At 47.0% G+C, this 57,671-nt stretch carries 49 protein-coding genes and 1 pseudogene (1 of these 50 running past the window's edge); 35 read left to right on the forward strand and 15 right to left on the reverse strand.

The window, feature by feature from the left end; genetic code table 11:
• Positions 1–283 carry the beginning of an AraC family transcriptional regulator gene (locus tag DFP97_RS14315; protein WP_114380858.1) on the reverse strand. It extends 530 nt beyond the left edge of the window, so the window shows 283 of its 813 coding nt (coding positions 1–283); its start codon is at positions 281–283; its stop codon lies beyond the left edge, outside the window.
• Positions 284–542: 259 nt separating this feature from the next.
• Here DFP97_RS14315 and DFP97_RS14320 point away from each other — a divergent pair.
• Positions 543–725 (forward strand): annotated as a pseudogene (locus DFP97_RS14320) (IS3-like element ISEnfa5 family transposase); the annotation flags it as partial.
• Between the two features lie 178 nt (positions 726–903).
• Here the strand turns inward: DFP97_RS14320 and DFP97_RS14325 are convergent.
• On the reverse strand, positions 904–1,821 hold the full coding sequence (locus DFP97_RS14325) for an SDR family oxidoreductase (RefSeq protein WP_114380860.1): 918 nt from the start codon (positions 1,819–1,821) through the stop codon (positions 904–906).
• A 138-nt stretch (positions 1,822–1,959) separates the two neighbouring features.
• On the opposite strand from DFP97_RS14325, the gene DFP97_RS14330 reads away from it, so the two are divergent.
• From DFP97_RS14330 to DFP97_RS14340, 3 genes are all read left to right on the forward strand, one after another.
• Positions 1,960–2,307 carry a winged helix-turn-helix transcriptional regulator gene (locus tag DFP97_RS14330; protein WP_281270971.1) on the forward strand — a complete coding sequence of 116 codons (348 nt, stop codon included), beginning with the start codon at positions 1,960–1,962 and terminating at the stop codon, positions 2,305–2,307.
• Between the two features lie 687 nt (positions 2,308–2,994).
• Positions 2,995–4,176: a transglutaminase domain-containing protein gene (locus tag DFP97_RS14335; RefSeq protein WP_114380861.1), complete on the forward strand. Its 1,182-nt coding sequence runs from the start codon at positions 2,995–2,997 to the stop codon at positions 4,174–4,176.
• 126 nt (positions 4,177–4,302) lie between these two features.
• Complete coding sequence (locus DFP97_RS14340; RefSeq protein ID WP_114380863.1) at positions 4,303–5,457, forward strand: glycoside hydrolase family 88 protein; 1,155 nt, start codon at positions 4,303–4,305, stop codon at positions 5,455–5,457.
• A 79-nt stretch (positions 5,458–5,536) separates the two neighbouring features.
• Here the strand turns inward: DFP97_RS14340 and DFP97_RS14345 are convergent, their stop codons facing one another.
• The gene (locus DFP97_RS14345) at positions 5,537–7,330 is read right to left on the reverse strand and encodes a cache domain-containing sensor histidine kinase (RefSeq protein ID WP_114380865.1); all 1,794 of its coding nucleotides are present in this window, start codon (positions 7,328–7,330) and stop codon (positions 5,537–5,539) included.
• Between the two features lie 6 nt (positions 7,331–7,336).
• Positions 7,337–8,059: a response regulator transcription factor gene (locus tag DFP97_RS14350; protein WP_114380866.1), complete on the reverse strand. Its 723-nt coding sequence runs from the start codon at positions 8,057–8,059 to the stop codon at positions 7,337–7,339.
• A 261-nt stretch (positions 8,060–8,320) separates the two neighbouring features.
• Here DFP97_RS14350 and DFP97_RS14355 point away from each other — a divergent pair, with 261 nt between their 5' ends.
• The 8 genes from DFP97_RS14355 (at position 8,321) to DFP97_RS14390 (ending at position 15,966) form a co-directional block, all read left to right on the forward strand.
• Positions 8,321–9,133, forward strand: coding sequence for a sugar phosphate isomerase/epimerase family protein (locus DFP97_RS14355; protein WP_114380868.1), 813 nt, complete (start codon positions 8,321–8,323; stop codon positions 9,131–9,133).
• A 47-nt stretch (positions 9,134–9,180) separates the two neighbouring features.
• Positions 9,181–10,143: a 2-hydroxyacid dehydrogenase gene (locus DFP97_RS14360; RefSeq protein ID WP_114380870.1), complete on the forward strand. Its 963-nt coding sequence runs from the start codon at positions 9,181–9,183 to the stop codon at positions 10,141–10,143.
• A 22-nt stretch (positions 10,144–10,165) separates the two neighbouring features.
• Positions 10,166–11,530 carry an ABC transporter substrate-binding protein gene (locus DFP97_RS14365; protein WP_181873528.1) on the forward strand — a complete coding sequence of 455 codons (1,365 nt, stop codon included), beginning with the start codon at positions 10,166–10,168 and terminating at the stop codon, positions 11,528–11,530.
• A 25-nt stretch (positions 11,531–11,555) separates the two neighbouring features.
• The gene (locus DFP97_RS14370; protein WP_114380873.1) at positions 11,556–12,467 is read left to right on the forward strand and encodes a carbohydrate ABC transporter permease; all 912 of its coding nucleotides are present in this window, start codon (positions 11,556–11,558) and stop codon (positions 12,465–12,467) included.
• On the forward strand, positions 12,467–13,300 hold the full coding sequence (locus DFP97_RS14375) for a carbohydrate ABC transporter permease (RefSeq protein ID WP_114380875.1): 834 nt from the start codon (positions 12,467–12,469) through the stop codon (positions 13,298–13,300). Before DFP97_RS14370 ends, DFP97_RS14375 begins: the two co-directional genes overlap by 1 nt.
• Before the next feature lie 26 nt (positions 13,301–13,326).
• Positions 13,327–14,097 (forward strand): sugar phosphate isomerase/epimerase family protein, encoded by a 771-nt coding sequence (locus DFP97_RS14380; RefSeq protein WP_114380877.1) that lies wholly within the window; start codon positions 13,327–13,329, stop codon positions 14,095–14,097.
• Positions 14,098–14,116: 19 nt separating this feature from the next.
• Complete coding sequence (locus tag DFP97_RS14385) at positions 14,117–15,058, forward strand: sugar phosphate isomerase/epimerase family protein (protein WP_220271162.1); 942 nt, start codon at positions 14,117–14,119, stop codon at positions 15,056–15,058.
• Positions 15,059–15,192: 134 nt separating this feature from the next.
• Complete coding sequence (locus DFP97_RS14390; protein WP_114380878.1) at positions 15,193–15,966, forward strand: Cof-type HAD-IIB family hydrolase; 774 nt, start codon at positions 15,193–15,195, stop codon at positions 15,964–15,966.
• Between the two features lie 556 nt (positions 15,967–16,522).
• Here the strand turns inward: DFP97_RS14390 and DFP97_RS14395 are convergent.
• On the reverse strand, positions 16,523–17,677 hold the full coding sequence (locus DFP97_RS14395) for a conserved virulence factor C family protein (protein WP_114380880.1): 1,155 nt from the start codon (positions 17,675–17,677) through the stop codon (positions 16,523–16,525).
• A 230-nt stretch (positions 17,678–17,907) separates the two neighbouring features.
• Between DFP97_RS14395 and DFP97_RS14400 the strand changes: the two genes are divergently transcribed.
• From DFP97_RS14400 to DFP97_RS14435, 8 genes are all read left to right on the forward strand, one after another.
• A complete protein-coding gene (locus tag DFP97_RS14400) occupies positions 17,908–18,909 on the forward strand; it encodes an MBL fold metallo-hydrolase (protein ID WP_114380881.1) in 1,002 nt (333 codons plus the stop codon).
• A 129-nt stretch (positions 18,910–19,038) separates the two neighbouring features.
• The gene (locus DFP97_RS14405) at positions 19,039–20,106 is read left to right on the forward strand and encodes a Gfo/Idh/MocA family protein (protein ID WP_114380883.1); all 1,068 of its coding nucleotides are present in this window, start codon (positions 19,039–19,041) and stop codon (positions 20,104–20,106) included.
• Between the two features lie 237 nt (positions 20,107–20,343).
• Positions 20,344–21,963 (forward strand): ABC-F family ATP-binding cassette domain-containing protein, encoded by a 1,620-nt coding sequence (locus DFP97_RS14410; RefSeq protein ID WP_114380885.1) that lies wholly within the window; start codon positions 20,344–20,346, stop codon positions 21,961–21,963.
• Between the two features lie 211 nt (positions 21,964–22,174).
• A complete protein-coding gene (locus tag DFP97_RS14415; protein WP_114380886.1) occupies positions 22,175–23,179 on the forward strand; it encodes a LacI family DNA-binding transcriptional regulator in 1,005 nt (334 codons plus the stop codon).
• Positions 23,180–23,473: 294 nt separating this feature from the next.
• Entirely contained in the window at positions 23,474–24,808 is a 1,335-nt protein-coding gene (locus tag DFP97_RS14420; RefSeq protein WP_245976261.1) for an ABC transporter substrate-binding protein, read from the forward strand.
• Positions 24,809–24,892: 84 nt separating this feature from the next.
• A complete protein-coding gene (locus DFP97_RS14425) occupies positions 24,893–25,975 on the forward strand; it encodes a carbohydrate ABC transporter permease (protein ID WP_114380890.1) in 1,083 nt (360 codons plus the stop codon).
• Complete coding sequence (locus tag DFP97_RS14430; protein WP_114380892.1) at positions 25,976–27,067, forward strand: carbohydrate ABC transporter permease; 1,092 nt, start codon at positions 25,976–25,978, stop codon at positions 27,065–27,067.
• Between the two features lie 203 nt (positions 27,068–27,270).
• Complete coding sequence (locus tag DFP97_RS14435; RefSeq protein ID WP_114380894.1) at positions 27,271–28,926, forward strand: glycoside hydrolase family 13 protein; 1,656 nt, start codon at positions 27,271–27,273, stop codon at positions 28,924–28,926.
• A 129-nt stretch (positions 28,927–29,055) separates the two neighbouring features.
• On the opposite strand, the gene DFP97_RS14440 is transcribed toward DFP97_RS14435, so the two are convergent.
• The 3 genes from DFP97_RS14440 to DFP97_RS14450 are packed head-to-tail and all read right to left on the reverse strand — an operon-like array spanning position 29,056 to position 31,994.
• Complete coding sequence (locus DFP97_RS14440) at positions 29,056–29,883, reverse strand: ABC transporter ATP-binding protein (protein ID WP_114380896.1); 828 nt, start codon at positions 29,881–29,883, stop codon at positions 29,056–29,058.
• 55 nt (positions 29,884–29,938) lie between these two features.
• Entirely contained in the window at positions 29,939–30,985 is a 1,047-nt protein-coding gene (locus DFP97_RS14445) for a FecCD family ABC transporter permease (RefSeq protein ID WP_114380898.1), read from the reverse strand.
• A 1-nt stretch (position 30,986) separates the two neighbouring features.
• Positions 30,987–31,994 carry a FecCD family ABC transporter permease gene (locus tag DFP97_RS14450; RefSeq protein ID WP_114380899.1) on the reverse strand — a complete coding sequence of 336 codons (1,008 nt, stop codon included), beginning with the start codon at positions 31,992–31,994 and terminating at the stop codon, positions 30,987–30,989.
• Between the two features lie 182 nt (positions 31,995–32,176).
• Here DFP97_RS14450 and DFP97_RS14455 point away from each other — a divergent pair, with 182 nt between their 5' ends.
• The 3 genes from DFP97_RS14455 to DFP97_RS14465 all read left to right on the forward strand — a co-directional run bounded on the left by DFP97_RS14455 (position 32,177) and on the right by DFP97_RS14465 (position 34,908).
• Positions 32,177–33,175 carry an ABC transporter substrate-binding protein gene (locus tag DFP97_RS14455; RefSeq protein WP_114380900.1) on the forward strand — a complete coding sequence of 333 codons (999 nt, stop codon included), beginning with the start codon at positions 32,177–32,179 and terminating at the stop codon, positions 33,173–33,175.
• A 202-nt stretch (positions 33,176–33,377) separates the two neighbouring features.
• Complete coding sequence (locus DFP97_RS14460) at positions 33,378–33,704, forward strand: L-rhamnose mutarotase (RefSeq protein ID WP_114380901.1); 327 nt, start codon at positions 33,378–33,380, stop codon at positions 33,702–33,704.
• 304 nt (positions 33,705–34,008) lie between these two features.
• Positions 34,009–34,908 carry a cation diffusion facilitator family transporter gene (locus DFP97_RS14465; RefSeq protein WP_114381014.1) on the forward strand — a complete coding sequence of 300 codons (900 nt, stop codon included), beginning with the start codon at positions 34,009–34,011 and terminating at the stop codon, positions 34,906–34,908.
• Between the two features lie 62 nt (positions 34,909–34,970).
• Here DFP97_RS14465 and DFP97_RS14470 read toward each other — a convergent pair whose 3' ends face one another.
• The 4 genes from DFP97_RS14470 to DFP97_RS14485 form a co-directional block, all read right to left on the reverse strand.
• The gene (locus DFP97_RS14470) at positions 34,971–35,591 is read right to left on the reverse strand and encodes a YqaA family protein (RefSeq protein ID WP_114380902.1); all 621 of its coding nucleotides are present in this window, start codon (positions 35,589–35,591) and stop codon (positions 34,971–34,973) included.
• 504 nt (positions 35,592–36,095) lie between these two features.
• On the reverse strand, positions 36,096–36,761 hold the full coding sequence (locus DFP97_RS14475) for a PDDEXK family nuclease (protein ID WP_114380903.1): 666 nt from the start codon (positions 36,759–36,761) through the stop codon (positions 36,096–36,098).
• Between the two features lie 509 nt (positions 36,762–37,270).
• Positions 37,271–38,686 carry an NAD-dependent malic enzyme gene (locus tag DFP97_RS14480; RefSeq protein ID WP_114380904.1) on the reverse strand — a complete coding sequence of 472 codons (1,416 nt, stop codon included), beginning with the start codon at positions 38,684–38,686 and terminating at the stop codon, positions 37,271–37,273.
• 83 nt (positions 38,687–38,769) lie between these two features.
• Positions 38,770–39,885 carry an MGDG synthase family glycosyltransferase gene (locus DFP97_RS14485; protein ID WP_114380905.1) on the reverse strand — a complete coding sequence of 372 codons (1,116 nt, stop codon included), beginning with the start codon at positions 39,883–39,885 and terminating at the stop codon, positions 38,770–38,772.
• 203 nt (positions 39,886–40,088) lie between these two features.
• On the opposite strand from DFP97_RS14485, the gene kapB reads away from it, so the two are divergent.
• A complete protein-coding gene (kapB, locus tag DFP97_RS14490; RefSeq protein ID WP_114380906.1) occupies positions 40,089–40,484 on the forward strand; it encodes a kinase-associated lipoprotein KapB in 396 nt (131 codons plus the stop codon).
• 7 nt (positions 40,485–40,491) lie between these two features.
• Here the strand turns inward: kapB and DFP97_RS14495 are convergent, their stop codons facing one another.
• On the reverse strand, positions 40,492–41,835 hold the full coding sequence (locus tag DFP97_RS14495; protein ID WP_181873529.1) for an SGNH/GDSL hydrolase family protein: 1,344 nt from the start codon (positions 41,833–41,835) through the stop codon (positions 40,492–40,494).
• A gap of 354 nt (positions 41,836–42,189) precedes the next feature.
• Here DFP97_RS14495 and gltB point away from each other — a divergent pair, with 354 nt between their 5' ends.
• From gltB to DFP97_RS14530, 7 genes are all read left to right on the forward strand, one after another.
• Positions 42,190–46,794: a glutamate synthase large subunit gene (gene gltB, locus DFP97_RS14500; protein ID WP_114380908.1), complete on the forward strand. Its 4,605-nt coding sequence runs from the start codon at positions 42,190–42,192 to the stop codon at positions 46,792–46,794.
• 500 nt (positions 46,795–47,294) lie between these two features.
• A complete protein-coding gene (locus DFP97_RS14505; protein WP_114380909.1) occupies positions 47,295–47,735 on the forward strand; it encodes a PilZ domain-containing protein in 441 nt (146 codons plus the stop codon).
• Positions 47,736–47,781: 46 nt separating this feature from the next.
• Positions 47,782–49,164: a sugar phosphate nucleotidyltransferase gene (locus tag DFP97_RS14510; protein WP_114380910.1), complete on the forward strand. Its 1,383-nt coding sequence runs from the start codon at positions 47,782–47,784 to the stop codon at positions 49,162–49,164.
• Between the two features lie 11 nt (positions 49,165–49,175).
• Positions 49,176–49,670, forward strand: a complete 495-nt coding sequence (locus tag DFP97_RS14515) for a S24/S26 family peptidase (protein WP_114380911.1) — start codon at positions 49,176–49,178, stop codon at positions 49,668–49,670.
• A 117-nt stretch (positions 49,671–49,787) separates the two neighbouring features.
• Positions 49,788–50,087 carry a hypothetical protein gene (locus DFP97_RS14520; RefSeq protein WP_114380912.1) on the forward strand — a complete coding sequence of 100 codons (300 nt, stop codon included), beginning with the start codon at positions 49,788–49,790 and terminating at the stop codon, positions 50,085–50,087.
• 137 nt (positions 50,088–50,224) lie between these two features.
• A complete protein-coding gene (locus DFP97_RS14525) occupies positions 50,225–51,145 on the forward strand; it encodes an ABC transporter ATP-binding protein (RefSeq protein WP_114380913.1) in 921 nt (306 codons plus the stop codon).
• The gene (locus DFP97_RS14530; protein ID WP_114380914.1) at positions 51,138–51,932 is read left to right on the forward strand and encodes an ABC transporter permease; all 795 of its coding nucleotides are present in this window, start codon (positions 51,138–51,140) and stop codon (positions 51,930–51,932) included. Before DFP97_RS14525 ends, DFP97_RS14530 begins: the two co-directional genes overlap by 8 nt.
• 81 nt (positions 51,933–52,013) lie before the next feature.
• Here the strand turns inward: DFP97_RS14530 and DFP97_RS14535 are convergent, their stop codons facing one another.
• Positions 52,014–52,466 (reverse strand): bactofilin family protein, encoded by a 453-nt coding sequence (locus tag DFP97_RS14535; protein WP_114380915.1) that lies wholly within the window; start codon positions 52,464–52,466, stop codon positions 52,014–52,016.
• A 5-nt stretch (positions 52,467–52,471) separates the two neighbouring features.
• Positions 52,472–53,485 (reverse strand): M23 family metallopeptidase, encoded by a 1,014-nt coding sequence (locus DFP97_RS14540; protein ID WP_114380916.1) that lies wholly within the window; start codon positions 53,483–53,485, stop codon positions 52,472–52,474.
• Positions 53,486–53,671: 186 nt separating this feature from the next.
• On the opposite strand from DFP97_RS14540, the gene rfbC reads away from it, so the two are divergent.
• The 4 genes from rfbC (at position 53,672) to cls (ending at position 57,671) form a co-directional block, all read left to right on the forward strand.
• Entirely contained in the window at positions 53,672–54,229 is a 558-nt protein-coding gene (gene rfbC / locus DFP97_RS14545; RefSeq protein WP_114380917.1) for a dTDP-4-dehydrorhamnose 3,5-epimerase, read from the forward strand.
• Between the two features lie 9 nt (positions 54,230–54,238).
• The gene (rfbB, locus tag DFP97_RS14550; RefSeq protein ID WP_114380918.1) at positions 54,239–55,261 is read left to right on the forward strand and encodes a dTDP-glucose 4,6-dehydratase; all 1,023 of its coding nucleotides are present in this window, start codon (positions 54,239–54,241) and stop codon (positions 55,259–55,261) included.
• A gap of 10 nt (positions 55,262–55,271) precedes the next feature.
• Positions 55,272–56,111 (forward strand): dTDP-4-dehydrorhamnose reductase, encoded by an 840-nt coding sequence (gene rfbD / locus DFP97_RS14555; protein WP_114381015.1) that lies wholly within the window; start codon positions 55,272–55,274, stop codon positions 56,109–56,111.
• 129 nt (positions 56,112–56,240) lie between these two features.
• Positions 56,241–57,671, forward strand: coding sequence for a cardiolipin synthase (cls, locus tag DFP97_RS14560; RefSeq protein ID WP_114380919.1), 1,431 nt, complete (start codon positions 56,241–56,243; stop codon positions 57,669–57,671).

Here is a 57,671-nt window from a genome sequence, read left to right on the forward strand (position 1 = left end):
AGCTCGTGGCCAACACTTCAAAGCATATGCAGTATTCTGCCATAGGGCCGGGGAGATCCGTAATTTGCTCGTGCACAATATCTGGACCGGTCATGTAAAGCGTGCCGGGAAGAATTGGATATTTAAGGCCGTTTGCTACCAGGATTCCCTGGCCGCTAGGAATATAATGCAGTTCGTAGCTTTTCATGCTGTGGCTGTGTTCGACAAAGGATTGATAGAAGTACCCGAATCGGACATACAGAACGTTTAATAATAAACCGCCTAACGAAAGCTTGACGTTCACATCATCGACAGGCTTGTCTCCGACTGCGCATCGATTGGCCCATCATCCGAGTACCCGCTATATCACCGTTAAAAAATCACCGTTAAAGTTCGTGATGGATTCCGGATCGCCCCAGCAAGCGCAGGTATAGCTGAGGGCAATTTCTCCTTTTATTCTATCCATTCTTCGATTTAATCAGGTTTCAATTTTGTTCGATTGAGGGTGGATTTTGTCGTCAAATTCATGACAAGAGTCCCTTAATGGTGGACTGGCTTCACAGCGCCTCATGCAGATACAGGGTATTCAGTCGGTGATACGCCGCAGAAAACGCAAGAAATATGCACCGTCAACGCCTCAGCACGTGGCTGAGAACCTTTTAAACTGCGAGTTCGCTGCGACAAAGCCGAACGATAAATGGGTAACGGATGTAACGGAATTCAAATACGGCAATGGTCAAAAGGCGTAAATTTCTTACCTGCATAATCAACGACTAAAGTTGCGTTTCTGATTTGTTGAATTTTCATGATTGAATCCCCTTCATCTCATTAGAATTTGTATAGTATGATAAAACAGTCATCTGTAACCGGAAAGTCACCACAGACTGCGGCTATCGCGGGGTCTGCGGTGACTTTAGTAACGAGTTAGCTGTTTCCGTTCTCCCCGGCGGCAGGTGCGAAAAATCCATGCTTTGCAGCTTGTTTGATCCACTCTACGAGCGGAGTGCCAGGTGCAGCAGTACGCAACTCGGCAATGACTTGGTCTGGCTTGGGCAACAAATGAGTATTTGATCCAACCCATTTGTACGAATCGGCCAAGCCTTCTGCTGTTTCCTTGCCCAATACTGGAGCTAACGCTACTTCGAACGCTTCCACTGGGAGAGAGTAAAACTGTATCTTTCGATCCAATGCAGCACTAAATTGCTCAGCCAGTTGATTACCGGTCAGCGCCTCAGGTCCTACGATAGGCAATGTTTGCCCAGCCAGCTCTGGATGGTTAAGCGCATATACGCCGTAAGCAGCCGCATCTTCCATGCTGATCCAAGCGATTGCAGAATCGCCTGGTACAGGATAAGCCAGTGTTTGGTTGTCTACAACGCCGGGAATAAGGAAGTTTTCCATATAAAATGTAGGGTGAAGGATGATAGACGGAATGCCGCTTTGCTTCACATAAGCAATCAGTTCTAACTTAATGTCAAAGGCAGCGACACCAGTAACATCATCCGGAACGAAACCGCTGGTATTAAAAACGAGAAGCTTAACATTTGCTTCTTTGGCGGCATCGACGGTATTGCGGATGAATTGGCGATTACGTTCCAGGTCATAGTCCACCGGCAACAGCAGGAACACTTTGCTGACTTCTTCATGAGCTGAGTGGAGGCTTCCTGCATCTGACAGATCGCCAACAAAGGTAGTAATCCCTTGCTCTTGAAGCTTTGCGGCCTTGTCCGAATTTCTAACGATCGTATGAACAGTATATCCTTCCTCCAGAAGCTCACGGGCGACTGCGCCTCCTTGCACGCCGCCGGCTCCATAAACCAATACTTTATCCTTATTTGCCATTGTTCATCAACCTTTCGTTTACTAAAAGTAATATAGTGATTATAGTTAAATAATATAGGTATTAATTCAAATATATAAGTACGCACATTAAGGATATATAGTATCCCTGAGGATACCTTAAATAGGGAGGGAAACAGAGTGGATGAACAACACTCACAGTGCTCACCATGTCCGGTTGAATTTACGGTCAATATGGTTGGAGGCAAGTATAAGCTGTTGATATTGCACCAGCTTGCGACTCATGGGGTTAGGCGGTTCAATGAATTAAGAAGAGATTTTCTCAATATTACGCAGCGCACACTCACTCGTCAGCTGCGTGAGCTCGAAAGCGATGGCTTAATTAACCGGCAAGTGTATTCAGAAATTCCACCCAAGGTAGAGTATTCACTATCAGAGACTGGTAAGAGCCTTTATCCTATATTTCTCCAAATAGAGAAATGGGGTCTGGACTATATGCAAAAAATCCAAAATAATGACAGGCAGTAACAAGAACGTGCCGGTATGAGTGGCGGTAGGATGTTCTCGAAGATCGCCGCGGAGGCGGAGAGAGCAGTCAGTTTCATGCCGGGAGGCCGCAGGCTGGGGTGGAGATGGCCAGCCGATCATCGTGATGGATATAGAATGCTTAACATTGAATATGTCAATATTAAGCTTTTTTTGTACTGGATATAGAAGCAAATAGAGAATTGCATAAATAGGTATTTTGCATTCAGCGGATATTCTCATCAATCATGAAAATCAATCCTTCTTCAAGCTATTTTAGCAAAAGTCATTCCCACTAATTCTGACAATGCCCCACCAGCCGGCTGGTGCCCACATGTAAACCTATAACCAACCCCACTTCTCGCAAACGATGGCCATGGTGTTGCATGTGTTTCTCCTTTATGCCGGAAAGGTTAAGCAAGGTTGCCGACAGATGAATTTTATTTAAATGTTTAAGTATGCTTCTCTTCAAAGGAGAAGTCTTTTTTCTTTGTATAGATGACGTTATATAACTTGAGAATGTATAAGATGATGGGGTACCATTGAAAGAGGTTATAAAACCTATAGGCATCCTCATATTGTTAATATATCGGGAAACGAGCTTGAAAAGCTAAATCCAGTCAAACTGATTATTTTCATAAATGCATTAAATTAAAAGGGTTTGCTTCACAAAACGTTTAGGAGGTTCGTATGCATAGAGCAGCATCAAAGTTGTTGATGATAATCATCATTATTGCAGCTGCATTCACTTTGGACCTGAAGCTGGATTTATTTCCTGCCGTAGCGGAGTCGGAGGAGGAAGCGGGCGATGCGGTGAAGCCGAATAAGCTAGAACAGCTGGAGCTGGAAATCGCTAAGCAATTCCAAATCCGATCTGAACGGTTTTCCGTTTCCTATTCGGGGGACAAGCAGGAGCTGTCGGAAAAACTGACGGATGTTATCCGGGCTGCTTTGAGGCATGATGACTATTCAGCCTACATACTCGAATCCTACCTGTACACGATCCGCAGCTGGGGCAACCGGTCGACGATTTCAATTGAGGCGAGATACCGCGAGACAAAGCAGCAGACGGCTGTCGTTGACGATGTGGTAGCGAAAGCGCTCGCGACAATCATTAAACCGACAATGAATGACCATGAGAAAATAAAAGCGATTCATGATTGGATTGTCAGTCATGTGGAATATGACCAGTCGTTAACTCACTATACGGCCTATGAGGCGGTAACCTCAGGGGAGACAGTATGCCAGGGCTATTCCCTGCTTGGGTACAAAATGCTGAAGGAAGCGGGAATAACGGTACTAATTGCGGAAGGGACCGTGAATACAGGAGAGCACGCTTGGAATATGGTAAAGCTTGACGGCGTCTGGTACCATCTTGATTTGACGTGGGACGATCCCGTCAGTAAGACGGACAAAGGACAGTCTGCGGAAGTAACAAAATCAAAAAACGCTGCGATCAGATATAACTACTATTTGAAGACAGATGAGGAGCTGCGCGCAGACCACCAATGGACCAAATCTTATCCGGCGGCAGCTGCACAATATGTGCAGGTCATTCGTGAGCTGGAGCAGCAAGGGTCAACAGCTGAGAGGGAGCGCTTCAGCAATTTAAAGCTGGCGCTTGGCTTACACTGGCTCGAGCCGGAGTATACGGTATCAAGCTCGGAGCAGCTAAGTCGTGTTGTTCAATCGGCTCTAGAATCCCGTACTGCCAGTCTGGAGTTCAGGTATGAGCAAGGCGATCAATTTCCGGGAGCTTTGAAGGCAGCCTTCCAAGACGTTAATATTGCAGTCGGCTATAGAGCAAGTTATGAGCCGTATGCGGGCGATGGTTCCTTGCTCGTACGAATTAAGCTTGAATATGGGCGGTAGGTATATGGTGAGAAGTGCGCAAGAAAACAACATATTTCGTATGTAAAACGATACTTTTCTGGATGGATGCAGGCTATGATTTACACAGGAATTGTGAAATAGCCTGAGGAAAGAAGGTAAAAGGATATGTTGGAAACCAATGAAAAAATTTGGTTAAACGGGGTAATCGAAAAGATTGCAACGAAAATGGATTGGGTCAGCGAAAAATCCAGAAACAAAATCCCTTACACGACGATTAACGGAACGCATGACGACCGCAGCATAGACAACCCGAGCGGTAACAAAACGGATGGCATCAACTGGTGGACCAATGGCTTCTGGGGCGGCATGATGTGGCTGATGTATCATGAAACCGGCAATGAAAAATACAAAGAGATTGCTAATATTTCTGAAGCCGGGTTGGATCAATGCTTCCAGGATTATTACGGGCTGCATCACGATGTCGGGTTTATGTGGCTTCCGACCAGCGTGGCCAATTATAAAGTAACGAAGAATGCGGAGTCCCGGAAAAGAGCGCTGCATGCAGCCAACTTGCTGGCAGGACGTTTTAATCTGGCGGGAGGGTTTATCCGCGCATGGAACGATGTGGGAGATAAAGACACCAGAGGCTGGGCGATCATCGACTGCATGTTTAATATTCCCCTTCTCTACTGGGCTTCGGAAGAAACGGGAGATCCGCGGTTTAAGCAGATTGCCATGAAGCATGCGGATACGTCCATGTCGGCTTTCGTGAGACCGGACGGTTCCGTGAATCACATTGTGGAGTTCGATCCGTTTAACGGCGGAGTGGTCAAAACCTACGGAGGACAAGGCTATGAAGAGGGCTCTTCATGGACGAGAGGGCAGACCTGGGCCTTGTACGGCTTTATGATGAGCTACATCCACACCGGAAAAGAAGAATACTTGAATACGGCTAAGCGTGTTGCTCATTATTTTATGGCCAACATCCCTGACAGCGGAGTGATACCGGTTGATTTCAGACAGCCGAGAGAGCCGAGGCGTGAGGATGACACGGCTGCAGCGATTGCAGCTTGCGGATTGCTTGAAATTGCCAAGGCAGTAGGCCCGTACGAGAAAGATTCCTATATCAAAGCTGCACTTAAGCTGCTTAAAACGTTGGATGAGTCGCGCAGCGACTGGTCCAGGGATAATGATTGCATTTTGCAAAACGGTTCAGGGGCGTATTATGCCAAATCGCATCATCATCCGATTATCTATGGCGACTATTATTTTATGGAAGCTATCTTTAAACTTAAGGGTAATGATTTGTATCTTTGGTAAGGGTTATATCTATTTATTCTAGGACCCGGAAGGGTCCTATTTGTTATTATGGATGATAAATTATATCGCAGGAGAATGATTATTTTGAGAAATAGCCGACAGTTTCGTGATCGAACAACGGAAGCGTAATTTCTATTTTTGTTCCAAAGCGTTCTTTGGCTTTAATAATAAACCGGGAGTCGGTACCGAATTGTATTTTTATTCTCTTATAAGTGTTATAAAGACCTATATGCGGTTGGTCTTCATCGGCATTTGCTGATGAAAACTGTAACCTATCCCTGATTTGTTTCAAGTGATCCGGGGAAATCCCTATACCATTGTCAATCACCGCTATAAGCAATTTGCGGCCTTTTGCACGGATCCTAATTTTGATTATCCCCGGATCCTTTTTGTTTTTTATGCCATGATACAAGGCATTCTCGACCAGCGGCTGCAAAATGAGTTTATTCACCCGATAATCCAGAAGGTCCTCTTCTAAATCCCAAATCACCTTGAATTTGTCCGAATATCTGTATTTGAGTATTTCGATATAACTGCGGGTATATTGCAGCTCTTCTTCAAGCCGAATAAGCTGAATGGGCACATCGAGCGCATATTTAAGAATGTCAGATAAATGCTCCAGCATAACGTTCGCCTCATTGGGTTTCCCGGTGAGGCTTATTACTTTCCAATAAATCGTTTGGAGAGTATTGAACAAGAAATGAGGATTGATCTGGGCTTGCAGAGTTTTTAGCTCAAGAACCTCATTTCGGTATTTACGTTCTGAAAGCTGTACGGTTAAGTAGTTATGCTCCACGAACGTTCTTAATACGTTTTGAATGATGTAATTGTAGACATTATAAGGTTTTTCCTCGACCAACGATAACTCGGTTCCGTATTTGGCTGAGTGGATGATATTCAGAATTGATTTGACATTGCGATAATTATTTCTTGTGAGTATATAGGCGAGCAGAGTACCGGCAATAAAACAAGCGATAAGCAGAAAGAACGTCAATTTAGTCAGGTAATTCGGCACCTTGTACAGACTTTCCTGTGAAGTGACCATAACAAAGCTCCAACCATATTTATCTGAGTGTAGTTTCGAAACCAGACTTGGGTCATTAGCAGATCGAATTGTAAAAAAGGACTCTTTGTTTAAGGCGATTTCCTCGAACTGCTTATTTGTGAAATCAACCAATTGGGTTCGGCTTGTCATCAATTGATTATTCTGATCTAAAATAAAGATCTGCTGCTCGGGAAGCACCTTCAGATGGTCCAATTGCTTTTCAATGTAATCGGTAGATATGTTAAGGATGAGCACACCGGAATTTGGGACCTGGGATAGTTTGCGGTAAAGCGTAATGACCTTATTTGGCGGCTGGAATGAAAACTCCTTAACCGTACGGGACTCTGCCCACATCATATCATTCTCATGCAGATCTATGCTTTGGCGCCAGGAAACATCGTGAGACGTGCTTAAATAGTCAATCCCGTTTTTGCTGTTGTAATAACGTCCATAGTCATTCGGGATATACATATAAATGGAATCAATATAGGGCCTGGCATTTGCCGGAGCATCGATAAAATCACGTACCGTATCGAACAGTGTTATATCTCCTGATTCCAGTACCGGCGATCTTAAGACGCGATTCATATTATGATTTATTGTAGGATTTGTAATAAAATACAAAGAGATGGCATCCAATTCATTAAAAATCAACTCGACGTTATCTTTGGCTTGCCTAAGCATGCTTGAGTTATTGGCAACGATAGCATCTTTGATGTAATTCTCAATAATAAGATTGAATAAACCTCCCAATACTAAAATCGGAATGAACATCGGCAAAATTACGCTTACAAAGTTTTTGATGAAAAAAGTATGAATTGTTTTCATAATAGGCTACTCGTTTCTAACTTCACGCGGTGACTTTCCGTAGTACTTGCCAAACGCCCGGGTGAAATTTTTGGAATTTGCGTAGCCGACAAGCTCGCTTACCTGATAGATCTTGTACTGAAAATCTTCAAGAAGTTCTTTTGCTTTGCTCATTCGCTTATCCAGTAAGAGATCAGAGAAATTTTGGCCTGTCTTGTCTTTAAAAAATTTACTGAGATACTGGGGAGTCATATATACGGAATCCGCAGCCCCTTCCAGACTGGCTGTAGAAAGATGCTTGTCTACGTATTGACGAACCGCGGCTATCACTTTGTGTTCCGTTATAGCGGATTCCACAGCTTCCTTTACGGTCTCGTTATTTAACTCCTCGTAAAGCTTTTTGAAAGTCTCAACAAGCTCGCCGTATTTTGTAGGCTTAATAATATAATTTTTCACACCGTATATGATAGCCTTTTGTGCAAATTCGAATTCCTTGTGACCGCTTAGGAACACGATTTTTATAGGTAAGCGCTTACGGTATATCTCATGGGCCAAATCCAAGCCGTTCATTACAGGCATTTTAATGTCGCTAAGCACAACATCCACTCGTTCTAATTCAATAAAAGTTAGAGCATCCGCCCCGTTTTCTGCTTCCCCTACAATTTCAAATCCGATTTCTTGCCAAGGGAAATAGTTCCGTAAGCCGGTTCGGGTCTCTTTCTCATCGTCGACGATCAGAAGCCTGTACATTAAAAGCCCCCCCAGTTGTGTAACTTATATGACTATTACAGTATAACAGCATAGAGCTTCCAAGAATCATATCAAACAGTGGAATATTAAGTTAAGCTAATTTATAGCAAGAAATGATACCTTTCGCGGGTTGAGGGACAAAAGAAACATAATTAGAGGTACTGAATAACAAATAGAATGCCTGTTTTTATAAATATGTAAGCGCTATTATTTAGTCAGCAGCAACGGTCAATCAAACAAAAACGAAAGGGGTCAAGAAGGATGGGGATGAAATTTGGTTGTCATGGTTACACATGGCAGCTGTCTTATGAAACACAGTCGGATAATTTGCCCCATATATTAGACGTCATTGCCGGCGGCGGTTTTAAGGGTTTGGATACGCAGGTAGCGATGCTCGGCAGATTCTATAATCACCCGACTCTTCTCAAGGAAGAATTGCAAAAACGTAATCTTGAACTCGCGGCTTTAACGCTTTCCTTGCACTGGCTTCATAAGGGGGAAACGGACGAAGAGCAAAGTACAGCGGACTATTTTATCGAGTATCTCAGACACTTTCCGGGCGCGCTGCTTAATGTAGTCCAAATGCCGGGCAGCAATCGTGATGAATTGCAAACCAGACAGCGTAATGTTCTGGATTGCGTCAATGCTATTGCAAAAAGAGCTGCAGATCAGGACATTGTAACAGCCTTTCATCCCAACTCTCCGCCAGGCTCGGTTTTTAGAAACGAAGAGGATTATAAGGTTATGTTCGATGGTTTAGATACGGATGTGATCGGATACACCCCTGACGCAGGTCATATCGCTTGCGGCGGCATGGATGTGGCAGAAATTTTCGAAACGTATAGACCGCTTATCAAGCATGTGCACTTTAAAGACGCTTCAGCGGATTATGTGTGGAAGGCGATGGGCGAAGGGGTGATTGATTTCCCGCGCATTGTCAGACATCTGCGGAATACCGATTATAATGGTTGGATCATGGTAGAAGAAGAATCCGAGAAAGCGGTAGCCGACCCGGATGGCGCTATGATGGAAAACAGCCGCTATGTTAAAGAACAGTTAATACCGATCGCGTAACAAGAGATTTTGGAAATAGATGAATAAATCATTAAAGGAGTATATACATGAAACCTAAAGTGGTATTAACAGGAAAAACCTGGCCAATCCCCTTCGCGAAGCTTCAGGAACACTGCGATGTGCAGCACTGGGAAGGCCCTGGCCCAATTCCAAGGGAGCTGCTAAAGGTATGGCTTGAAGATGCGGAGGGTTTGTTAAGCGTCAATCACGGAACAAAAGTGGACGAGGATCTGCTGGACGCTGCTCCAAAACTTCGGGTTATCGCGCAATCAGGGGTTGGTTATGACAATATTGACGTTGCTGCCTGTACAAAGAAAGGGATTCCGTTCGGCAATACCCCGGGGGTTCTGGTTGAAGCGACGGCTGATCTTACTTTTGGAATATTATTATCGGCTATGCGCCGCATTCACGAAGGCTGGGGCTGGGTAAGAACAGGGCAATGGCGTGAAGTCATGGGCACGGATCTTTACGGGAAAACGCTTGGTATATATGGCATGGGGGATATTGGTTCCGCTGTAGCTAAGAGAGCGCAGGCAAGCGGCATGCAAATCATTTACCATAACCGTACGCGAAAGCAGGATGACGGTCACCTCGGAGCAAGATATGTTTCCTTTGACGGGCTGCTGGAGGAGGCGGACTGCATTATCGTGCTGGTCCCGCTATCCGAACAAAGCAGAGGAATGTTTGGAAAGGAACAGTTCGACCGGATGAAAAGTACAGCTTATTTTGTAAACGCTTCAAGAGGACCGGTCGTTCAAACAGAGGCGCTGTACGACGCTTTGAAACATAACAATATCGCATACGCGGCTTTAGACGTCACAGATCCGGAGCCTCTGCCGGGAGATCATCCGCTGCTCGGATTGTCTAATATTTTGGTTACACCTCACATCGGCAGCGCAACCTATGAGACACGCAATAGTATGGCTATGCTGGCGGTGGACAACTTATTAGCGGGACTTGCTAAGAAAGCTCTGCCAGCTTGTGTGAATCCATCTGTTAATTATATCTAGAAAAAATAAGGGGATGAATAGCATGTTAAAAACATTTGGTAAGCTATCGACATTAAGTTTGGTCATGCTGCTTGCAATTGCAACGATACTGTCGGCTTGTTCCGGCTCGAATTCGAATGCAGGCAACCAGGGGACGGCAGTAAATGAAAACGCCGGTCAGAACAAAGATGAAAAAGTAACGCTGCGCTTCTCCTGGTGGGGCGGCGAGTCCAGACATAAAGCTACCTTAGCCGCGATTGATATGTACATGAAGCAAAACCCGAATGTAACCATTGAAGCGGAGTACGGCACTTTCGACGGCTACTATCAAAAGCTTCAAACACAGCTTTCCGGCGGAACGGCTCCTGATCTTATTCAGCTGGACTATCTATGGATTAACGACTTAGTCAGGCAAGTAGATTTATTTGTCGATATGTACACGTTGAAAGACACAATCGATATCAGCGAGTTCGATGAACAGTTTTTGCGCGATTGGGCGATCATCAACGGCCAGCTCCAAGGCGTTCCAACTGGAATGAACGCGCTTACGACGATAGTGAACAAAAGCTTCATGGATCGCGAAGATATTCCTATGCATGAGAAATGGACCTGGGAACAAATTATCGCGGAAGGTCAGAAGCTAAATCAAAAAAATCCGAAGATGTTCTTGATCAACTCGGATTTGTCTACGCTTACTGAAAAAATTGTTCCTTCCTATCATAGTCAGCTTACTGGAAAGTACCTTGTTAATGCAGACAATACGCTAGGCTTTGATCAACAGTCGATGACCGAGACCTTTACCTTCCTTAAATCATTATTTGATACTGGCGTGCTGCAGCCGCTGGGCGAGAGTGCACTGTACAATGCCAAAACCGAGCAGAATCCGAAGTGGATTAACGGCGAAACGGCGATGACGATTGCCAATGTTGCGGATATTCCAAAGCTTCGCGGAACAGCAGCCAACTTTGATATTACGACAACACTGTTTCCGGTTAAGGAAAATGCCAAATCTACAGGCATTAATGCCAGACCTTCGCAACTGATCGGTATTAACAAAAACTCCAAGCATATTGAAGAGGCCACTAAATTTTTAAATTGGTTATTTTCGGATAAAGAGGCTATTCTGACGCTTGGCGTGGAGCGTTCCATTCCGGTTAAGCCATCGTCACAAGAGCTGCTGCTCGCAAACGATAAGCTTGATCAGGTCGTTGCAACGTCCTTAGAGACGGCTTTGGCCAATCAGGCAGCCGCTCCAAGCTATATGAACAACAATCAGGAATTGATGAAAATATCTAATGAAGTGATCGAGAAAGTGGCATTTGGAAAACTGACTCCCGAAGCTGCAGCAGCGGAAATGATAGAACGGTATGAGGCTAAATTGAAAGAGATCGACGCATCTACAAAATAAAAGAATGGTCTAAGGTGGAAAAACTATGAACAAACTAGGGATCGTTTTTAGAAACTCAGATAACAGGCAATGGATAGGATTGCTATATGTATCTCCGTTCATCATTGGACTTTTGGTATTCAAGATGTATCCGTTTCTTGCTTCTTTATATTATTCATTCACCGATTTCAGTTTATTGAAGCCTGAAAAATTTGTTGGACTGAGCAATTACATTTATATGTTTACGAAAGACCCCTTGTTTTTCCCGGCGCTCAAAGCCACATTGCTTTATGTTTTGTTTGCCGTACCTGGAAAGCTGGCCTTTGCGCTGCTGATTGCCGTTATTCTGAACGTGAATATGAAATTCATCTCGGTGTACCGTACGCTGTACTACCTTCCGTCAATATTAGGCGGAAGCGTAGCTATCGCTATCCTATGGCGTTCGATGTTCACGAAAGACGGCGTTGTCAATCAGTTTATTACGGGTATGGGGCTGCCGGCCATTGATTGGTTTGGAATTCCTTCCTTGGCTTTGATATCAATCAGCTTGCTTTCGATTTGGCAGTTTGGTTCATCCATGGTACTGTTTCTGGCCGGTCTGAAGCAAATCCCGAAAGATTTATACGAGGCGGGAACGATTGACGGGGCATCGAAGCTGCGCATGTTTTTCAGCATTACTTTTCCATTGCTTACACCGATACTATTTTTCAATCTTATTATGCAGACGGTCAATGCGTTTCAGGAGTTCACCGCAGCCTTTCTGATCACGAACGGCGGGCCGCTGAACAGCACTTATTTATTTGGATTAAAGCTTTATCAAGATGCGTTCCAATTTGCCAAAATGGGCTATGCGTCAGCGCTCTCCTGGATCCTGTTCCTATCTATTATGTTGTTTACGGTCATAGCATTTAAATCCCAGAAATACTGGACTCATTACGAGGATGGAGGAAAATTCTGATGACATCTCTGATTCGTATGGGCAGGCTTAGCTTTTTGACGATATTCGGCATTATCTTGATTTATCCGATCATCTGGTTGATTAGCGCGTCGTTTAAACCGCTGCCCGAAATCTTCTCGACGGTAAATCTGATTCCCTCCCGCTTCGTCATCACTTCTTATATTAACGGCTGGAAGGGCAGTGGGCAGTTCGGCTTTAATACCTTTTTTACCAATTCGTTCTTGCTTGTCGTTCCGACTGTAATCGCGACTGTCTTATCGAGTGTTATCGTGGCTTACGGTTTTGCCCGTTTTCGGTTTCCGACGAAAAACCTGTTTTTTTCCTTGATGATTGCGACTCTGATGCTTCCGAATGCCGTCATCATTATTCCGAGCTATCTGCTGTTTCGCAACCTGGGCTGGTTGGACACCTATTGGACGTTTATCATTCCTTCCATGTTCGCGACTTATCCATTTTTTATCTTTATGTTAATTCAATTTTTCCGCGGCCTGCCGCGCGATTTGGATGAATCAGCGGTAGTGGACGGCTGCAATTCCTTTAAGATTTTAACCCATATTTTGCTGCCGCTCAGCAAACCGGCGCTAGTATCCGCTGCGGTATTTCAGTTTATCTGGACATGGAATGATTTTTTCAACTCTTTAATTTATATCAACAGCGTTAAAAAATACCCGATTTCCTTGGGACTAAGGATGTCGCTCGATACATCCTCCATTTCCAACTGGGACCAGGTAATGGCCATGTCGGTTCTGTCCATTGTCCCATGCTTGATCATTTTCTTCTTAGCGCAGCGCTATTTTGTTGAAGGCATTGCGACAACAGGAATTAAAGGCTAACCGATTTATTTGAGGAGGAGAAACACATGAAACCGTCAATATTCATAGCGGCATCGGTATATGGTGCTGAATTGGTGCAAAAGCTGGGACAATCTTATTTAGCTGAACTCGGGGCACGCTCCGGGGCAGCCGGATTCGAAGTCCGCCGCGAGCTTTTTCTTGAAGAGGAGCCGCCTTTTGATGAACTTAGAGAAGTATTGAAGGCAAACGCTTTGCGCTGCGCAATATCCGCTTCCGTAGAAATATGGTCGCCTGAAGGAGATTTAAACGAGGAGCAATTATACCAAACGCTAGTGGAAGGAAAGCAGGTAGGGGCATCTTATGTGAAAACGACGCTTGGAACGTATGTTCCGGGCAGATCGGATCTAAAGGCTCTTCGGCGCTGTCTGGAGAAGGCTGACTACTTTAAGCTTCCTATTCAATTAACGGTAGAGAACGAACAAAGCAATCACGGAGGCAATCCGCAAATATTGCGCGGCTTCTTCGATGATTGTGCAGAGGAGCAAATTCCTGTCAGCATGACATTCGATGTAGGAAATTGGCTTTGGGCCGGAGAGGATATTTGTCAGGCTGCCGAAATACTTGCCGATTACGTTGTATATGTGCATTTTAAATGGTCTGAGGAACGGAATGGCAAGAAAGCAGCGGCACCGTTATCTGAAGATGAACATGCGGAGTGGCGGGAGGTACTGCGCTATTTTTCGAAAGATCTTCCCCGTGTAATTGAGTTTCCTATCATCGGTGAGGATTTAGAGCAAATGACGAGGAAGTATGTACAGCTGCTTGAGCTGGCCTAAAGAAAGTGAGGGAGCAATCATGCAAAACTACGAACAAAAGAGTGAGATAATTAAAAATAGGTTTCGGGAATTAAAGCAAAACCATCCGGAACGCTTCGCAAATAGATTGAACATGTCGTGGAGCAACTGGGGATTCGGCGTCGAATCCTTAGTTGATACGGCCAAACGGTTAAATAAATACGGCGTAAAATACATTGAGCTCCATGGCAATCATTATGGTCCGAATTTAGGATACCGATCGGATGAAGTCATACAGGTGTTACAGGACTGGGGTATTGAAGTTTCGGGTGTTTGCGGTATGTTTTCCAGTGAAAACGACCTTTCGAGCAACATTGCCCGTCACCGGCAAGAAGCGATTGATTACATTCGCCGGGAAACCGAGTTTACCGCCGCTGTAAAAGGTCAGTACTTATTGGTAGTACCGGCGGCCGTTGGCAGGCCCCAGAAATATGACGACATGGAATGGGCTAGAAGCATCGAAACTCTTCAAATCGTGGCGGATGAATTTTACAATTGGAACATTAAAACCGCAATAGAACCTATCCGGGCGGCCGAAACTTCCCTTGTTCATACCATAGCTGAGGCCCAAGCCTATATTAAAGAAGTTAATCATCCCGGTATTCAGCATATAAATGGGGACATTTATCATATGCAGGTGGAAGAAACCCATATCGGCGAAGCCATAATCCAAGCAGGAGACCAATTAGTCAATCTGCATTTGGCTGACAGCAACCGCGGCGCATTAGGCGATGGACATATGGACCTGGATACGATTATTATGGCTCTATATCTGATCGGATTCAATCAGGAAGGACGGTTTGTTACGCCTGAACCGCTCGGTCCGGGAGGAGATCCGTATCCAGCCATGTACGGCAAACCGGATAAAGAACGGCTGGATGCTTTGGTTCGAAAATCGGTGACCTACTTTAGAGAGAGAGAAGCATTTTTAATAGAAAGTTAATTCATTTAACTAGCGTAAACGGCTGGTGCCGTCCTTGGCGGCAAAAGCTCGTTTCGCGGTGAAGTATAAGCATCGTATATGGTTCAAATATATACTTTCTTATATTATAAAAAAGGGTTTCATCGGGGGTATACATGTCTTATAAAATTGTTTTCTTCGATATTGACGGAACGCTTGTTGACAGCAATAAAAAGATATCCATAGAAACAAAAAATGCGATACGAAGACTGAAAGAACAAGCTATCGAGGTCGTCTTGGCTACCGGCCGCGCACCGTTTCAATTTCTGGATATTCTAGAGGAGCTGGAGATCGATTCCTATATTAGCTTTACAGGTTCCTATGTTGTATATAAAGGAAAGCTAATATATGAGCAATGTTTGGAACGGGAAATTTTACGAAAATTAGAGTTGTCTGCGGCGCAAACCCTGCATCCATTGGTCTTTTTGAACGGTAAAGCCTGTTATGCAAATGCTGATGAACACCCTCATATTGTTGAGTCCTTTCATTATCTGCAATTGGAACGCCCCAGCTATGATCCGGATGCAGGCTTAGAAAATGACGTCCATCAGCTAATGTTATATTGCCAGGATCATGAATCTGCTTCCTATTTGTCCGATTTTCCGGAGTTCAGATTTATTCGTTGGCATGAGGTTGCAATGGATGTTCTTCCAAATGGCGCATCTAAGGCGAGGGGAGTAGAGCTCATTCTTAAAGAAATAGGGATATCGCCGGAAGAAGCCATCGCTTTCGGCGACAGTTTAAATGATATCGAAATGCTCTCCTATGTAGGGATGGGCATAGCGATGGAAAATGCGCACCAGGAGTTATTCCCTCATGCGAAATTTATTACGAAGAGCAACAACGATCAGGGCATTTCCCATGGCTTGAAGTATGCTGGTGTCATTTGATGCTTTATTTAGGGAATAGGTGGGTTACATTGGATAGGATACAGTATAGGAGCAGAAATTTGTTGGAGCGCGGAGCTACATTGGATTTCGTACAGTAAAATGAGCGAAAATCGGTATTTTCGAGGATAAAGGCGTTCATTAGGCACTCTACATTGGTAATATCCAATATAGAGCACATGCAGAGGCCTTTAAGCTAAAAGTTACTGCATTTATCCAACATAGCTAAACGCTCGCCTTCGCTAACCTCTAATGTTAGGGGATTCGGCTAATCGGATCTCCACTAGCTCCATAGTTCGACTACCTCGGGGGCTATATTGGATTCCGTACAGGATAGGAGCAGAAGTTTGTGGAGCGCGGAGCTACATTGGATTTCGTACAGTAAAATGAGCGGAAATTGGCATTTTTGAGGATATGGGATTGTAGGGCTATATTGGTAAGTCAGGTACTTATTTAAGAAAAGGCTATCCCTAGGTCATTGACTTTCGGGATAGCCTCTTCACATTTTCGCTAATAAAGGTGGTGCCCCTCAACTAGGCATACTTTTGGGACAATCCACTTATTGCTCGCGATTGCGGGCTGCGGTCATTTGCTGCCACACCGATCCAGCCGCTTCCTCGCCACGTTCGATCCGCTCTAGCGCCATTTGAGCCTGAAGCTGAATTTCGAACTCGCTGTCCTTAGCGGCTTCGCGCAGCGCTTCAATAGCCGATTCATCGCCAGCCTCGTAGAGGAAACGGGCCGCCCGCCAGCGGACAAGCTTGTTTTTGTCGCGGAGCGACTCAATCATCGGTCCGATAGCAGCGTGATCTCCCAGATCGGATAATGTGTCGCCTGCTGTACGTCTGACGGACGTCGAGGAATCGCGAAGAGCGGCGAACAAATACGGCAGCGCTTCCGACGAGCGAAGATCTCCTAAATAGACGACAGCCAGCCTTCTAATGGATGTGTTTTCATCTTTAATGGCTGCGGCAAGCAGCGGAATACCTTCAATAGTGGCGGAATAACGCTCCAAGGCGGCATAACGGACCTGCCATTCAGGCGAAGCAAACTGCTCCTGCGCTTCTTCCAATGTCAAAGGAGCTGGTCTTACTGTCGGCAGGGCTCTATCATCAATTGCAGCGCTGCCTTGTTCGATTGAAGCATTAACGAGAGCGTTTAGTCGTTCCTCTGTATAAGAAGCTTCCAGCTCACGAACAATTTCGGCCGCAATTTCTTCCGGTTCCCCATAGCGGACACCGAATTCCTCAAGCTTGCGCTCGCGTATCATTGCAGAGCCTGCTGCCCGCTGAACCGCTTCGCCAAACTGCGGCGGAAGCGCTGACCGAACCTCGCTGTCGCCCATCCGCACACGAACCTGCATCGGAATACCGCGATACATTTGAACCAGCACCTGCGCTTCTCCAAAGCTTGCCGCCAGTCCTCTTTCATTTCCCGTTTGTTTGTCTTCACTTTCAACCTTTTGCAGCAATTGTCCGGCCTCAGCCAAAATGCTAGCCCAGTCTGCTCCGGGAAGACGGTCAAGCGCAATAAAGTCAGCGGTGCGGAACAAGCTGCGTACGCCCTTAATCTGCAAAAGCTGGCGCAAAGGCTCAGGCGCTTCGTTTGTTTCGCTCGATTTAAATGTCAGTCTGCGTCCGCGGGGCAGTGTTTCGTCGACGTTCAGCTTCATGGAATTAGGGCTGGGAGTTGGCTCTATTGATATGAGTTTCATTAGGAAACCTCCTGAAAATTTTAATGAAGTGCAGTTCGTTCATGCTCCGAAAGCATATTCTTATGCTTAAATTGCGATAAACTCAGTTTAACTGATTTTAGATTATGATGCGAATAACGCCACAGAATGTCAGGCTCCGCTAATTTTTGCAATTAACATATTTGCATTATGCTCCTTCCGCTTGGTATCTTAAAGAGGCAACGGATAAAAAGCGAAGGAGGTAAGGACGGTTGAGGTTAAAACGATTTGTCAACTTAAATCCGATTGAGCAGCATAATTCCTTTAAGCAGTTCAAGAGGTGGCGCCAGGAGCGCATTCGCAGGCTGAAAATGAAGGATTACTCGTTCGCCGTTCCGAATGTTGAGCCCGACATCGCCTATTTGCAAAATAATCGAAAGCGGCCCTCGATTACTTGGGTCGGACATTCGACATTTCTCATTCAGCTTGAAGGGATGAACATCATTACTGATCCGGTTTGGTCGGGCCAGATGGCCTTCCAAAAAAGGCTGGCGCCGCCGGGGATACCGATTGATGACGTGCCGCCGATCGATGTCGTACTTATTTCTCATTCCCATTACGACCATTTAAATATAAATTCGCTGCGCAAGCTGGCCGGCACCAAACAACTGCTCGTGCCAGCCGGGCTTAGCACTAAGCTCCGTATGAAGGGCTTTACCCGCATTAAAGAATTACATTGGTGGGAATCAACCTATATTCAAGGCGTCAAATTCACCTTCGTTCCTTCCCAGCACTGGACGCGCCGTAATCCATGGGATATGAACAGCTCGCATTGGGGCGGCTGGGTCATGGAGCCCTCGGCATCACGCAGCGGACGGGTAGAGGGTCAATCTGTCGTGGAACCTTGGGCTGAACGTCCTATTGTTTCAGCTGCGCCGACGATTTACTTTGCCGGAGACAGCGGTTATTTCCAAGGCTTTAAGGAGATCGGCCGCCGCTTCCCTATCGATGTAGCACTCATGCCTATCGGAGCCTACGAACCGGAATGGTTCATGGGGCCTTCGCATATCACACCCGAACAAGCGATTCAGGCGTTCGAGGATACAGGAGCAAAGTGGTTCGTGCCGATGCATTATGGCGCCTTCAAGCTGGCCGACGATACGCCGCGCGAAGCGCTTGACCGGCTGGAGACAGAACGCTGCAAACGCTGCATAGAGGATGAACGAATTATCGTATTGCCCCATGGAGAGACGTGGCGCTTGTCGGGCAAATGACAAACGAGGACAAGAGAGAGCCAAATGCGCACAATGACTGCTGAATTCAAAAGCGTTATACTGAGGTAGTCATATTTTTGAGCGTATGCGTATTTCACCATTTTTGCATTGCGATTTAGGAGGATACACATGAGTCATTCTAACATTCGTCTTGGAATTATCGGAGCGGGAGCGATCGGTAATATTCATATCCAGACGTTCAGCAAAGTAGATGGAATTGAAGTAGTGGCGGTCACGGACGCTTATTTGCCGCTTGCGGAGCAGCGCGCAGAGGAGCACGGCATTCAGAATGTTCATGCAAGTCCGCAGTCGTTGCTCGAGGATGCATCTATCGATGCGGTTGTTATCGGCGTACCGAACAAGTTCCATGCGGCGCTTGCGATCGAGGCGTTGAAGCAAGGGAAGCACGTGCTTCTGGAGAAGCCGATGGCAATCGATTCCGAAGCAGCTCGCACGATCGTCGAGCAAGCCGACAAATCAGGCAAAGTACTGATGATGTCGCATCAAATGCGCTGGACCGGCCTTAGCCGTGCATTGAAGCAGCGGATTGACAACGGCGATGTAGGTCACGTTTACAACGCGAAAGCGGGCTGGTTCCGCAAAAAGGGCATACCCGGCTGGGGCTCATGGTTTACCCGCAAGGATCAGGCAGGCGGCGGACCGCTCATCGATATCGGCGTACACATGCTCGACCTCTCGTTATATTTGATGGGCAATCCGAAGCCGGTATCCGTATACGGCACGACCTATGCGGAATTCGGCCCAAATCGGCAAGGAATTGGCAGTTGGGGAACGCCGAATTGGGAAGGCTACTACGATGTAGAGGATCTTGCTTCGGCACTGATTAAGCTGGACAACGGCGCTACCCTGTCGCTGGAGGTAAGCTGGGCGGCGCATGCTGCATTTTTACCGGAAGAGCCATTCATTCACTTGATGGGTACGCAAGGCGGCGTAGCGATCGTTGGAAACAACGGCAAGTATGTGACGCATACGGACAACGAGGTTGTCGAAACCGACATTACGCCGCTTGAAGGCGAAGAGGACCGTATTCTGATGAGCCGACATTTTGTGGAATGCATCCGTGATGGCAAGCAGCCAATTACTTCCGGGTTGTCCGGCTATACAAATAATCGTATACTTGATGCTATATACGAATCGTCCCGTTCCGGCAACGAAGTCAAGCTGAACTGGGATTAACTAATAATAGCGCTGTAACTTCATAACGGTGCTCAAGGCCGAAGCCTCCTTGTATGTGATAACATCCCGTTAATCACTTGAGGAGGCTTTTTACTGTCGCTAGAAGTGGGTGCTTCAGGCTTTGGCGGATGAGCGGAAAGGCAGCTTCCCAGGTAAAAGAAGGTTCGGTTTCCGAGCATACTGTGCTATAATAGTTCGAGATAAAGTGATTTTGTAGTGAAGGACGGGATTAAACGAATGATTAGTACAAGCGGAATAACGCTGCGTTACGGAAAGCGTGCGCTTTTCGAAGACGTCAACATTAAATTCACGCCAGGCAACTGTTACGGTTTGATCGGCGCGAACGGCGCGGGCAAATCTACCTTTTTGAAAATATTGTCAGGTGAAGTCGAGCAGTCGCAAGGGGAAGTTCATATTACACCCGGCGAGCGGCTGGCGGTACTGAAGCAGAACCATTACGAATACGACGATTTTGTTGTGCTCGAGACGGTAATTATGGGTCACAAGAAGCTGTATGAAGTAATGAAGGAGAAGGACTCGCTTTATGCAAAAGCAGACTTCACCGATGAAGACGGCATGCGCGCCGGTGAGCTCGAAGCGGAATTCGCCGACATGAACGGTTGGGAAGCGGAGTCCGAAGCGGCAGAAATGCTCAACGGTCTCGGTATTACCCCTGATATGCACGATAAGAAAATGGCAGAGCTCGACGGCAATGAGAAGGTTCGCGTATTGCTGGCGCAAGCATTGTTCGGCGAGCCGAACATCCTGCTTCTCGATGAGCCTACCAACCACTTGGATATCGAATCGATTCGCTGGCTGGAAGATTTCCTTGCCGATTACAAAGGAACTGTCGTAGTAGTCAGCCATGACCGTCACTTCCTGAACACGGTTTGTACCCATATTGCGGATATCGACTTTGGCAAAATTCAAATGTACGTCGGTAACTACGACTTCTGGTACGAGTCGAGCCAGCTTGCTTTGCAGCTGATGCGCGGCGAGAACAAGAAGAAGGAAGACAAAATTAAAGAGCTTCAAGCGTTTATTCAACGCTTCAGCGCGAATAAATCGAAGGCGAAGCAAGCTACGTCGCGGCAGAAGCTGCTCGAAAAAATCTCGCTTGACGATATTCGCCCTTCTAACCGTAAATACCCGTTCATCCTCTTCAAAGGGGAGCGCGAAGCGGGCAAGCAGCTGCTGCTTGTTGACGGCTTAACGAAAACAATCGATGGCGAGAAAGTGATCGACAACCTGACGATCGCGCTTAACAAAGGCGATAAAGTCGCATTTGTCGGCCCGAACGGCTTGCCGAAGACGGTGTTCTTCCAGCTGCTCGTTGGAGAGCTTGAACCGGATGCAGGCAGCTATTCATGGGGCGTTACAACGACCCGCGCTTATTTCCCGAAGGACAACTCGGCTTATTTTGACGGGGTGGATTTGAACCTGGTGGAATGGCTTCGTCAATATTCGAAGGATCCGGATGAGACGTTCATTCGCGGCTTCCTGGGCCGCATGCTCTTCTCAGGCGACGATGCAATGAAGAAGGCGAGCGTATTGTCCGGGGGCGAGAAGGTTCGCTGCATGCTTTCGAAAATGATGCTCGAGGGCGCGAACGTGTTCATCATGGATGAGCCGACAAACCATTTGGATCTCGAATCGATCACGGCGCTGAACAATGGCTTGACGGATACGGATTGCACCGTTCTGTTCACTTCGCATGACCATCAGTTTGTCCAAACGATCGCTAACCGCATCGTTGAAATTACGCCGAATGGCATTATTGACCGTATGATGACTTACGATGAATATCTGGAGAGCGCTGAAGTGAAGGCGCTTCGCGAGAAAATGTACGCGGTTTAAGCCGCATTCATGAAGAGCGCCGACCTGTGAGGTAAACCTTGCGGGCCGGCGCTTTTTTATATGAAAAATAGGGTCTCGGTATAATTAGAATTAGAGGTTGCGTATTATAAGGAATGCGGCTATAATATGTTTGAAAACCTTTTCAGAAAACCTTTTCAAACATAAATCAGTGAACAAGTCCGATTCCTATCATCAAGAAAGGCGTGCTAACATGAAGTCGACTATTCGCGATGTCGCCAAACTTGCAAACGTATCCATAAGCACTGTTTCACGGGTAATGAATGCTCCGGAGACTGTAATAGAGGAGAAGCGGGTAAAGGTACTGGAGGCTATTGAGGCGCTTCAATATCAACCGAATGCATTCGCAAGGGGATTGATATACAAAAAATCCGATACGCTCGGTGTAATGATTCCGGACATCGAGAATCCGTACTTTGCGGGATTGATCCGCGGGATGCAGGATGCGGCCGTTGAGCTGAACCACAGCCTGATGATATGCAATACCGATCGCGATAAGCAGCGGACGATCACTTACGTACAGAACTTTTTTGAGAAGCAGGTAGACGGAATCGTATTTGCCAGCGATGCGTTGCATACGGAATATTATGAGGAAATGCAGCGTTACCGCTTGCCCTTTGTCCTGGCGTCGACCAATGCACCGGAATTCGATATTCCTTCGGTTGACATTGACGATGAGCAGGGGGCATATGAGGCTGTCAAATATTTGATTGAGTCGGGTCACCGCCGAATCGGAATGATCGGCTTCCCGCTCGGAGAAACCATTTCCGGTCTACCGCGCTATGATGGCTTTCGGCGAGCGCTTCGGGAATATGGGCTGAATACGTTCGAGACGTGTGTGGAATATGCCGAGCACAGATACGAGCATGCTTATGACGCAGCAGCATTGCTGTTAACGCGCTGCCCTGGGCTTACCGCTATCTTTGCGGCTTCCGATGAATTTGCAATGGGCACGATTTCATATTTGCGCGACATTGGCAAATCCGTACCGGAGCATTTATCTGTCATTGGCTTCGACAATATCCGTATGGCGCAACTGTTTATTCCAAAGCTGACAACGATCGAACAGCCGACCTACGACATCGGTTACCGATCTGTACAGAAGCTGCATGAGCTCATTACGACAGGTGAGGTTAGCGTTCTGAGAGAGAAGCTGCCCCATCAACTAATCGTACGCGAGTCTACAAGGCCGTATTAAGAGGGAAGGAGGAAACTCTTTCGCGATAATTTGAAAAGCTTTTCAGATAATCTGCAAGCGTGTTCTTAATGGTGTATAAACGGTATTAGCCAGGCTGAAGCATAAAAAGAGCAAATAATGGAACTTTAAAGGAGGTGGTGATACATATTGTCTGCTCAGAATCATTTGTTTCAATTGGAGCAGGCTGGTGTTATTTAGTTACTGAATTACTTTAAATTCGAAAGGATGAGGTCTGTGCATACCCAAAAAACAAAGAAAGTATTGTCCGCCTTTATTCTGATTTTAGCGTTTGTCATGGTCATTACTGCGTGCGGGGGCAACCAAAACAACAACACGGCGAATCAGCCGGGGAATGAAGCAGGCCAAGGCAATGAAGGCGCAACAAACGAAGCGGCGGGAGATTCCGCATTGGCGAAAGCGTTGAACGGTGAATTCAAGGGAACAAAGGTTACCATGTTCGGTCCGTTTACGGATGCGGATGAGGTGAAGTTCACAGAAAGCATTAAAGCATTCGAAGAAAAATCGGGAATCGATATCGCTTACGAGGGCTCCAAGGAGTTCGAGGCAACGATTTCAGTTCGCGTAAATGGCGGAAACGCTCCTGATATAGCGGATTTCCCTCAGCCGGGATTGCTGAAGGGTTTCGTGAAAGACGGTAAGGTTATTGACGTTAAGTCCTTCTTGAACGATGAATACTTAAAGAAGCAATACAACCAAAGCTGGCTCGACATGGCTACGATGGAAGGCGCCAGCGGTGAGGTAATGGCGGGCGTCTGGGCTCGCAGCAGCGTGAAGAGCTTAGTTTGGTATAACAAGAAGGCGTTTGAGGAAGCTGGTTATACAGTACCGAAAACGTGGACAGAGCTGATGGCATTAACGGAGCAGATCGCAAAGGACGGCGATCCGGCTTGGAGCATCGGCATCGAGAGCGGTACGGCGACAGGCTGGCCGGCAACAGACTGGATGGAGGATATTATGCTCCGTACGACTTCGCCGGAAAACTACGATAAATGGGTGTCAGGCGAGCTTCCGTTCACGGATCCAATCGTGAATAACGCGGCACAAAAAATGTCCGACATTTGGTTTAACGAGGATTATGTGTATGGCGGCCGCAAGTCGATCGCAACAACATCCTTCGGCGATGCAGTGAAGCCGTTGTTTGACAATCCGCCAAAAGCATGGCTGCACCGCCAAGCCGGATTTATTACGAGCTTCTTCCCAGAAGGGCTGACGGCAGATGATTACGACTGGTTCCCGCTGCCTCCGATCGATGAGCAGTATGGTCAACCGGCGCTGATCTCCGGTGATATTTACGCTATGTTCAATGACCGTCCGGAAGTTCGCGCAGTTATGGAGTTTTTCACGACTGGTGAGTCCCTTAAGTCTTGGATTCAAACCGGCGGTGTAACAGCGCCGATGAATGACGCGGATCCGTCCTGGTACCCGAATGATCAAGAGCGCCGGATGGCGGAATTCGTGAAAACGGCAGATACGATCCGTTTTGACGGCTCCGACTTGATGCCTGGCGCAGTTGGCGCAGGTACGTTTTGGAAGGGCATGACCGATTACGTTAGCGGTACCGTTGATTTGGATACTGCATTGAAAGAGATTCAAGCAGGCTGGAAATAACAGATAACGGATTTAGGTTTGGCGAGGGGCTGCCAGCCGCAGGGCTGCGGTCCCTCAATAGGTTATGACAGGAGGGGATTTGTTATGGAATTACAGGCGAGGAAAGGCAATGCTCTGCGTCTACTGTTGATATCCGTGCTGGTGCCGGCCTTGAATATTGCTATTCACTGGTGCATATTTTTGTTTTTTCGCGACTCTGATCTTCCTTCCGTTCTAAAGGCGGTACTGGCGGTCGCGTGGGGCGCATTCGGTATCTACTCCATTTATTACACGCTCAATTGGGTAGTCGAGCAGTATCCGGATCAATGGAAGCGGAGAATATTGCCTTTTGTTTTTGTCGGACCGGCGGTAGTGCTGCTCGGATGGCTGCTTGTGTTCCCGACGCTGCGGACTCTTTATTTAAGCTTTTTTGATGCAAGCTCGGTTAATTTTGTCGGCTTCGCCAACTATTTGGCCGTGTTTACGGACCGGCTGCTCGTGATGGCGCTGCGCAACAACCTGCTTTGGGTGTTTTTCGGGACGCTTGCTTGCGTAAGCCTTGGTCTTCTCATCGCCATATTGGCCGACCGAAGCAGCTTCGAGAAGCTTGCTAAGGGACTCATATTCATGCCGATGGCGATCTCGTTCGTAGCCGCCGGAGTCATCTGGAAATTTATTTATTACTACCAGCCGGGGCAGGAGCAAATCGGGCTTCTGAACGCGATCGTCGTGAAATTCGGAGGCGAGCCGCAGGCGTGGCTCAGCATGATTCAGCCGTGGAACAATCTGTTTCTGATCGCGATTCTCATATGGATGCAAACGGGGTTCGCGATGGTTATTTTTTCGGCGGCTATCAAGAGTATTCCGGAGGATATGCTGGAAGCTGCACGAATGGACGGCGCCGGAGAGGTTCGGATTTTCTTTAAAATTATGATTCCGTACATTGCAGGCACGCTGCTGTCGGTTACGACAACGATTATCGTATTTACGCTCAAAATTTTCGACGTGGTTATGATTATGACCGGCGGACAATATGAGACGGATGTTGTCGCTACACAGTTTTACCGGCAGCTCTTCATGTATCAAAATGCAGGCTACGGCTCGACCTTGGCGATTGTGCTGCTCATAGCGGTCATCCCGGTCATTGTCATTAACCTGCGCCAGTTCCGCAGAGAGGGGGGCTTCTAAATGCGCAGCAGGAAAGGAATCCGTAAATCGAAGTGGCTCGTGAATACAGTGCTAGCCATCATCTGTCTCGTCTGGACAATCCCTACGCTTGGACTGCTCGTTTCCTCGTTTCGCCCGGCAGCCGATATTCTGGCAACTGGGTGGTGGAACATTTTGCCCCATCGGGACTGGCAGACAACAGAGCAATTGCAGCTGCCAAAAGATACCGATCTTCGCGCTCCGATTATAGTGAACGGAGTAACATATACGGATGATCAGCTGCGTGCGGGCGTAGAGCAGGGCGGGGAAAGGCTTATTTGGGAAAACCGGAGGGCTCGGCTTCTCAATGTACAAGAGAAGGAATGGACGGTCATTTCCAACTTCACGACCCAAAACTACGAGACCGTGCTTGGCGGGAAGACGTACGAGATTAAGATGCCTGACGGCAGCACGAAGACGGAGAAGGGCAGCGGCATGTCGCGTTCGTTCTGGAATACAGTTGCCGTGACGGTGCCGGCGACTGTCATTCCGATTTTTATCGCTTCCTTTGCGGCTTATGCCTTCGCATGGCTTCGCTTCCCCGGCAGGAAGACATTGTTTGTCATCGTTATCGCGCTGCTGGTCGTGCCGCTTCAGGTTGCGCTCATACCGATCTTGCGCGACTACACGGCGCTCGGACTTAACGGGACTTATTTCGGTATATGGCTGGCGCATACCGCATTCGGATTGCCGCTGATTACGTATTTCATGTATACCTCCATAAGCCAGCTTCCGAAGGATTTGTTTGAATCGGCCTTTATGGATGGCGCAACGAACTTTACGATATTCAGCAAGCTGATTTTGCCGCTTTCCGTGCCGGCGTTAGCTTCTATAAGCATTTTTCAATTTTTATGGGTATGGAATGACTATCTTGTGTCGCTTATCTTTCTCGGCAGCCAGCCGGAAGTTCAGGTACTGTCGATGAATATTGCGAATTTGGTCGGCTCAAGAGGCAACGATTGGCATCTGCTCACGGCAGCTGCATTCGTCTCGATGCTGATGCCGCTGGCTGTATTTTTCGCCTTGCAGAAATATTTCGTCCGCGGATTGCTTGGCGGGTCGGTCAAGGGCTGAGTTCGTACGATGAAGGACGAGAATGGCGCAGCGTTAGGACCTGAAGTCCGATCATGCGCCATTTGCTTTTTTTAAATATAAGAAGGTATAAATTTGAACCTTATACGAGCTTATATTTCACCGCGAAACGAGCTTTACCGCCAAGGACGGGGACAGCCGTTTACGCTAGGATAGATTTATCTGTGAGAAGAGGAGAGGCTTGCATGTCTAGAAAACCAGCTTGGTGGAAGGAATCGGTTGTATATCAGGTGTATTGGCGCAGCTTCCGCGACACGGACGGCGATGGAATCGGGGACTTGAAGGGTGTGATTGAAAAGCTTGATTACATCCGCTCGCTCGGGGTAACGATGCTATGGGTTAATCCTTTTAACGAATCACCGGATAAGGATAACGGCTATGACGTATCCGATTATTATGCCATCATGAAAAAAGCAGGGACAATGGCTGATTTCGATCGATTGCTAACGGAGACACATGCCCGCGGCATGAAGCTGATGATGGACGTTGTCGTTAATCATACATCCGACAGGCATCCATGGTTTATCGAATCGCGTTCAACGAGGAACAATCCGAAACGGGATTGGTATATCTGGCAGGATGGCAAGGATGGGGAGCCTCCTACGAACTGGCGCTCTTATTTCAATCCTTCGTGCTGGGAGCTGGATGAGGCAACGGGGCAATATTACATGCATTCCTTTGCTACCGAGCAGCCCGATTTGAATTGGGCTAACCCTGAGGTGCGTGAGGAAATATATAAGATGCTGCGGTTTTGGCTCGATAAAGGAGTGGACGGGCTGCGGCTTGATGCGTTAGCGCTTCTTGCGAAACCGGATAAGTATGCAGATGCGGAAAATCCTCGCGACATCAGATACTTAACACATAACCCGGGGCTGCATGACTATTTGCAGGAAATGAACCGGGAGGTTTTCCGTCATTACGATATTATGACCGTTGGTGAAATCGCGTTCGCCACGCCGGAGACAGGTGTTCTGTTCGTCGATGAGGAGCGGAACGAGCTGAACACGTTGTTTCACTTTGAAGTAGCCGATGAAATGCCGGAGTGGGATATGGTACGGTTCAAGCGCATCCAGATGCTGTGGGCGGAATCGCTTAAGGGCCGGGGCTTCGGCTCCCAGTTCCTTAACAATCATGACCATACGAGACAAGTCTCGCGTTACGGCAACGATAAGGAATACCGGGAGGAATCGGCAAAGCTGCTCGCGACGATGATACATACGCTGCCGGGCATTCCTTATATATACCAGGGTGAAGAGATCGGGATGACTGGGGTAAGGTATGAAACGATTGGAGACTACCAGGACATCGCGATGATTAATAAGTATGTGGAGGAAGTGGGCAAGGGAGGGGATCCTGCAGCGGTGCTGCGCTCGCTTCAGCCTCTTAGCCGTGACAACTCGCGTTCGCCGATGCACTGGGATGACAGCACAAATGCCGGATTCACGAAAGGAACGCCATGGATTAAAATCAATCCAAATTATCGCGAAATTAATGTGGAACGGGCTGAACAAGATCCGAATTCTGTTCTAGCTTTCTATAGGAAGTTGATAGCGCTGCGCTCGCGTTCCCCGGTAATGGTCTATGGGGATTTCACCGACATTAGCGGCGATGACGCTCATCTCTATGTCTATATGAGGGAATATGATGGAACCAAGTGGATTGTGCTGCTAAACCACGGGGAGTCTCCTCGTATATTTACATTTCCTGAAGCCGCAATAGCTCAAAAAACGCATAATCCGGTGCTTGTTCTTGGCACCCATGAGACGTCCGAAACATGGAATGACGAAGGAACGATTGAGCTGAGGCCTTATGAGGCACGGATTTATGAGATGAAGGAATAGAAGGGCAACAAGATATCGAATCCAATGTAGCCCACTTATCCCCTAAAATAAGTGGAGGTAAGTCCTGAGTAAGACATGGGGCTGTCCCTGAAGGTCTATAACCTTCTGGGACAGCCCCTCCTTTTTTATTTATATAACAATTTTGACTCGTTCAGCGTCAACTGCCGCGACCTTGCGGCCTTTACCGTATGGAATGCAGAGCGGTGTTCCAAAGATCGGATCGGCTGTTACTTGGCATTCCATATCGAATACGTCACGAATCAGCTGCTCGTTCATGATTATTTCCGGCTCGCCTTGCGCGTAGATACGGCCTTCTTTGACTGCGACGATATGATGCGCATAACGGCATGCGAGATTAATGTCATGCAGAACCATTACGATCGTACGGTTCTCTTGTTCGTTTAAGTCAAACAGCAAATCAAGAATCTCGATTTGATGCGTCATATCGAGGTATGTCGTCGGCTCATCAAGCAAAATAGTCGGTGTGTTCTGAGCAAGGGTCATTGCAATCCAGGCGCGCTGCCGTTGTCCGCCGGAAAGTGAGTCAACGGAACGGGCAGAGAGCTCATTCATATGTGTCACTTCAAGCGCCTTCTTTACCATTTTCTCGTCCTCGTGAGACCATTGCTGCAGCCAGCTTTGGTAAGGATAGCGGCCTTGCTTCACAAGCTGATGAACGGTTAAGCCTTCCGGAGCGATTGGGCCTTGCGGTAAGATGGCCAGACGTCTGGCCACTTCTTTGCTCGAGAGCTTGGAAATTTCGCTGCCGTCAAGCAAAATGGAGCCCTCCTGCGGCTTCAATAGACGGGCAAGCGAACGAAGCAGCGTTGATTTGCCGCAGCCGTTGCTGCCGATGAACACAGTAATTTTACCTGTAGGAATAAGTAAATCGAGATTGGAGAAAATCGGCTTTTGTCCATAGGATAGCGTAAGGTTCTTCGCTTGAATGGAGGGCACGAGACTCACTCCCTTTCATTTTATCGTTTGTAGTTAAATGTAACCTCGGAGAGTGTTACGCTCCGCTGCGGTGACGGTATAGCAAATAGATAAAGAATGGTGCCCCGATCGCGGCTGTAAACACTCCTGCCGGAATATCGAGCGGGATGAACGCAACTCTGGCTACAAGATCGGAAAGCAGCAATACGAGCGAGCCAATAAGAGCTGAAACTGGGATAACGCCGCCATAGGCGGGTCCAACCAGTTTGCGGGCTATATGCGGAGCCATCAGTCCGATAAAGTTAATGGCGCCGCCAATGGCGACTGCTGCTCCTGCCAGCGCAACGCTGATAAAAAGAAGAATCGTCCGTTTGACATGAACCGGGCTGCCGACGCTTGTTGCGACCTCATCTCCCAGCTCCTGCACGTTTAAATGCCTGGCGTAAATAAAGGCTACCGGCAGTAGGATGAATATCCAGGGCAACAGTGTCAATACGTCCCGTTCCCAGGAGACACCGTAAATGCTTCCCGTCATAAAGGTAAACGCTTTGACGGCTACTGCAGTCGGCGTAAACGATGCTGTTAGAATGAGCATATAAGTAACGGCGGTTAATGCCGTAGCCATGCCGATTCCGATGAGCACAAGCCGAAGCGGTGTAATTCCGCGGCGGTAAGCGAATAAATAGATCAGAAAAGCGGCAGCGAATGCTCCGACAACAGCACTAAGCGGCATGAAGCGGATACTGACATGCGAGAAGTACAGAATGAATACTACGGTGCCCAGAGAAGCACCTCCGGATATACCGATAATGTCCGGTGAGGTAAGCGGGTTGCGGACGATACCTTGAAGCAATGCGCCGGACACGGCGAGCGCCGAGCCTACCAAAACCGCGATAATGACACGCGGCAAGCGAAGCGAAAATATGATCATGGAATCGGATGACTCGCCGATGCCGATAATCGTACGAATGACGGCAAGCGGACTGATCGATGTGCTGCCGAGTCCTACACATACGACGATGGCTGCCAGGTTGGCAATGATCAAAAGGACGGTCATCGCAACGGTTCGGCGGTCTATTTGAAAGGAATGCTTGCGGCCTCTAAGCGTAAACCATCCATTCATTTTAGGAATGCCCCCCTCTTCTGGCAATATAGACGAAGAATGGAACACCGATGATGGCGGTCATGACCCCGACGGGAACTTCCTTCGGAAATGCAATATACCGGGATCCGATGTCGGCAGCCAGCAGAAGATTGCCGCCTAACACCGCGCAGTATGGAATAACCCAACGGTAGTCGATGCCGACTAAATAACGCGTCAGGTGAGGGATGATAATTCCGATGAAGGCGATGGGACCAGCCATGGATACCGATCCGCCGGCAAGCAATACGATGATGATGCCGGCAGCTAATTTAATGTAGACGGTTTTCTGTCCGAGACCAACGGCCACGTCTTCGCCGAGCGCAAGCACGTTCATATGTCTTGCGACCACTAGCGCGCCAAGAAGGGCAATTCCCATGAACGGTGCAGCGGCTGTGAAAATATTCATATCGCGACCAGCTACTGAGCCTACGAACCAATATAACACTTGATCAAATGTTTGACCGCCGGTTAGCAATACGCCAAGCGAAAGCGAAGAGAAGAAGGCTGTCAATGCCGCGCCTGCAAGCGTAACCTTGAGCGGAGTAAGACCGTCATTTCCGATTGAACCGAGTACATAAACCAGAGTGGCCGTGAATGCCGCACCGATGAAGGCAAGCGTAGCAAACGTCGATAAGCCGCTCGCTCCGAAGAAGGCGGAGCCTGTAACTATGAAAAAAGCGGCTCCGGCATTGATGCCGAAGATGCTCGGTGAAGCGAGCTGGTTACGGGTTATACCCTGCATCAATGCACCTGCGACGGCTAGACTTGCCCCGACAGCGGCAGCTATAAGCGCGCGTGGCATTCTTGCCGTTTGTATAATAAGATGCTCTTGAGAGCCGTTGAATGCGGTATAGGATTCTACGATTGTTCGCCAATCAATGTTCGTTACTCCAAAAGCGATGCTGCAAACGATGCCGGCGGCAAAGAGGAGAAGCCCTGCGAGCAGCCCTGCAACCTTCTGATAATGCGATGATAATAGAGTGTCCATGATTTCCTCTTTCTTATAAGAACAATTTATTGCTACTCAAACATTTTAGGGGATCAGTACGGTGGTGTCAATGAATTTGAAAATCATTATCAACAAATGGTTGACTTTGCTATGCCCTCCTGTTATAGTTTCGTTTAGGAAAATACTGATAATCATTTTCAATGAGAAGGGGAACAACAAAAATGTTATTTGCAATCAAACAAAAATTCACTTGGTCAGCTTCCGCTGCATTGCTGGCGTTAGCAGTAGTCGTATCGGGATGCGGTAATACCGGTGCGAACAATAGCAACGCGAACACGGCAAGCCCGACTGAAACTGCAGCACCGGAAACAGCAGAAGCACGTAAAATTACCCATGCGATGGGTGAGACTGAAATTAAAGGTACTCCGGAGCGCATTGTCGTACTGACGAACGAAGGAACGGAAGCATTGCTTAGTCTTGGAGTACAACCGGTAGGCGCAGTAAAATCTTGGACAGGTGATCCTTGGTACGAGCACATCAAAGCGGACATGGAGGGCGTTACAGTTGTAGGCGATGAGAGCCAGCCGAACATGGAGCTTATTGCGAGCCTGAAGCCTGATCTTATTATCGGTAACAAATTGCGTCAGGAGAAAGTGTACGATCAGCTTAAAGCCATTGCGCCAACCGTATTTTCCGAAACGCTCCGCGGCGCATGGCAGTCTAACTTTAAGCTGTATGCTGAAGCGCTCGGCAAAACCGCCGAAGGCGACAAAGTCATAGCTAACTATGACAGCCGCACCGTGGACTTTAAGGAAAAAGCGGGCGACAAGCTGAACCAGAAGGTATCTGTGGTTCGTTTTATGGCTGGCAAAACGCGTATTTACTTAGAAGACACCTTTACAGGTTTGGCGTTCTCCAAACTCGGCATTTCACGTCCTGAAAATCAAAAATATAAAGACACATTCGTTGAAGAGATTACGAAGGAACGTCTTCCGGAAGTAGACGCGGATATGCTCTTCTATTTCACTTATGAGACAGGTGACGGTAAAGCAACAGCAATGGAAGAAGAAATGATGAAGGATCCATTGTGGCAGAGCCTTCAAGTCGTGAAAAACAACAAGGCTATCAAAGTGAGCGATGCGATCTGGAACACAGCAGGCGGCGTAATCGCAGCTAACCTGATGCTGGATGAGCTTTACACCATTTACGAAATCAAATAATCGTTTGCACCTTGAAACAGCCGGAGCCTGCTCCGGCTGTTTTTTTAGGTTACGCGGGCTTTCGCTGCCGTATTCAGAAATGTACATCAATCACAAAAAAACAGAAATATGCTATAATCGTCAATATGAAATGATCTAAGAAGCAGAGTGAAAATTCAAATTCTTTTCGGGCTACATAGCGGAATGGAAGGCGGTTATTAAAATGAGCAGCAGCAACAAATTCGCATGGACATGGACGATTAAAGAGGAATTTCTCGACGAGTATGTCCGGATGCACGGTGAACCATGGCAGGAAATTATGGAGGAGCACAGCAAGGCGGGCATTCGCAATTATTCGATTTTTCAAAACGGCACGCAGTTTTTTTATTGCTTCGAGTGTGACGATGTAGAGGCTGCATTTGCCTATATCGCAGGAAGCGAGGCATGCGGCCGCTGGAATGCGATTACCTCGCAGATGGTGCAAGGCTCTTTCGATTTCCAAGAGGCTGAGCCTATCAAACCTTTGCGGGAAGTTTTTTTCTTAAAATAAAGATGAGTGGAAAAATGGCGGCGTTCACGTTCCAAAAGGAACGAACGCTGCTTTTTTATTTTGAATAAATGATGAATCGGGACATGGATGGTATGAATTGTAAATCCAAATCAAGCGCATAATAAACGGATTCGTTTTGCCGGAAAGTCACTGCCACCTGCGAATTGTTGCACCCGTGCATAAAAGTGCGTACCTGGTAAACACTGTTTCTCTAGACCCACACAGGTTTGTTCGGGTATGATACCGATAGGTTATTTGGAAATTTTAGTCGATATAAGTTATTACGCTTGGGAGGGTATTGAAACTGAATCAGTATGATGAGATTAAACAGGGCGAGAAGGGTGCATGGGTTAGTATTGGTGCCTATTTGGCTCTATCCGCGCTAAAGCTGGGTGCCGGCTACTGGTTTTTGTCGGGGGCTCTTGTCGCAGACGGATTTAACAATCTGACCGATATCGTAGCATCCGTTGCTGTATTGGTAGGATTGCGCATATCGCAAAAACCGCCGGATAAGGATCATCCTTACGGTCATTTTCGCGCAGAGACGATTGCAGCGCTAGTTGCTTCTTTTATTATGGCTACGGTTGGCGTTCAGGTGTTAATAAGCGCGGTCAGATCGTTGTTTGCTTCTGAGTATCACGTTCCAAACTTAATGTCTGCATGGGTTGCTTTGTTCTCAGCTGTATGTATGGCTGGTGTCTATATATATAATCGAAGACTTGCCACGCGAATAAACAATCAAGCGCTTCTCGCAGCATCAAAGGATAATTTGTCCGATGCTCTCGTCAGTACCGGAGCGGCTATTGGTATTATAGGCGCGCAGTTTGGACTGCCATGGCTTGATCCGGTAGCCGCGCTCGTAGTCGGTGCAATCATATGTAAAACGGCATGGGAAATCTTTTATAGCTCAACGCATGCTTTGACGGACGGTTTTGACGAGAATGAGCTTACTACCTTGCGTTCGACGATTGAGAAGACGAAAGGGGTCAAATCCATTAAGGATATAAAGGCACGGGTACATGGCAACCTGGTGTTAGTCGATGTGATCGTGCAGGTAGATCCCGGATTGACGCTTATCGAGAGTCACCGTATTAGCGATGAAATAGAGCATCGAATGGGCCGCAAGCACAACATTATGAGTGTCCACGTTCACGTTGAGCCTCATGATAATACAGAGAACGCTGTGTCAAATGCTTTAGAGTAATATTTTAAAATAAAATGAAGGCCGGTCAGGGAATTTCACCTGACCGGCCTATTTTTGTAGTGTTATGAACTTAGATGTATATTGTCCTGCTGTTCCGCCTCGGCTTGCTTCGTGGCCTGCTCTTTTTTCTTCTGATTTCTTTTCCTAAGTAAAAGATATACGATTACAATTGGGACAGCCCCAACAAAAATGTATAAGGATACGTCCTTAACCATGCTCTCAGCAGCACGGCCATAAAAATAAAACAATAAGCCAACAATATAAAATTTTAATCCGCGGCCAATAGCGGCATATCCGATCAACCGCCACAGCGGGAAGTTTAAGCAGCCCGATAATATCGTAAATACTTTAAAAGGAATCGGCGTAAACGATCCGATCAAAATGGCTGCCTCGCCATTTTTCTGAAACTTAGCTGTAGCTGCGTCGATCCATTCCGTTTTTAAAAACTTATACAGGACCGATTTGCCCATTACTTTACCGAGGTAATACCCAACTGGTGTTCCCAAGAGACAGGCTATATAACCAACTGTAGCCAGCCATATTGCTGTAGATGGATTGAGTAGGCTTAACGATACTTGCAGGAAAAAAGCCGGAATCGGGAATATAATGGCATCGAAAAACGAATGTATAAACAGTCCTAAAGGCCCGAATTCCTTTAAAAAATCTACTACAGCTTGAAACATTACCAGGCTCCTTTTCCGTCAACTACCTGCACATAAAGCCTGCTTAACGAACTAAACCAAGCGGGAAACTACCTTATATGCTAACGTTGCTTACGCTTTATAGAAATAGCGCTTAAGACACTCGATATTATTATAGCATATATATTACGGTGAAGAAGATGATAGGTGTCATGTCTTTTTAGGAATGATCGCAGCAGCAGGCTTATGCGTTTACATTATTGCTTCTTATAGGCTGGGTAATTTGGCCTTCTTCATATGACCACTGAGAGATTACTCTTTAATCTTATTTGAATATAAGGAATAAGTACATTAGTGGCGTTATTATACCCCTGGTAGGAGTTGTAGAAAGAATAACGGAATAGATAGTCGTTATTTAGATTCTTATCCTTGGAATCAGATAAAATAGCTGAATAAGACCATTTAACACCGCTATTTCCATCCTAAATAGAGTAGCAGCCCAAATAAGACCCATTATTACCGCTAATAATTCTGTCATCAATAATATTACAAAGTAAAGTTCTTGTCCTTGAGATCTAGCTGATAGGAACGGATACGCGCATGGCCGCTTGCGGGTTTCATCCACTTCTTAGCAACTAATTGTTGAAGCCATCTTCTAGCGGTTTTGTTCTCTAATGAAAAATGCTGACATACGTCTCCTGGAGTAATGGGGTGGGAATATCTCATCGCAAGACGAATGACTTCTTTCTCCATAAAGGTTACGTCATTCACTTGATTATCTATGCCGAACCATCTGCCCATGAACTGCTGAAGCTTTTGTTGGCAGAAGCGAGGATGATCTTTAATGTCGTCGAAGCTGAAACGGAGTACCTTCCAACCATCTATAACTAAGTCATTTTGACGCCTTCGATGATCAGAGAATTGTACGCGGTTGATGTTTTTCCAATGAGATCCGTAACTGTCAATTTCGATGGCCAGTTTGATGAAGGAGCGAATATAAGCAAAATCAATATACCGGTCTCCATCCTTATAATCATAAGTTTCATACTCGGGATGAAGGTGATTCAAATTCCCAAAGGCCGGCCACCATACGCGCTCCAAAAAAAACTTCTCAGCGTGATCGTGTCCCTCTTTCAGCCTTCTTAGCGACTCTCCCTTACGAGCAGCGATATGCTTCTTCATAAACACCTTATGCGCTTCTTCAAATATCATCAATCATTCCTCCTAAAAGTTTTGTAAAGAAAAAACGCCGCCTGATTACGGGAACCCGTAACAGGCGGCGTGTGCTTCACGTCGTTATAATATTTAATACTACCTTAAAAGGTAGTCTGTTGGAAGTCAAATTCTTTGTGGAAGCCGTATTTAGTAATTGGATGTTTCGTCATACAGGCATATAACGGTAAAAATGTCCTCTATTCCATTCACAGATGTTTATTTCGAGGATATAGCGGAAAAATTGGGCGTTATATGAGTGAAATGGCGGTGGGAGATAGGTTAACGACTATATAGACCAGAAAATACCGCTATTATCCAACTGCTCTTCCACTGAAGTTAATAGCGGTAAAAATGGGCGTTATACTCCTGTGCTGTCCATCATGGATAGCTATCGGTGGATCGAATGATGCTCCATCATGGATAGCTATCGTTTGATCGAATGATGCGCCATCATCACGGATAGTCATCGTTTGATCGGTTGATACGCCAGTGCATGGTTTATACAACTACTCCCGCGGATTCCGGCGGGAGACGCCGCTTTTCACGGCTGCCTGAATGACGCGGCGGCGGACTTCCTCGACGACTCGCGCGTTAAAGACACTCGGTACGATATACATGCGATTTAGTTCATCGTCGCTTATTACCGAAGCGATAGCTTCTGCTGCCGCTACCTTCATTTCCTCATTAATTGTCGTAGCGCGGCTGTCGAGCGCTCCGCGGAAAATGCCCGGGAAGCAGAGGACGTTGTTAATTTGATTCGGATAGTCGGATCGGCCGGTGGCGAAGACAGCGACGATGTCCTCTGCAAGCTCCGGCCGGATTTCCGGCTCAGGGTTAGCCATGGCGAACACGATTGGCTCTGGTGCCATTAATTCAATATGCGCTCGGGTCAAAATGCCGCCAGCGGAAACACCGATGAACACTTCCGCATGCTGCAAAGCTTCAGCCAAACCACCTGTAAGGCGCTGCGGATTCGTATGCTCCGCATACCACTGCCACATCGGATTATCGTAGGTGCGGTCGGCGGTTAATATCCCCTCGCGATCAACGCCGACAATATGCTTTGCACCTCCAGCGAGCAGCATTTTCGTACAAGCGGTTCCCGCAGCGCCAATGCCGCAGATAACAATACGAGCTTCGTTTAAGCTGCGGCCTGTCAGCTTGAGCGCATTGAGCAATCCAGCGTATAGGACGACAGCTGTACCGTGCTGATCGTCATGAAATACGGGAATATCCAGCTCCTGCCGCAAACGCTGCTCAATCTCGAAACAGCGGGGAGCGGAAATATCTTCAAGGTTAATGCCGCCGAAAGCAGGAGCGAGGTGCTTGACCGCAGCAATGATTTGATCAGTGTCTTGAGTATCCAGGCAGATGGGGAAAGCGTCGACGTCCGCAAATTGCTTGAACAGCATCGCTTTACCCTCCATAACCGGCATTGCGGCGTAAGGACCAATGTTGCCAAGCCCAAGCACAGCGCTCCCGTCGGTAACGACAGCCACCGTATTTCTCTTTATGGTTAACGTATAAGCTTTTGAAGGTTCATCGAAAATCGCTTGGCATACCCTTGCGACCTCCGGGGTGTAGACACGCGATAAGTCGTCGCGGTTTTGAATGGGGGTTTTAGGCTGTATCGTTATTTTGCCGCCTAGGTGAAGCAAGAATGTACGGTCGGAAATATGGAGTAACCGAATGCCGGGCAAGGATTGCAGGGCATTCGTGAGTCGCTCGGCTGCACCTTGCTCCGCTATTTTGACCGTTAAATCACGAATGCTTTTGTTTTTGTCCGTATGTATGACGTCAATCGCGATAATATCGCCTTTTGCTTTCTCGATTGCTGTAGCAGCCCGGCCGAATTGAGCCAGATTTGTATCGATTTCCAATCGTAAAATAATTGTTTTTCCGTCCGCCATTTGTGAACTCATTATAGACAGCTCCCTTCGTCAGTTATACTATGTGGAAAAAGGTGTGCAATTTATGCTTCATTTTCATTAGAAAAAGAAGGCCGTCACTGCATCAGTCGCAGGACGGCGTTCGGACAACTCGTGGGGTCGTATTGTTGATTTCGTTTTGTCATTAAGCTATCTCGGAATTGGCCGGAAGCGTATGGCTCGTGAATGAGCGAGAACCATTTATCGACAGTATCGTTAGAGTCGAGCATCTCGCCAAAGCCGTTGCTTATGAAGTATTCGCAGTTCTCTTCTTCTTGGCCGGGAATCGGCTCGTAAAACAGCATCGGTATTCCTTTGCTCATTCCTTCGGTACAGGTCATGCCGCCAGGCTTTGTTATGAGCAAATCGGATACGTCCATTAACTTGTTAATTTCACGGGTAAAACCAAGAACGCGGACGTTCGGGTGCTGGAACATCGGATCAGCAAGCATCTTTTCTTTCATCTTCTCGTTCGTACCGACACAGTAGATGAGCTGTGTGCTCTCTCTCCACTTCGTCATATATTCAAGCGCATTATCCTCATACATAATACCCCATCCGCCACCCATAATGAGCACGGTCGGCATAGCCTTTAAGTCAAACTGCTTTCGTATATCGTCTTTTTCGTATGTATTCCAGAAATTCGGGTGAACGGGAATGCCTGTTACCTCGATTTGATCTGGTGAAACGCTCTTTTCCATTAGCCGCTTCTTCACAAGGGATGTGGATACAAGGTAGCGGTTTACTTCCTTATTTACCCATGAACCGTGTGCATCATAGTCCGTTATAAGTGTATACAGCGGCATGTCCAATCCAAGGCGCTTAAGCCGTGCAACAACGGCATTCGGTACAGGATGGGTACAAATTATTAGATCCGGCTTCAACTGGGATATAACCTGCGACGTTTGGGTATAAAACATACGGTGAAGCGCAAGCTGCGTAAACCGGTTGAGCGATTTTTTATAATTGCTGCGGTACATAAGCCCAACCATCTTAGGCTGTTTGCTTACTGTTTTTCGATAAGCCGATACAATCCATGGGCCAAGCACCGGGTTTAGAAATTTACCAAGCTCGATAACACGGGTTTGGATGCCCGGACATAGCTGTTTTAGACCGGCAGCGAGCGCGTAGGCTGCCTGGGTGTGGCCAGAACCAAAGCCTTCAGAGAGCAGGAGCACTCTTTTCTTACGCATACATTCACCTACTTTTCTATTTCCATATTACGACGCAAGTGCTCCTAACACAAGTTTTATCCGAGTGGGTTGCGAATAATATAGTGGATAATTTATCCTTAATTATAGATGTACGTCATGTCAAGATATAAAATCCTTGATTCGACTATTTTTACATATATTTTACAAGAAAAAGCAAAAATGAAAAGTGAGGTTGAATTCTAATGGAGCCAATAAATCAAGCTGACCCGAGTTTAAAAACGGGAGATATCGTTCGAGCGGAAGTTCGAACAGGTCAATATGTAGGCGAGCTTGTAGAATTAAACGGGCCGCGTGCACTCGTAAAGGTGCTTGCCGTGTTAAAGCATCCGGAACAGGGCGACCTGCATAATCCGTACAACCCGGATGTTCCTATGTTTCACGAGCGGCGTGCTCTTAGCTATACAGAGAAAACGACCGTGCTGCTGCGGGATGTAAAGCTGTACACGGGCAGCGTTCCCGAATATAAGGATTCGCTTAGGGCTGCAGTTGCTGCGGAAATAGCCGCTCTTGACCGGCTGCATCGTTGGGCTGCCAAAGGACTTGAGCAAATGCAGCAGCTTGAGAAGGAATATAAGTAGGTAAAGTTTATTTATTGATAAAGACCGTTTTTAACGTATCACGATAAATGACTTGAAAATGCAGGCCTTCGGATAAAGCGGCAAGCGGGACATACAGCTTTTTTGAAATTCCGATCTGTTGAAGGAAAGCAGGCTGTGCGTTTAGCTTCACAGGTACTCCGTTGATACGTAATGTAGCAGATCCAACCGAAATATCGACTGTACGTCCTTTCAGCAGAATGGACGCGGTCTGTGTAGCTGCGTGCCACTTTAATGTGGCACCCATAGCATCCGTAATGTCGCGAAGCGGTACGAAAGTTCGATTTTGTACTAATACTGGCTTATTATTGCTTAAAAGCTCCTTGCCCATCACGACAATCGAAACAGGCACTCCGCTTTCTCTCGGCTTAACTGTTCGATAATTTCCCCATACAGCCTTCGTGAACGCTTTACCCATTGCCGCGTAGCCCTCCCGGCTAGGATGAATATCCCCTTCTGCAACAGAGGTAAAGTTCAACTCATTGCCGGTGAACGCATTGGCGACGTTTGCAGCCTTTACATTGAAACCATTATTTGTTAGACGCGTGATTATTTCATCCAGCCGCTTGCGCTGCTGCTTCAAGCTGTCCATCAGAAAAAGCCGATTAGCTTCCGGGTACAATGGAAAGGTCAAAGACCCGATTTTTACAGGGGGCGGTATAGGCAAATATTGATCAGCAACAACAATTTGTGCATTAGGCTGCAGAGTAAGCATTAATCGCAGTGCAGCTTCAAGCTCCGTTTCATAAATGTTTAAAGCGTTGGCCAGCACGACCGCTGCTTCTGCTTGCGGGGCCCCCTCCTCAAGCTTAGCGAGAACGGCGTACATGTCGTTACCGCCGATCGTCATAACGATTAAATCTGCCTTGCTTAAAGCTGCGCGGAGCTGCTTCGTTTCAGCGAAAATTCGGTCTGCACGCGGGTCAGGAAGATTTTTTTGGATGTCGGAGCTCTCAACTCCTTCACCTTGTACGACTGCATCAATCCATCTCTTTAAACCGGATGTTCTTAAACCTAAGATACCGTAATTGGAGTACCCGGCGCTAAGTCCGTTAAAAAGAGCCTGTTCGTATAGATGCTCTACGAATCCGTAGGGTACCGATTGCTCGGTAAAGCCGTACTCATAACCTGCTGTGACAGAATCGCCCACTGCGACAATATTATATGTATCTGCTTGCGCAGTGCCGTCAGATTCGAAAGCGGCATATGCGGTAGATGAATAATTCTCAGATGTAAATATTGGTATATTAGTTGTAAAAGAGCTTATCAGCCATATAACGAGCACGGCAGGAGCGGCCGTTCGAAGCGTCACTTTCCTTAACTTGCTATTCAAAACGTACACATCCTTTTGATATAGTAAATATGTACAAACGGTGACCCGGTAAACAATCCTTATCACAATCATAAAAATATTAAATTGATTCCGTTTTGGCCTGATGTTAAAATAATATAATAATCGCATTTTCGCGGTATACGGCCCGGTATATGGTCAACTAAACGGAAACGCTCGTAAGCAGCGCAAAGAGCCGTTTAGCTTATGAATGGCAAGGAGCAGGCCGATGTGCCTCGCTGACTACCATTCTATGATAACACAAGCCAAAAATGAAGCGTAACGCGTATTCATCGATGCTTATTTTTAACACGTTCACGCTTACCCAAAAATCTTCTCATAGAAAGGTTGCAAACAATGAAAGAACATATTTTGGGATTGCCGCCGAAGCAGGGGCTTTATGATCCGCAATTCGAGAAAGACGCTTGCGGCATGGGCTTTGTGGCCAACATCAAGGGAATCAAATCGCATAAGGTCATCCGTCAGGCGCTGACGCTGCTCGAGAATATGGAGCACCGCGGAGGTCAAGGCAGCGAACCTAATACTGGAGATGGAGCGGGAATTTTACTTCAAATTCCGCATGCCTTTTTTGCAGCTGAATTAAAGAAGCAAGAAATTGTGCTTCCGAAGGAAGGGCAATATGCTGTCGGCATGATTTTCATGCCTCAGGATGAGGCTGCACGCAGCGCGATTGAGCGTGAAGTGGAGTCGATCGTGCAGGAAGAAAACCAATCGGTTATCGGTTGGCGTACAGTTCCGACGAACGACAAGAAGCTTGGTGAGTCCGCATTAGCGGTGAAGCCTTATGTCCGCCAGCTATTTATCGGCCAGAACGATAGCTTGAAGGACAACATGGCATTTGAACGCAAATTATACGTTATTCGTAAGCGTGCTGAGCTTGCGATCCGATACGCCGGCAAAGAGGGCGGCAATATGTTTTACTTCTCGAGCTTGTCCTCGAGAAAGATCGTCTACAAAGGGATGCTTACGACCGAGCAGGTCCGTTCGTTCTACACCGAGCTTAATGATGAATCGGTTGTATCCGCGATGGCGCTCGTTCACTCCCGTTTCAGTACGAACACGTTCCCAAGCTGGGAGCGCGCGCATCCATTCCACTACATGATCCACAACGGCGAGATCAACACGCTTCGCGGAAACGTGAACTGGATGCATGCCCGTCAAACGTTGTTCGCAACGGAATTGTTTGGCGATGATCTTGAAAAAATTAAACCGATTATTAATCCGGATGGCTCTGATACAGCGATGTTTGATAATACGCTGGAGTTCCTGTTCTTGTCCGGCCGTTCGATGGCGCATGCCGCGATGATGATGGTACCGGAGCCTTGGTCCAACCATGAGAGCATGAGCGACGAGCGCAAAGCGTTCTACGAATACCACAGCACCTTGATGGAGCCATGGGATGGGCCTGCGGCGCTTGGCTTTACCGACGGCGTGAAAATCGGTGCGGTGCTTGACCGCAACGGTCTTCGTCCAGCCCGTTATTACGTAACGAAGGACGACCATATTATTCTAGGATCCGAGGCAGGAACGGTAGAGCTTCCGCCGGAAGATATTTTATACAAGGATCGTTTGCGTCCAGGCCGCATGCTGCTTGTGGATACAGAAAAAGGCCGCATCATTTCCGATGAGGAAGTAAAGGCGGAAATCGAGACGGAGCATCCTTACCGCGAGTGGCTGAATGAGCACCTCGTTGATTTGGAGGAGCTTCCGGAAGCTCCTGAATTGCCGGAACCGAACCACGCGACTGTACAAATGAGACAGCAGGCTTTCGGTTATACGTTTGAGGACATCCGTAAAGTGCTTGAGCCTATGGCTGGAAGCGGCGCGGAGCCGATCGGCTCGATGGGCTATGATGCTCCACTGGCTGTTCTGTCGGAACGCCCGCAGCGTTTATACAACTATTTCAAGCAATTATTCGCTCAAGTAACGAACCCGCCGATTGATGCGATTCGTGAAGAGATTATTACGGCAACGGGAACGACTATCGGTCCTGAGCGCAACCTGCTGAATCCTGAGCCGGAAAGCTGCCGCCATATTAAATTGGAAACGCCAATTTTGTCTAACGAGCAGTTCGCGAAGCTGCGTCATGTGCGTCGCCCTGGCTTCCGCGCGATCACGCTTCCGATATTCTTCCCGGCAGCCGAAGGTGAAGAAGGCCTGCGCGCCGCATTGAAGCAAATGTGCGAGGCGGCGGATCGCGTTATCGATAAAGGGCATAACCTGCTTATTTTGTCCGACCGCGGCGTCGACAAGGACAATGCTGCAATTCCGGCATTGCTTGCTGTATCAGCTTTGCATCATCACTTGATTCGTCAAGGCACACGGACGAAAGTTGCTCTATTGCTTGAATCGGGCGAACCGCGTGAAGTGCATCACTTTGCATTGCTGCTCGGCTATGGCGTGAGCGCAGTTAACCCATATCTCGCATTCGAGACGCTTGACGATATGATCCGCCAAGGCATGCTGCGCGGCGTGTCGCATGACAAAGCAGTCAAAAACTTCATTAAAGCAGCTACTAAAGGCGTTATTAAAATATTATCCAAAATGGGTATCTCGACGATTCAATCGTACCGCGGCGCGCAAATTTTCGAAGCGCTCGGCTTGAAAGAAGAAGTCATTAACGAGTACTTTACTTGGACACCGTCCCGTATCGGCGGTATCGGACTCGATATTATCGCTGAAGAGACGCTTAAGCATCATAACCGTGCGTTCGCAGAGCAAGAGGGCGGCGAGAAGGAGCTTGACTCCGGCGGGGAGTATCAATGGCGTAAAGACGGTGAAGACCACCTGTTTACACCGCAGACGATTCATACGCTGCAAATGGCTTCACGTGCGAATGACTACAAGCTTTACAAGAAGTTTTCTTCGCTCGTTCAAGGTGAAGACAAGAAGCATCTGACACTGCGCTCCTTGCTGCAATTCAAACAAGGACGTCAATCGGTACCGCTCGAGGAAGTTGAATCGGTGGAATCGATCGTAAAACGATTCAAAACCGGTGCAATGTCGTTTGGTTCCATCAGTAAGGAAGCGCATGAGAGCCTGGCTATTGCGATGAACCGTCTAGGCGGTAAATCGAATACGGGTGAGGGCGGGGAAGATCCGGCTCGCTTCATTCCGGACGCTAACGGCGATTCCAGACGCAGCGCGATCAAGCAGGTAGCTTCCGGACGATTCGGCGTTACGAGCAACTACCTTGTAAATGCGGATGAAATTCAAATCAAAATGGCCCAAGGCGCGAAGCCTGGCGAAGGCGGACAGCTGCCTGGCCTTAAAGTATATCCGTGGGTTGCCGAGGTTCGCGGCTCCACACCTGGTGTAGGACTTATCTCGCCGCCTCCGCATCACGATATTTATTCGATTGAGGATTTAGCTGAGCTGGTCCATGATTTGAAAAATGCTAATCCACGCGCTCGAATTAACGTGAAGCTCGTATCCGGAGTTGGCGTTGGAACAATTGCGACCGGTGTTGCCAAAGGCCGCGCGGACGTTATCATGGTCAGTGGCTATGACGGCGGAACAGGCGCTTCTCCAATGGGCTCGATCCGTCATGCGGGTCTGCCATGGGAGCTTGGACTTGCTGAAACGCATCAAACGCTTATGCTTAACAACTTGCGTGACCGCGTTGTCCTTGAGACAGACGGTAAAATGATGAACGGCCGCGACGTTGCGATTGCCGTACTGCTTGGAGCCGAAGAATACGGCTTCTCGACTGCTCCGCTCATCGTTCTAGGCTGTATCATGATGCGCGTATGCCAGCTGGATACTTGCCCGGTTGGCGTTGCGACACAAAATCCGGAGCTTCGCAAGAAGTTCATGGGCGATCCTAGCCATGTTGTTAATTATCTGCGCTTCATTGCTGAAGAGCTGCGTGAGATTATGGCAGAGCTTGGCTTCCGTACCATTCAAGAAATGGTTGGACGCGTCGATATTCTTGAAACGAAGCAGCTGCGTGAGCATTACAAAGCGAAAGGCATTGACCTTACCGGCTTGCTGTATGAAGCTGATTTGCCGCAGGATGCTGTACGCTATAATATTCAAGGGCAAAATCACGGACTTGAGCTATCGCTTGATATGCAGCAGCTCGTGCCTCATGCGCAACCAGCGCTTGAGAGCGGAGAACGCGTACGCGGTACATTCCCGATCTTGAACACAAACCGTGTTGTCGGTACGATTCTTGGTAGTGAAGTTACTCGCCGTTACGGCGCAGCAGGCTTGCCTGAGGATACGATCTCGTACCACTTCGTCGGAACAGCCGGCCAAAGCTTCGGTGCATTCGTACCGAAAGGGATTACGCTTTCCATCGAGGGCGACTCGAATGACTACGTTGGAAAAGGGTTGTCTGGCGGTAAAATTATCGTAGCGCCTTCACCGAAAGCGACCTTCGTTGCTGAGGACAACGTTATAATTGGTAACACTGCGCTTTATGGCGCAACCAGCGGTCAAGCGTATATCCGCGGCGTAGCCGGCGAGCGCTTTGCCGTCCGTAACAGTGGCGTTAATGTCGTCGTAGAAGGCGTGGGCGATCACGGCTGCGAATATATGACAGGTGGCCGCGTTGTAATTCTCGGTAAAACGGGACGAAACTTTGCTGCAGGTATGTCAGGCGGCGTAGCTTATATCCATGATGAGAAGGGCGATTTCTACAACCATTGCAATTTGGAGATGGTATTGCTGGAGCGTCTTGAGGATTCAGAGGATATTGCAGAGCTTCGCGGCATGATTGAATCGCACGTTCAATATACGGAAAGCGCGATCGGCTCCCGCCTATTAAACGATTGGGAAGCTTCGGTTGCGAAATTTGTGAAGGTTATTCCGAAGGATTACAAACGGATGCTTGAACAAATCCGTAAGGTTGAAGATACTGGCTTAAAGGGCGAAGCGGCATTGCTCGCAGCTTTCGAGGCGAACAAGAAGGAGCTTGCCCGCGCAGGCGGTAAATAACTATAAGTTGCTCGAATTTACGAGCTCTAAAATAGGGACTGTCACCGAGGTAGAATAACTACTTCAGGTGACAGTCCCTTTTATTTTTCGACAAAATCTCACTAAAATAGAAAAAAGCCGCGTGCATTAACCGACATATTCCATCCGATGACTCGGGTATAATTATATTATTATTTCAAATTACTCTATTAATCTATTAGTAGCTTAATATTTCTTCGTCTGACAGCTCGAAGTGGCCGACAATGGTGCGAACATCATCGGTTAAAAAATTGCTGAGGGATTGAAGTACGACCGACCAAATAATCGATAGTGACCTGGAACGAATCCGCGAACTGCTCTTCCCTCAATCTAGTAATCTGAATACCGATGTTCTTTGAATTTCTCCTGCTTCGAACTCCCACTTCACTTATATTATTACGGATACGTAACAAATGTATGCTTTTACAAAAAAAATATGAGGTCTCACTTTTTCTGTTAATCGTACGATGGAGGAATGAAGCATGGCGACGTATTCAAATGACGCCTCGCGCGCGCACATTAGGCTTCGCTTCACAGAAGGCGTAAAGGCAGAGCTTAAGCTAATCAGTAAAAACGGACAGCTGCTCACGAATTCTACAACTACGGTAATGCTCCTGAATTTGAGTCAAAACGGTTTATGCTTTTTATCGGGCCTGCAGTTGCCCATACAGCGTAATTATTTGGTCGAATTTCGCATGACCATCACGAATGTTCAACTTATTGTCCGCGGTTATATCGTCTGGCGTTCGATGATGGATAATCAATATATTCATGGAGTTATATTTGAATGCACCGATACGCTTCGTTCATTAATTATTGGCGTAATGAATCAGGAATTGCTTGAAAGGCAGCCGCAGCAGCAGAGGATTCATCATCTGTATAACCGGCTGCTGCATGCCAAGAGATTCAACTTCGGAGGCTAGAAAATCTGAAATAATAACGGCGCATTTTAGAAGAGGGGGACATGATTTGAAAATCATTTTGTTATCAGGCGGCTCCGGTAGAAGATTGTGGCCCTTATCTAATGGTAATCGGGCAAAGCAATATTTAACGGTACTAAAGGCTCCGAACGGCGGTAAGGAATCGATGCTGCAGCGATTGTGGAGACAGCTGGACGAAGCCGGCCTGCAGGAGCATACTCGAATTTCTACATGCCGCCAGCAGGTGGAGCTTGTGCAGCGACAGGCTGGCGCGAATGCGCCGCTAATCATTGAACCGGACCAGCGTGACACATTCCCTGCAGCAGCACTCGCAGCTGCTTATTTGTATTCTATCGCGGGTGTATCTTTAAGTGAAACGGTCATTATTATGCCGGTTGATGCATATGTTGAAAGTGATTTCTTTTCCTGTATAAGAAGCTTGCCGAAGCTGCTCGGGGAAAGCAAATCAGAACTGATGATGGTTGGGACAAGACCCGGCTTTCCAGCGGAGCAATACGGTTATATTGTACCTGAGAAAAAACAGAATGCCGATGTCGAAGGGGTGCTAGGACATAAGGTTCGAGCGTTCAAAGAGAAGCCATATGAGGACGAAGCAAAATCGTTGATAACGGACGGAGCTTTATGGAACAGCGGCATTTATGCTTTCCAGCTCGATTTTATGATTTCGATGCTTATGGAACTCGGTTTATCTATACATTACGATGAGCTATATAAACAATATTTTAAATTGCCGAAATCAAGCTTCGAATCTGAAGTGACACAAAAAACATCGTCCAGATCAGTCGTTTGCTATGATGGGACTTGGAAGGACCTGGGATCATGGAAAACGTTATCCGAGGAAATTTCATGTCAACAGCTCGGGTTAGGTGAAGTATCGGACGACTGCGAGCAATCGCAGCTTATTAATGAGCTGAATATTCCGATATCCATCATTGGTTTGAATCATATTATTGTCGCTGCAAGCCCTGACGGTATACTTGTGGCAAGTAAGGATGCTGGTTCGTTAATTAACGCGAAGCTTCAAAGGATGAATGAAAGACCCAAGTACGAAGAGCGGCGCTGGGGATTCCACAAAATAATCGAGACAGGAGTGCTGCCATCGGGGCTTCAAATGGTTACTAAACGAAAGTTTATTGCTGCGGGCCAGAATATCAGTTATCAAATGCATTTTAAACGGAGTGAAGCGTGGACCATCCTGTCAGGTGAAGGTGTACTCATATTGGATGATGCATATCGTCATGTTGCTCCGGGCGATACGGTGCAAATTCCGAAGCGCTCCAGACACAGTTTGCGAGCTGTTACGGATATGGAACTTATTGAGGTGCAGACAGGTACGGATATTCATGACGATGACATTATTCGATTGGGCGTTACTTGGGATGATATTACAAGCCAATTGAACCTGGTGTAGGAGAATTGAGGATGATCGAACGGAATGAACTGGCTGTCATTATTGGGAAAGTCATTGAAAATCGAGGATCCATTGATGTGACATGCTACGGTAATGCCATGTTTCCATTTTTGCGTGAAGGAAATATGACCACATGCGTACGTGTGAGGGAAGAGGAGCTGAGCATAGGCGATGTATGCTTGTTTGGTAATAACGAGGGATCTCTTTTGCTATATCGCATTATTGATATAAATGATGAACAGCAGCCAGCGCTTTATATTCTTCGGGGAGATACGTGTGACAGACCGGAGTCCCCCGTTCCGTTCACTAGAATTATTGGTAAATTAGCAGCCGTGCATCGTGATGGTAAAGTCATTTATGCCTATCATTGGAAATCTCGTTTATTGGAAGTGGCAGTGCTGCAAATTCCATACTGGTCGAAGCTGTTGAGGTGGACGGCAAAACGACGTTTTGATCGCACTCTTAGTTATGATACATCTATGTTAGATATTGATAAAAATTGGTGAATTTGATTGACAACTTAAATAGAATGCCATACAGTTAATAATAAATGATATAAAATGTAACGTGATGATGAGAGGTCAATAACTCGCTACAAACGATGAGAGGGAGCGATCTATCGGATGGTGCGTTCAGAGGACCGTTTTTATTGTGTTAGTTGCGGCGAGATGGTTTCCAATCCAGAGGCAGATATCTTGTTTCGAACAGGATTTTTCCGAGTGGTACATCCAATGGGCTATTGCTTGGCTTGCAGCGTTGAGCAGGATAAGCTGGATGCAGTCGTTGGGTCGACGGGTAAGACCAGTAACTATGACTATAAAATGTTCCTACGCGCAGATGCGAAAGTTGCCGAACATACTGTACAGCCTTATCGAACGAACAATAACGAAAACGAAAACCTCTTTTCTACAGCATTATTGTAGGAAAGAGGTTTTCGTTTACTTCCAATTGTTTCCTACATCGCTTATAATGGTAAAGGTTTGGACTTATATAAAAAGAAATAATGCGAATGCTGGGCAAATCATGTTATTCGCGAAGGATAGAGGAGGAGCGCAGCAATATGGATCACCCGATTGTCAAACTGCAAAATGTAACGAAACGGATCGGCAAACGAACCATTATTGATCGATTGACGCTTGATTTACCGCTTGGAGAAGTGTTTGGCTTCCTCGGACCGAACGGTTCAGGCAAGACGACAACGATTCGGATGATGGTCGGATTGATGTCTCTGACAGACGGCGAAATTACGATTGGCGGATACAGTGTAACGAAGCAATACGAGAAAGCGATTCGCCATGTCGGAGCAATCGTTGAAAACCCCGAGATGTATAAATATTTGACTGGTTATCAAAACCTGATTCATTATGCGCGTATGATCCCGGGTATAACGGAGCACCGGGTTCATGAGGTTGTTAGACTTGTCGGCCTTGAAGGTCGAATTCACGATAAAGTAAAAACCTATTCACTGGGTATGCGGCAGAGGCTGGGAGTCGCTCAGGCGATATTGCATAAGCCGCAGCTGCTTATCTTAGATGAACCGACGAACGGTCTAGACCCTGCTGGCATCCGGGAGCTTCGCGATTATTTGCGCCAGCTTTCCAAAGATGAAGGCATTGCCGTATTCGTTTCCAGTCATTTGTTATCCGAGATGGAGCTTATGTGCGATCGTGTTGCTATTATTCAAAACGGCAAGCTTATTGACGTGCGAACGATTCGAGGCTCACAAGCTGAAACAGAATCTTTACGCGTGCTTATCGAGGTTGATCGCCCGCAAGGGGCAATCGAGGCACTGCTTACCATAGGGCAATCTGCGGTGATTGATGGTGATAATTTGATTGCAATCGAAGCGGATAGAGAAAGCACAGCGGCTATTAATGCTGCGCTTGTTGCCGCGGGCATCAAGGTTTATGGCATTCGCACTCATGTGAAATCGCTTGAGGATCAATTTTTGGAAGTGACGGGAGGGGAACGGATTGGGTAATTTTTTGCAGCTTGTTCAAAATGAAAACATGAAAATATACCAGCGTCCCCGTACCTGGATAATGGCAGGCATTTTGGTCGCATCGGTATTATTAATCTCCATATTATGGGTTTCGGTTGGTGGAAGAGACACGTCGATGTGGGAAGTCGCATTTATAGAGTCGTCGATTTTGTTCCTGCTTGTTACAATCTTTACGGTTGTAATTGCCGCTGGAGGAGTAGCAGAGGAGTTTACGAGCGGAACCATTAAGCTGCTGCTTATTCGCCCTTGGTCGCGGTCGAAAATTTTGTTGTCCAAATATATTTCGATCATAATGTTTGCTGTAATGCTTGCTGTTTTATTGTTCGCTAGCACGATACTTGTCAACTGGGTTTGCTTCGGGATCAATGCATCGCCGGAAGTGCAGCCCCCCATTCGCGGATTAAACGGAATATCACCTGTTTCTTATATGCTTCAGTACTACGCTTTGACGTTGGTGTCGTTAGTAGTGACAGTAACGCTAGCCTTCATGCTTTCGACTGTTTTCCGCAGCGGCGGACTTGCAATAGGGTTTTCGTTGTTTCTGCTGCTGGGAGTCAACAGTTTTGTTGCCCTGATTGCAATGCTCGAATACAAATGGATCGACTACCTGTTGTTTATTCATTTGAACCTAACGCAATATTTAGATGGGAATCCGATGCGGGAAGGAATGACCTTAGGTTATTCACTCGGAGTGCTTGGCATCTACTACGCCGTGTTCGTCGCATTGACCTGGTATATTTTCAACAAACGCGATGTTGCTGCCTAGCTATCTTCATCATAAAAGCCGTTCCCGGCTGCGTTTCCCTCGATAGAGAGAGGCGGCAGGTGAACGGCTTTTTCTCTTGCATTATCCTGCTTGAAGCGATTTTTCTTTGGAATCCTTCGTAATCGAGTCCTTATTATGAAGCTGAGACGTCTCCGATTCCGCTAGCGGGCGGTTCTTTCCATCCTGTGCATGCACCATATAGCAGTTTCCGTTAAGCATGCCCCCATCCTGAATGATAAGCGTATGTGCCGTAATATTTCCGGTTAGATGACCGGATGGTGTAATAATCAGTCGCCCCATTGTGAGGATATCGCCAAATATTTTGCCAGCGACTGTAATATCGCGGGCTGAAATATTCGATCGAGCGATACCGCATTCTCCGATAATGACGTCGCCCTTGCATTCGATGTCTCCGCGATGCTCCCCTTCGATACGAAGGTTAGCATCGCATATCATTTTCCCCTCGCTCAGCGTACCTTGTCCGATTAACGTATCGGTTGCTGAGAGCCGTTTGTTTTCTTTTTCTTTAAACATCGATTTTAGTCCTCCTTTACCAAAGCAAGAAATTTTAAAGGATTGACGGGCTCGCTCTTTTGCATAATTTGAAAATGTAAATGAGGCCCCGTGCTTCTGCCGCTCGAGCCTAATAAGCCGATTTTCTCGCCGCGGACGACGATGTCGCCTTCATGAGCTTCGATATGTTTTAAGTGCATATAAACGCTTTGCAGGCCTCCCAAGTGATCGATAATGATAAACCTGCCTAGGGAGCTGTCGAAGCCGGTTTCCGTTACATTACCATCCGCAGCACTATATACCGGGTCACCAAGCTCGCCTGCTATGTCAATGCCTGCATGGAATGTCTTCCGTCCAGTGAACGGATCACTACGATAACCAAAACCGGAAGTCATTTGCCTTGAGCGTGTAGGCCATTCGGATGGGTAGGCATCCACGGTAGTTCGTTTGGCAGATGCGAGCTTCAGCGTTAGCTCCATCGATTGTTCCATCGTGTCGACCATTGCGCTTAGAGCTTTTAGATCGAGTCCGGTATGCTGCGCAAGTGAGGCCATTCGTTTCGTGTTTTGCATGATCGGAGTGTACGAGCTAGGGGTGTCCGCTATTGCCGATAATGTCTTTACTGATCGTTCTTTTGAGCGGCTTGAGCTCTGGCTACTTGATGGTTCTATGGAGCTGCCGTACGTTTCGATGAACTGCTTTAGCTTAAGCTCTAGCTCCTGCAGCTCACTAACCTTATTTTTCATTTCTTGCGCTTGGCGCGACAGTCCAAGTATTTCCTGCTGCAGGGAGACGATCGCTTCGTCCTTTTCGGATACAGTTTGCGTGAAATAGGCATTTTGCTTCGACAATTGTTCTTCCAAATGGTTTAGCTCATAAGCCGACTTCATTTGGAGTCCCGCAATACAGCCCGAAACCGCGAGCACGGCTGCCGTCGGAGCGGCTAAGACCGACCGCTTTGATACATGAAACTGCTTGACGGTTTTGTCAGCGCCGCGCATCACCACAAAAGACCATTTTGGCTTCCGCGCTCCTTTCAATAGGTTTCTCCTTCCTGCTGGGTTCTGACATAGTTAATCATAACGCTCTTAAGCTATTTATTCTTGGATGCTATAAAACATGCCATAAAACTTATTCAAAAACAGTCATGCTGTGGAAATTTGAAGCAAGAATGTAAATTATGCATATATTGAAACAAACTTAAACTGTATAAGAGCAGGTGATGTATGTTAACGATTCAATCGAAACTCTCGGGCGTTAAACTATTGGAACCAGCTGTAATGGGGGACCATAGAGGTTTTTTTATGGAAACCTATAATGAGCAAACCGCTCATGCCAATATGATTCCATACACATTTATTCAAGATAACCATTCTTTTTCTGCAGATGCAGGCGTGCTTCGCGGCATGCATTACCAATTATCACCGAAAGCACAAACAAAGCTGGTGCGAGTTACTGCAGGCGCTATCTATGATGTTGTTGTGGATATACGAAGGGGCTCTCCTACCTTTGGACAGTGGCAAGGTTTTATTCTGAGTGCGGCTAACAAACGGCAGCTGCTCGTCCCCCAAGGTTTCGCACATGGCTTCTGTACATTAGTTACTAATTGTGAGGTTCAATATAAAGTTGATGCATTATATTCCCCTGAACATGATCGTGGCATAGCCTGGAATGATCCGGCTCTTGCAATTGACTGGCCAACGTCAAAGCCAATAACGTCGGACAAGGATGGAAAGCATCCCGTATTGGCCAAAGCGGAAATTAACTTTGTATACGAGGGGTGAGCTGCACTGATGAAACTGCTTGTTACTGGCGGAGCCGGATTTATCGGCAGTAACTTTGTACATTATTTGATGTACAACTATCCGGGCTATGAGATTGTAAATGTCGATGCTCTGACATACGCTGGAAATCTCGAAAATTTGCGTTCAGTCGAGAAACTTTCGAACTATACGTTCGTGAAAGCAGATATTGTGGAGCGTACGGAATTGGAGCCGCTGTTTAAGTCGGGCATCGATGCTGTCATAAATTTTGCAGCCGAATCGCATGTCGATCGGAGCATTCTTCATCCAGATATTTTTGTGCGCACGAATATTGTTGGAACACAGACGCTGCTCAAATTATCTAAGGACTATAACGTAAAAAAATTTGTACAGGTTTCTACAGATGAGGTTTACGGTACACTTGGAGAGACTGGATTTTTTACCGAAGAAACGTCGCTCGCACCAAACAGTCCATATTCAGCAAGCAAAGCCGGAGCCGATCTGCTTGTACGCGCTTACCATGAGACATTTGGCCTTAATATTAATATTACGCGCTGCTCCAACAATTATGGTCCTTATCAATTTCCAGAGAAGCTGGTTCCGCTTATGATAAAAAATGCACTTGAGAACAAGTCTCTGCCTGTATACGGTGACGGACTGCATGTACGTGATTGGTTATACGTTGAGGATCATTGCTGCGCCCTTGATTTGGTGCTGCACAAAGGGAAAAATGGCGAGGTATACAACATTGGTGGACGAAACGAGAGGAACAACCTGCAGGTTGTCCAAACAATTCTGGAAGAGCTTGGTAAACCAAAATCACTTGTCTCGTATGTGAAGGATCGTTCAGGCCATGATCGCCGCTATGCGATTAATGCCGATAAAATCCGTCATGAGCTTGGCTGGCAACCAGCATACAACTACGAGGACGGCATGAAGAAAACGATTCATTGGTATTTAAGCAACAAAGAATGGATGGAGAAGGTTATATCCGGTACCTATCAAAACTACTATAAAATCCAGTACAAGGAACGGCTGGAGGCTAATGAATAGCATGTCAAAAATAAAAATTATCGTAACAGGCGCTAATGGACAGCTTGGAAGGGAATTGACGCAATGGACGACAGAAGCGGTTGAAATTGTTGGACTCGCTCGAGGTGAGTTAGATGTCACTAACCTGTCAGCATGCCGCAACCTATTCACTTTTCATCGTCCGGACGTCGTTATTCATTGCGCAGCTTACACAGCTGTCGATAAAGCTGAGTATGAGTACGATGCTGCTTTTCGTGTGAATGCTGCAGCAACTCGAAATGTTTCAGTAGCTGCTCGGGAAGTCGGCGCTAAACTATGCTACATCAGTACGGACTATGTATTTGACGGCAAGGGCAATACGCCTTACAGGGAATATGATCAAACAAATCCGCTGACGGTATATGGGAAATCGAAATTAGCCGGAGAGCAGGCGGTGCAAGCGCTACATGATCGATTTTATATCGTACGCACTTCATGGGTATATGGGAAATACGGCAATAACTTTGTGAAGACGATGTTAAACATTGCGAGTGAACGTGATCGGGTGAAAGTCGTGGCAGATCAAATAGGCTCTCCGACATATACGCGTGATTTGGCAGCTTTTTTGCTGGAGCTGGTGGAAACCGATTATTATGGCATTTTCCACGCCTCTAATAGCGGGTCTTGTTCCTGGTTTGAGTTTGCAAAGGCGATTTTCGAGGAAAGCGGAATGAATATTTTAGTTGAGCCATGCACAACAGCAGATTTTCCGAGACCCGCTCTCAGGCCTGCGTACTCGGTTATGGACCAAAGTGCAATTCGCATTTATGGACTCCAGACTTTGCGACCCTGGAAAGAAGCCTTAAGTGAATATCTTAATTACTGCGAGTGATGCAAGCCCGTCCGATTAGAAATAATCGACGGGCTTTTTCTACACAGTAGCAGTATACGTTTCCATTCAAGGGCTCAAACTAGATACGATTGTTAGGTGCTCGAGGCGTCGAGGAGAAGAGGTGTTCACATGGCTGCATGGCTCGTTTGGCTGACCGCTGCGCTCTTCGTTTATATTGCTCAATTGGCGGCTATTTTTCTGATGGAGCACCGCCGTCCTGCGCAGATGACAGCATGGCTCTTTATCGGGTTTGTATGCCCGATAATCGGTTTTGTCGCCTATATCATGCTCGGTAAGGATTTCACGAGAAGAAGACGAATGGAGCGATATAAGCAGGAGAAGATTCAATATGCGAGCGAAATGTCAGAAACAGTCAACGGTGCTCATGAAATCGGCAACGAGGAGCTGCAGCAGCAAGAAAAGCTTTATGCCATGCTTACAGGGTTAGTGGACTTTCCGATAACAAGCCGCAATGAAACGACAATACTGACAAACGGAAAAGCTACGTTTAAGGCGATATTAGAGCAGCTTGAAAAAGCACGCCATCATATTCATTTGGATTACTATACCATTCGCGATGATGGGATTGGCAGGCGTTTTTTGGAAGTGCTTGTTCGTAAAGCTAAGGAGGGCATTGAGGTGCGGCTCGTATACGACGGCATCGGCAGCTTGCACCTGAGCGAGCAGTACATACAAGAGCTGCGCGCAGCTGGCGTTCAGACAAGCTGTTTTCTTCCGCCCCGCATTGCTTTTTACGACAGAAGATTAAATTATCGCAACCATCGTAAAATTGTTGTTGTGGATGGAAAGGTTGGTTTTGTCGGAGGCATAAATATCGGAGATGAGTATATAGGGAAAGAACCTAAGCTGGGCTTTTGGCGGGATACGCATTTGCAGCTGGAAGGCGACTCTGTTTATTTTTTGCAGGAGCTCTTTATGAATGATTGGGCGTTTGCGGCTAAGGAGAAGCTTGAAAGCAGCCCCTATATGCCTGTGCATCAATGCGGTGGGAAAGAACGAGTTCTTATCGTGTCTAGTAAGCCTGGTCATAATGAAAGGAAAATTATGGATGTTATGTTTGCGGCGATTACAGCGGCTAAAACCCGGATTTATATAACTACTCCATACTTTATCCCCGATCCTAGTCTGATGATGGGATTAAGGACGGCTGCGCTCAGCGGTGTTGACGTTAAGCTTATTATTCCCGGCGTGGCTGATTCCAGGCTCGTTCTGCTCGCTACCTTTTCCTATATTCAGGACCTGCTTGAAGCAGGCGTTAAAGTATACCGTTATGCGAAAGGATTCGTTCACGCAAAAGTCATGATTGTCGATCGGATGCTGGGAATGGTTGGAACCGCGAATGTCGATATGCGCAGCTTGCACAGCAACTTTGAGCTTAATGCGGTGCTATTCGATCCTCGTACGATAAAACGGCTGGAAGCAGATTTTATGGACGATTTGCAAAATAGCCGGGAGATGGAGCTGCAGCATTTTATGAGGAGATCTTGGCGACAGAAGGCTGTGGAGTCGATTCTCCATATTCTCTCTCCCATGCTTTGA

The sequence above is a fragment of the Paenibacillus prosopidis genome, assembly GCF_003337375.1.
In the GTDB taxonomy this organism is placed as follows: domain Bacteria; phylum Bacillota; class Bacilli; order Paenibacillales; family Paenibacillaceae; genus Pristimantibacillus; species Pristimantibacillus prosopidis.

Bases quoted from the DNA above. Each gene is read 5' to 3' on its own strand.
- DFP97_RS14325 (WP_114380860.1), bottom strand. From the start codon at position 1,821: ATGGCAAATAAGGATAAAGTATTGGTTTATGGAGCCGGCGGCGTGCAA.
- DFP97_RS14335 (WP_114380861.1), top strand. From the start codon at position 2,995: ATGCATAGAGCAGCATCAAAGTTGTTGATGATAATCATCATTATTGCA.
- DFP97_RS14340 (WP_114380863.1), top strand. From the start codon at position 4,303: ATGTTGGAAACCAATGAAAAAATTTGGTTAAACGGGGTAATCGAAAAG.
- DFP97_RS14345 (WP_114380865.1), bottom strand. From the start codon at position 7,330: ATGAAAACAATTCATACTTTTTTCATCAAAAACTTTGTAAGCGTAATT.
- DFP97_RS14350 (WP_114380866.1), bottom strand. From the start codon at position 8,059: ATGTACAGGCTTCTGATCGTCGACGATGAGAAAGAGACCCGAACCGGC.
- DFP97_RS14355 (WP_114380868.1), top strand. From the start codon at position 8,321: ATGGGGATGAAATTTGGTTGTCATGGTTACACATGGCAGCTGTCTTAT.
- DFP97_RS14360 (WP_114380870.1), top strand. From the start codon at position 9,181: ATGAAACCTAAAGTGGTATTAACAGGAAAAACCTGGCCAATCCCCTTC.
- DFP97_RS14365 (WP_181873528.1), top strand. From the start codon at position 10,166: ATGTTAAAAACATTTGGTAAGCTATCGACATTAAGTTTGGTCATGCTG.
- DFP97_RS14370 (WP_114380873.1), top strand. From the start codon at position 11,556: ATGAACAAACTAGGGATCGTTTTTAGAAACTCAGATAACAGGCAATGG.
- DFP97_RS14375 (WP_114380875.1), top strand. From the start codon at position 12,467: ATGACATCTCTGATTCGTATGGGCAGGCTTAGCTTTTTGACGATATTC.
- DFP97_RS14380 (WP_114380877.1), top strand. From the start codon at position 13,327: ATGAAACCGTCAATATTCATAGCGGCATCGGTATATGGTGCTGAATTG.
- DFP97_RS14385 (WP_220271162.1), top strand. From the start codon at position 14,117: ATGCAAAACTACGAACAAAAGAGTGAGATAATTAAAAATAGGTTTCGG.
- DFP97_RS14390 (WP_114380878.1), top strand. From the start codon at position 15,193: ATGTCTTATAAAATTGTTTTCTTCGATATTGACGGAACGCTTGTTGAC.
- DFP97_RS14395 (WP_114380880.1), bottom strand. From the start codon at position 17,677: ATGAAACTCATATCAATAGAGCCAACTCCCAGCCCTAATTCCATGAAG.
- DFP97_RS14405 (WP_114380883.1), top strand. From the start codon at position 19,039: ATGAGTCATTCTAACATTCGTCTTGGAATTATCGGAGCGGGAGCGATC.
- DFP97_RS14410 (WP_114380885.1), top strand. From the start codon at position 20,344: ATGATTAGTACAAGCGGAATAACGCTGCGTTACGGAAAGCGTGCGCTT.
- DFP97_RS14415 (WP_114380886.1), top strand. From the start codon at position 22,175: ATGAAGTCGACTATTCGCGATGTCGCCAAACTTGCAAACGTATCCATA.
- DFP97_RS14420 (WP_245976261.1), top strand. From the start codon at position 23,474: ATGGTCATTACTGCGTGCGGGGGCAACCAAAACAACAACACGGCGAAT.
- DFP97_RS14425 (WP_114380890.1), top strand. From the start codon at position 24,893: ATGGAATTACAGGCGAGGAAAGGCAATGCTCTGCGTCTACTGTTGATA.
- DFP97_RS14430 (WP_114380892.1), top strand. From the start codon at position 25,976: ATGCGCAGCAGGAAAGGAATCCGTAAATCGAAGTGGCTCGTGAATACA.
- DFP97_RS14435 (WP_114380894.1), top strand. From the start codon at position 27,271: ATGTCTAGAAAACCAGCTTGGTGGAAGGAATCGGTTGTATATCAGGTG.
- DFP97_RS14445 (WP_114380898.1), bottom strand. From the start codon at position 30,985: ATGAATGGATGGTTTACGCTTAGAGGCCGCAAGCATTCCTTTCAAATA.
- DFP97_RS14450 (WP_114380899.1), bottom strand. From the start codon at position 31,994: ATGGACACTCTATTATCATCGCATTATCAGAAGGTTGCAGGGCTGCTC.
- DFP97_RS14455 (WP_114380900.1), top strand. From the start codon at position 32,177: ATGTTATTTGCAATCAAACAAAAATTCACTTGGTCAGCTTCCGCTGCA.
- DFP97_RS14460 (WP_114380901.1), top strand. From the start codon at position 33,378: ATGAGCAGCAGCAACAAATTCGCATGGACATGGACGATTAAAGAGGAA.
- DFP97_RS14470 (WP_114380902.1), bottom strand. From the start codon at position 35,591: ATGTTTCAAGCTGTAGTAGATTTTTTAAAGGAATTCGGGCCTTTAGGA.
- DFP97_RS14475 (WP_114380903.1), bottom strand. From the start codon at position 36,761: ATGATATTTGAAGAAGCGCATAAGGTGTTTATGAAGAAGCATATCGCT.
- DFP97_RS14480 (WP_114380904.1), bottom strand. From the start codon at position 38,686: ATGAGTTCACAAATGGCGGACGGAAAAACAATTATTTTACGATTGGAA.
- DFP97_RS14485 (WP_114380905.1), bottom strand. From the start codon at position 39,885: ATGCGTAAGAAAAGAGTGCTCCTGCTCTCTGAAGGCTTTGGTTCTGGC.
- kapB (WP_114380906.1), top strand. From the start codon at position 40,089: ATGGAGCCAATAAATCAAGCTGACCCGAGTTTAAAAACGGGAGATATC.
- gltB (WP_114380908.1), top strand. From the start codon at position 42,190: ATGAAAGAACATATTTTGGGATTGCCGCCGAAGCAGGGGCTTTATGAT.
- DFP97_RS14505 (WP_114380909.1), top strand. From the start codon at position 47,295: ATGGCGACGTATTCAAATGACGCCTCGCGCGCGCACATTAGGCTTCGC.
- DFP97_RS14515 (WP_114380911.1), top strand. From the start codon at position 49,176: ATGATCGAACGGAATGAACTGGCTGTCATTATTGGGAAAGTCATTGAA.
- DFP97_RS14520 (WP_114380912.1), top strand. From the start codon at position 49,788: ATGGTGCGTTCAGAGGACCGTTTTTATTGTGTTAGTTGCGGCGAGATG.
- DFP97_RS14525 (WP_114380913.1), top strand. From the start codon at position 50,225: ATGGATCACCCGATTGTCAAACTGCAAAATGTAACGAAACGGATCGGC.
- DFP97_RS14535 (WP_114380915.1), bottom strand. From the start codon at position 52,466: ATGTTTAAAGAAAAAGAAAACAAACGGCTCTCAGCAACCGATACGTTA.
- rfbC (WP_114380917.1), top strand. From the start codon at position 53,672: ATGTTAACGATTCAATCGAAACTCTCGGGCGTTAAACTATTGGAACCA.
- rfbB (WP_114380918.1), top strand. From the start codon at position 54,239: ATGAAACTGCTTGTTACTGGCGGAGCCGGATTTATCGGCAGTAACTTT.
- cls (WP_114380919.1), top strand. From the start codon at position 56,241: ATGGCTGCATGGCTCGTTTGGCTGACCGCTGCGCTCTTCGTTTATATT.